The organism is Pseudomonas sp. BNK-44-b, from assembly GCF_047456245.1.
Lineage (GTDB): Bacteria > Pseudomonadota > Gammaproteobacteria > Pseudomonadales > Pseudomonadaceae > Aquipseudomonas > Aquipseudomonas machongensis.
Genome location: NZ_CP179908.1, coordinates 5,736,825 through 5,781,474, shown reverse-complemented (window position 1 = coordinate 5,781,474; position 44,650 = coordinate 5,736,825). Strand labels below are relative to the sequence as shown.

Genomic DNA, 44,650 nt, shown 5'->3' with positions numbered 1-44,650 from the left:
AGAATCTTTCAGATCGCTGAGAACACAGCGGGGAGGCCTGTCGGCCTCCCCGCTTATATATAGCTGCACCATCAGGCGATCACTCAGCCTTCAGCGTAACCCGTCCAAACGACTTCTTGCCCGCCTGGCACACATGGGTAGCACCCAGCGCGAACATGAAGTCCTTGTCGATGACTGCACCATCAACCTTGACCGCACCACTGCCTAGCAGATCCCGCGCCTGTGCCGAGTTCTTCACCAGGCCCGCACGATTGAGCACCGCCGCGATCGGCAGGGCCTCAGCCGCAACCACTTCGATCTCCGGAAGATCTTCCGGCAGCTCGCCATCCTTCATGCGGTTGCCGGCAGCGCGGTGAGCGTTCGCCGCAGCCTCTTCACCATGGAAACGCGCCACGATCTCTTCGGCCAGCTTGATCTTGATGTCACGAGGGTTCGCGCCCTTCTCGACATCGGCACGAAACTGATCGATTTCCTCCATGGAGCGGAAGCTCAGCAGCTCGAAGTAACGCCACATCAGCGTATCCGGAATCGACACCAACTTGCTGTACATCACCCCAGGCGCTTCCTGGATACCCACATAATTGCCCAGCGACTTGGACATCTTCTTCACGCCATCGAGCCCTTCCAGCAACGGCATGGTCACGATGTTCTGAGCTTCCTGACCGTAGGCGCGCTGCAGCTCACGCCCCATCAGCAGGTTGAACTTCTGGTCGGTACCACCCAGTTCGACATCAGCCTTGAGCGCAACCGAGTCGTAACCCTGCACCAGCGGATAGAGGAACTCATGGATGGCGATCGGCTGCTGGCTGGTGTAGCGCTTGTCGAAGTCGTCACGCTCGAGCATGCGCGCGACGGTGTACTGGGACGCCAGACGAATGAAGTCGGCCGGGGTCAGCGTATCCATCCAGGTGGAGTTGAACGCTACCTCGGTCTTGGCCGGGTCGAGAATCTTGAACACTTGCTGTTTATAGGTTTCAGCGTTGTCCAGAACCTGCTCACGGGTCAGCGGCGGGCGCGTGGCACTTTTGCCGCTCGGGTCACCGATCATGCCGGTGAAGTCACCGATCAGGAAGATCACGTGGTGCCCCAGCTCCTGGAACTGCCGCAGCTTGTTGATCAGTACGGTATGGCCCAGATGCAGATCAGGAGCCGTTGGGTCGAAGCCAGCCTTGATACGCAGCGGCTGGCCGCGCTTGAGCTTCTCCACCAGTTCCGACTCGACCAACACCTCTTCCGCACCGCGCTTGATAAGCGCCAGCTGCTCTTCAACCGACTTCATAGACAGACCCGCAAGGCTCAGATTCAAAGGGGACCAACCATACAAGATCGGCCGTCAAATACAAGTTTCGCAAAGGAATGTGACCCGAGAGGCGCCTTGCGGCGTCTACGCGCCCTTGCGCGAAAATGGATTTGGTTATATTTTATACAGTTATTTCATCTTCATCATGTCATTCATCTTTTTCAGCGTATTCAGTCACCTTTTTCATTCACTTTTTCAAAGTCACCTTATCTATGACCAACGACACGCCTAAAGCGCCCCCGCTTTATCCGAAAAGCCATCTGTTGGCCGCCAGCGGCATCGCCGCCCTGCTCAGCCTGGCCTTGCTGGTATTTCCCTCCAGCGACGTAGAAGCGAAGAAGACCACCCTCAGCCTCGAGCTCGAAACCCCGGCCGAGCAACTCAAGGACGAATCCAAGGCCGCACCGCTGGTGCAGTCCACCGAATCCACCGGCTCGCCCTTCGCCCAGATCGAAGGGGATGAACCCGCTACAGAACAGGCCGCCGAGCAACCGCAACCCGTCGCACAGGAAAAGGCGCAAGACAAGGCTCCCGGCCATCGCGAAGTCGTGGTCGCCCGTGGCGACACCCTCTCCACGCTGTTCGCCAAAGTGGGCCTGCCTGCCAACGTCGTGCATGACGTGCTGGCCAGCGACAAGCAAGCCAAGCAGTTCAGCCAGCTTAAACACGGCCAGGTGCTGCAGTTCGAGCTGGACAAGGACGGCCAACTGGCCAGCTTGCACAGCCAGGTCAGCAACCTCGAAAGCATCCGCCTGAACAAGACCGACAAGGGTTACGCGTTCGAGCGCGAAATCACCAAGCCCCTGGTGCGAACCGCCTACGCCCATGGCGTCATCAAGAGCTCGCTCTCGGCCTCGGCCCAACGTGCCGGCCTTTCCCACAGCCTGACCATGGATATGGCCCGCGTGCTGGGCTACGACATCGACTTCGCCCAGGACATCCGCCCTGGCGACGAATTCGACGTGGTCTACGAACAGAAGGTCATGGATGGCAAGGTGATCGGCACCGGCAACATCCTCTCGGCGCGTTTCACCAATCGCGGCAAGACCTACACCGCCGTGCGCTACACCAACAAACAGGGTAATACCAGCTACTACACCGCTGACGGCAACAGCCTGCGCAAGGCGTTCATCCGCACACCCGTAGACTTCGCCCGCATCAGCTCGCGCTTCTCCGCTGGACGCAAGCACCCGATCCTGAACAAGATTCGCGCCCACAAGGGTGTCGACTATGCAGCGCCTCGCGGCACGCCAATCAAGGCAGCCGGTGATGGCCGCATCGAGCTGGCCGGCCGCCGGGGCGGCTACGGCAACACCGTCATCATCGCCCACGGCAACACCTACAAGACCCTGTATGGCCACATGCAGGGCTTCGCCAAAGGCATCAAGACCGGCAGCAACGTCAAGCAGGGCCAGATCATCGGCTATATCGGCACCACCGGTCTCTCCACTGGCCCACACCTGCACTACGAGTTCCAGGTCAACGGCGTCCATGTCGACCCGCTGAGCCAGAAGGTGCCGATGGCCGATCCGATCGCCAAGGCCGAGCGCCAGCGCTTCATGCAGCAAAGCCAACCCCTGATCGCTCGCATGGATCAGGAAAAGGCCACGCTGCTCGCCGCCAACAAGCGCTGATTCATGGCGTTCTACCTGGGGGTGATGTCCGGCACCAGCCTTGACGGCCTGGACATTGCCCTGATCGAACAACGCGAGCAGCCCCGGTTGCTCGCCACCCGCTACCTGCCCATGCCCTCCGACCTTCGCCAGGACCTGCTGAGCCTCTGCGCCAGCGGCCCTGACGAGATCGCACGGGCAGCGCTGGCCGAGAACCGCTGGGCTGGCCTTGCTGCAGAAGGCATCCGGCAATTGTTGACCGAGCAGAAACTCGAGCCCAGCGCCATCCGCGCCATCGGCAGCCACGGCCAGACCATCCGCCACGAACCGGCCCGAGGCTTCACCGTGCAGATCGGTAATCCGGCCTTGCTCGCCGAGTTGACCGGCATCTGCGTGGTGGGTGATTTCCGTCGCCGCGATGTGGCCGCAGGTGGCCAGGGCGCACCGCTGGTCCCGGCCTTCCACGAAGCCTTGTTCGGCCATCTGGGACAGCGCCTGGCCGTACTCAACGTCGGCGGCTTCAGCAACCTGAGCCTAATTGCCCAGGACACTCCGGTACATGGCTTCGACTGCGGCCCGGGCAATGTGCTGCTGGATGCATGGATCGAGCGCAAGCGCGGCCAGACCTTCGACGCCGATGGCGCATGGGCGGCGAGTGGCAAGGTGCAGGACCAATTGCTGGCGGCACTGCTGAGCGACCCGTTCTTTGCCGGCAACGGCCCCAAGAGCACCGGGCGCGAGGTATTCAACCTGCCCTGGCTCGATGCCCACCTGGCAACGTTGCCGCACTACCGCGACGAAGACGTTCAGGCCACGCTGCTGGAGCTGACTGCACGCAGCATCACCGATGCCTTGCGCAATGCCCAGCAGGATACCGAGGCCCTGATGGTCTGCGGCGGTGGCGCGCGCAATGGCACCCTGATGAATCGGCTGGCCGCCTTGCTGCCTGCCGCGAAAGTGACCAGCACCAGCGCCCAAGGTATCGATCCGGACTGGGTCGAGGCAATGGCATTCGCATGGCTGGCTCATTGCTGCCTCGAAGGCATCCCGGCTAACCGCCCAAGTGTCACGGCTGCCAGAGGGCTACGAGTACTGGGCGCGATCTACCCAGCCTGAAAGACAGAAACGAAAACGCCGCGCAATTGCGCAGCGTTTTCGTTCAAGCGCGACTCAGATCGAAAACGACGAACCGCACCCGCAGGTGGTAGCGGCGTTCGGGTTCTTGATCACGAAGCGCGAGCCTTCCAGGCCTTCCTGGTAGTCCACTTCGGCGCCCGCCAGATACTGGAAGCTCATTGGGTCAACGACCAGCGAAACGCCTTCGCGCTCGACAATGGTGTCGTCCTCGGCCACGTCTTCATCGAAGGTGAAGCCGTACTGGAAACCCGAGCAGCCGCCGCCTGTGACGAACACACGCAGCTTGAGGCGATCATTGCCTTCTTCGGATACCAGGGTCTTCACCTTGTGCGCAGCCCCTTGGGTAAACTCCAAAGCGGTGGGGGTGAAGGTTTCAACGCTCATGTTGGTTCTCCCGGCGTAAGCCGCCATAAAACTCGATGACGCGCATTATCCGCTTCTCCGAGAAAATTGGTCAAGAATTGTGCGGCTTTGGTCGACACAAACGAAAAGGCCCGCACGAGGCGGGCCTATTCACCTGCTTGACGATTAAGGCAGCAGGCCAGCGTGGGACAGGCCCATGCGCTCATCCAGCCCGAACAGGATGTTCAGGTTCTGCACCGCCTGGCCGGACGCGCCCTTGACCAAGTTGTCGATCACCGACAGCACCACCACCAGATCACCACCCTGCGGGCGATGGACGGCGATACGGCAGACGTTGGCGCCACGCACGCTGCGGGTCTCAGGGTGACTACCGGCCGGCATCACGTCGACGAACGGCTCGTTCGCATAGCGTTTCTCGAACAGCGCCTGCAGGTCGACCGAGGTGTCGACAACATTCGCGTAGAGGGTGGCATGAATACCGCGAATCATTGGAGTCAGGTGAGGCACGAAGGTCAGACCGATATCCTTGCCCGCTGCCAGGCGCAGGCCCTGGCTGATTTCCGGCAGGTGGCGGTGCCCTTTGACTGCATAGGCCTTCATGCTTTCGCCGGCCTCGCAGAACAGCGAGCCCACTGCAGCACCACGGCCGGCGCCACTGACACCCGACTTGCAGTCGGCAATCAGGCGCGACGGATCGGCCAGACCCGCTTCGAGCAATGGCAGGAAACCAAGCTGGGTCGCGGTCGGGTAGCAACCCGGCACGGCGATCAGGCGCGCTTGGCGGATCTTCTCGCGGTTCACTTCAGGCAGGCCGTAGACGGCATCCTTGAGCAGTTCCGGCGCGCCATGCGGCTGGCCGTACCACTTGCCCCACTCGACAGCGTCCTGCAGACGGAAGTCGGCAGACAGGTCGATGACTTTGGTCCCGGCAGCCAGCAACTCGCCGGCCAGGGCATGGGCAACGCCATGCGGTGTGGCGAAGAACACCACGTCACAGGCGCCGAGCGTCTTGCTGTCCGGTACGCTGAACTGCAAACCGTCATAGTGGCCGCGCAGGTTCGGGTACATGTCGGCCACCGCGACACCCGCCTCGGAGCGCGATGTGATGACCGCTACCTCGGCCTGTGGGTGCTGTGCCAGCAGGCGCAACAGTTCGACACCGGTGTAACCCGTGCCGCCGACGATACCGACCTTGATCATAACGCTTGCCCCTCATCAACGAGACCACTGGAAAGCGCACGATAATAGGGTTACGTGACGCCTGTAACAACTCTTGGGTACCCCTTCGCAGCGCCGGACCACTACTATCTGACCACCGTGAAAACCTGAAGGAACTCCCCCATGCTCTATCTCTGGATCAAGGCGCTGCATATCGTCAGCGTGGTCTGCTGGTTCGCAGGTCTGTTCTACCTGCCGCGCCTGTTCGTCTATCACGCCCAGAGCCAGGACAGCATCAGCCAGGAACGCTTCGTCACCATGGAGCGCAAGCTGTACCGCGGCATCATGAACCCGGCGATGATCGCCACCTACGTGTTCGGTATCTGGATGCTCTACCTCACGCCCGGCTGGCTGAGCCAAGGCTGGCTGCATGCCAAGCTGACCCTGGTGATCCTGCTGACCGGCTACCATCACGTATGCGGCGCACAGCGCAAACGCTTCGCCGCCGGGCAGAACACCCGCAGCCATGTGTACTACCGCTGGTTCAACGAAGTACCGGTATTGATCCTGCTGGCTGTCGTAATTCTGGTGGTGGTCAAACCGTTCTGAGCATACCCCCTGAGCAAAGGAGCCTTGCCATGTCCCTGCCCGCAACACTTGAACACCGTCTGCGACTGCCTGTGGTTGCCGCGCCGATGTTCCTGATTTCCAACCCGCAGCTGGTCCTGGCTTGCTGCGCCAACGGTGTGGTGGGCAGTTTTCCGGCGTTGAACCAGCGCGACAGTGCCGGCTTCAAGGCCTGGCTGGAGGAGATCGAGGCAGGGCTCGCGCAGTTGCATGCGCCCGCGCCTTATGCCGTCAACCTCATCGTGCACCCGAGCAACCCGCGCCTGCAGGCCGATCTCGCCCTGTGCGTGGAGCACCAGGTTCCCATCGTGATCACCAGCCTGGGCGCGGTGAAGGAGGTAGTGGACGCAGTGCACGGTTATGGCGGCCTGGTGTTCCACGATGTCACCACCCGTCGTCACGCCGAGAAAGCCGCCGAAGCCGGCGTCGATGGCCTGATCGCCGTGGCTGCGGGCGCCGGCGGTCATGCCGGGACCTGGAGCCCGTTCGCCCTGGTCGCGGAGATCCGCCAATTCTTCGACAAGACCCTGCTGTTGGCCGGTTGCATCAACCACGGTCACGAAATTCTCGCGGCACGTCTGCTGGGCGCCGATCTCGCATACATGGGCACACGCTTCATCGCCACCCGCGAGAGCCAAGCCCAGGACGCCTACAAGAAAATGCTCCTCGATGCCCATGCTGCCGATATCGTCCACACCCCGGCGGTGTCGGGTGTACCGGCCAGCTTTCTGCGCCAGAGTCTGGAGCAGGCCGGTTACGACATGGCCGCGCTCAAGCACAACCCGGGCGAGGTCAAGCTCAAACCGCTGGATGAAGAAGCCAAGGCCTGGAAAACCGTGTGGTCGGCTGGCCAGGGCGCGGGCGGTATCCATGACCTGCCCGATACGGCAGCGCTGATCGAGCGCCTGCGTGACGAATACCAGGCAGCCCAGCTTCGCAGCGCTGAACTGGCGCGCTGAAGCCCCTGCAAAAGACCACAACCGCCCCGGCCAAGCTGTACACTAGGCGCCCTCTTCCGCCCCCAGGAGCCTTGCATGACCCGTTACGCCATGATCACCGGAGCTTCCAGCGGCCTGGGCCTGGCCCTGGCGGAGGCCCTGGCGCGGCGCGGGCGCAACCTGATCCTGGTGGCACGCCATCGTGAAACCCTCGAACCGATCGCGATCGAGCTGACCCAGCGCTTCGGTGTCGAGGTTCTGCTGCGCGCCTGCGACCTCAGCCAGCCTTTGCGCCTGTCGGGATTCGTACTTGAGCTGGAAGAGGGCGAGCGGCGCATCGACCTGCTGGTCAACTGTGCCGGCCAGCGCACCTACGGGCCCTTCCTGGCCCATGAGTGGGCCGACGAACAAGACCTGCTGGAGGTCAATATCCTCGCCCTGACCCGCCTGTGCCACGCGATCGGCAACCTGATGGCGGTGCACGGTGGCGGCCAGATCCTCAACGTAGCCTCACTGGCCAGCGCCGCGCCAGGTCCGTGGATGGCCTGCTACAGCGCCAGCAAGGCCTATGTACTGAGTTTCTCGGAAGCCCTGCGCGAAGAACTGCGTCGTACCGGGATCAAGGTGTCGGTGTTGTGCCCGGGCCCGATCCGCTCGGCAAAACGACACATCCCGCGACTGGAGGGCAGTTCGCGCTGCCTGAGTGCCGAAGAAGTGGCGCTCTACACAGTGCGCGCGCTGGACAAGAACCACGCCCTGATCATGCCAGGCCGACGCAATCGCTGGCTGGCCTTCGCCCCACGCCTTCTGCCGCGCTGGTTGAGCCGCAAGCTGGCGGGCGTGATCCATCGTCGCTACTGCCCGATCGGCGCCGAATGACCTCTGTCCGAGCAGCGCTTCGCTGAGTACACTGCGCTTCGACCCTCACCAAGGAGCAAGTGACGTGGACGATCTATTCCTCAAGATCATCAACCGGGAAATCCCGGCGGATATCATCTACGAAGACGACCAGATCCTGGCCTTCAAGGATATCGCCCCTGCGGCGCCGGTACATTTTCTGGTCATCCCGAAAAAGCACATCCCGACCCTCAACGACCTGACCGAAGAGGACAAGGCACTGGCTGGCCACATCCTGTTCACCGCCCAGCGCCTGGCCGTCGAGCAGGGCTGCGAGGAAGGTTTCCGCGTGGTCATGAATTGCAACCCCAAGGGTGGGCAGACGGTCTATCACATCCACATGCACGTGCTCGGCCAGCGTCAGATGAACTGGCCACCGGGCTGACCCAAGGCAAGCCCATCCGGCATGATTGAGTTAAACTGTCGGGCATCACTTTAGTGGAGGTGCCCGATGGCTACCGAACGTCACTATTCACCGCTCGACCGCTTGTTGCTGCAGGCTGACACCGCCATGCGCACCTTGCTGCCCTTCAGCGGCCAACCTTCCCGTCCCTCGCCCGCGATCATCCAGCCTGACGCCGAGCTGGACGAGTCCCAGACCCGCCATATCGCCGGCCTGATGCGCATCAACCATACCGGTGAAGTCTGCGCCCAGGCGCTCTACCAAGGCCAGGCACTGACCGCCAAGCTGCCGCAGGTACGCAAGGCCATGGAGCATGCCGCCGAGGAAGAGATCGACCACCTGGCCTGGTGCGAACAGCGCATCCGCCAACTGGGCAGTCATCCCAGTGTGCTCAACCCGTTGTTCTATGGCATGTCGTTCGGCATCGGTGCCCTCGCCGGCCTGGTCAGCGACAAGGTCAGCCTGGGCTTCGTCGCCGCCACCGAACATCAGGTCTGCAAGCACCTGGACGAGCACCTCGAACAGATCCCCGAGGAAGACGAAAAATCCCGCGCCATTCTCGAGCAGATGCGCGTCGATGAAGAGCAACACGCCGAATCCGCACTGGAAGCAGGCGGCTACCGCTTCCCTGCCCCGGTGCGTTTCGGCATGAGCCTGCTGGCCAAGGTGATGACCAAGAGCACCTACCGAATCTAGGACGAGCCGATGACCGAGCGCTTCGATGCCAAGGAACTGGCCAGCGCCGTAAGCGCCGGCATTCTCCAGCCAGGACAGGATCGAGCGCTGCTCGAGTTCCTGCGCCAGCAACCGCAACAACAGGGCCGGTTCCAGCTGGCCCATGTCGCCTTCTACTTCGGCGCCCTGCTGATCATGGCCGCCATGGGCTGGTTGCTCACCGAAGCCTGGATGCGCATTGGTGATACAGCACTGCTGACCGCCGCCCTTCTCTATATCGCCGCGCTTACCCTGTTCGCCCTGTCACTCCAGCGCCGCGGACAGGTCATTGCTGCTGGCGTTCTCGCTGCGGTGGCCGTGAGCATCGTGCCATTGGCAGTCTTCGCCATCGAGCGCCTGCTCGGCTGGTGGCCGCTGGATGACCTGCAGTTCGACTACCACCAGTACTACACCTACGTGCAGGGCGGCTGGCTGCTCATGGAAGCGGCAACCGTCGTCGCCGGGGTGGCGATGCTGCGCCTGGTGCCTTTCCCCTTCATCGTGATGCCAATTGCCGTGGCCTTGTGGTTCATGTCCATGGACCTCAGCGAATGGTTCTACGGCGAAGTGTTCAGTTGGGAGCAGCGCCAGAAGGTCTCGGTGTGGTTCGGCCTGCTGTTGCTGGCCGTGTTCCTGGCTGTCGATGGTCGCACGCGCCGCGATTACGCCTACTGGGGCTATCTGGCAGGGCTTCTGGCATTCTGGGGCGGGTTGACTTCGATGAACAGCGACAGTGAGCTGGGCAAGGCGCTCTATTGTCTGATCAACCTTGGCCTGATGGGATGTGCAGTGCTGCTGCGCCGACCGATGTTCATGGTATTCGGCGCCATGGGCGTGGCGGCGTACCTGGGCTACCTGTCGTATGACGTGTTCGCCGAGTCGTTGCTGTTCCCGGTAGTAATCACCCTGATCGGGCTTGGCGTTATCGGCCTTGGGTTGGCTTACCAGAAACGCCGCGAGCACCTGAGCCAGTCGTTGCGGGCAAAGCTGCCGCAATGGTTGCTCGACGCGTTACCGGCCCTGCGCGACTGAAAAGGGGCCGCCAGGCGGCCCCACCACTTCAACCCAGCTCTACGATCTCGTAGCCATGGGTGATCTCCACACCCGCACGATCGAGCATGATCGATGCCGAGCAATACTTCTCGGCCGACAGCTCGACCGCTCGCTTGACCTGCGCCTCTTTGAGGCCACGGCCCTTGACCACGAAGTTCAGGTGGATCTTGGTGAATACCTTGGGATCTTCGCTGGCGCGCTCAGCCTCGAGAAAAGCTTCGCAGCTTTCCACCGCCTGTCGGGATTTCTTCAGGATGCTGACCACATCGAAACTGCTGCAGCCACCCAGGCCGAGCAGCAGCATCTCCATCGGGCGTACGCCCAGGTTACGACCGCCAGCCTCGGGAGGACCGTCCATGACCACGACATGCCCACTCCCCGACTCACCGAGGAACATGGCCTCACCGGCCCACTGGATGCGTGCCTTCATCTATCCGGACTCCTGATTTCGTAAAAGGTCGTCAGCTTAGACCTTGTAGCGCTGTCGGAAAAGCTCAAGACGTTGGGGTTTCATGCCGATAAAGCCGAAGTGTCTGATAAGCTGACGCCAAATCACTGGCGCCCGCCGTCAGTAACCTCCTACAAAAATGCCTCTGCGTCGCTCGAACAGGATTTTCGTGATGGTAGCCTCAGCACTCCCTGCCAAGATCAAGAATATCGACAAGCTGCTGGTGCACTGCCAACGCCGCCGCTATGCCGCCAAGAGCAACATCATCTGCGCCGGCGACCGGGCCGAGACGCTGTCGTTCATCGTCAAGGGATCGGTGACCATCCTGATCGAGGACGACGAAGGTCATGAGATGATCATCGCCTACCTCAACAATGGTGACTTCTTCGGTGAATTGGGGTTGTTCGAACCAGCGGGCCCCGAACAGCAGCGCAGCGCCTGGGTACGGGCCAAGACCGAGTGCGAAGTGGCCGAGATCAGCTACGACAAGTTCCGCGAGCTGGCCCGTCACGATCCGGACATTCTCTACGCCCTTGGCAGCCAGATGGCCCAGCGCCTGCGCAACACAACGCGCAAGGTCGGCGACCTGGCCTTCTTCGACGTCACCGGCCGCGTCGCCCGTTGCCTGCTCGACCTGTGCAAGCAGCCGGATGCCATGACCCACCCCGACGGCATGCAGATCAAGATCACCCGTCAGGAGATCGGGCGGATCGTCGGCTGTTCGCGCGAGATGGTCGGCCGGGTGCTCAAGGATCTTGAGGAACGCAGCCTGGTGCAGGTCAAGGGCAAGACCATGGTGGTCTACGGCACCCGCTAATCCTTGGGCAGCGCCGCGATCACCTCGGCGTAGGCCTGGGACAGCCGCTCGAACCAAGGGGCTGCGGGCACCACTTCATGCAAGGCAATATGGCTGTCGGCGCGGCAACGTTGCTCCAGCCCACAGCAGTCGTTGAAGCGGTTGACCGCCGCCACCATCGACTCGCGCTCGTTGTCCAGCAGCAGCGCGCCATGCACCAGCACCACCGGGCGCTTGCCGCCCAGCCCTTGGCGCCAGCGCTGGGCAGTGCCGACCAGCTTGCGGCCGTTGAGATTGACGTTGTAGCGCCCATCGCAGAACGCACCGTCGATCTCCCCGACCGACGCCACACCACCCCATTCGCGCAAGACATCGCACAGCGGCAGGCACAGGCGCTCGTAAGCGTTCTCGATGCGTCCGTGGTCACCTTCGCTGCGCGGTGCGACGTAGACCAGCGCCACGTTCACGGTCGAATGGGACTGCGGCACCGGCTCTCCACCGGTTTCACGCAGCAACACCGGCCAGCCAGCGATCGCCAGCTCGGCACAGGCGGCTTCGAAGTTGTCGAGACGACTCATTCGTCGCGGCATGACCAGAGCATGATCGGTGGGGCGCCAGAACAGCACGCCGGACTCACGCTCGCCACGGCAGACGGCGGCGAGCAGCTCCTGTTCGGCATGCAGGCCCTGCTCGACGGTGAGGGCCAGGGGTTGATCGGTCATTGATCCACCTTGGAAATCTGGTTCACTGGCCCGCGAAAGGGCCAGAACAGTCATACAAAAAAGCCGGCATCAAGCCGGCTTCGTTTTTTGATCAGTCCAGAGGCTGAACAGTCTTCTTCACCTGATCCGGGAAGAACAGCCTCTGCAGTTCCAACCCCGGTTGCTCCGCACGCATGAAGGCCTCGCCCACCAGGAACGAATACACCTCGTTGATTTCCATCAGCTCCACGTCGGCGCGGTTGAGGATACCGCTCTCGGTGACCGCCAGGCGGTCACGCGGAATGCGCGGCAGCAAGTCGAGGGTGGTGTCCAGGCTGACCTCGAAGGTGTGCAGATTGCGGTTGTTGACCCCCACCAGTGGCGTGTCGAGGGTTTTCAGCGCACGCTCGAGCTCATTGCCATCGTGTACCTCCACCAGCACGTCGAGACCGACATCCTTGGCGGTGGCGGCCAGCTCGGCCATCTTCACATCGTCCAGTGCCGAGACGATCAGCAGCACGCAGTCGGCGCCCAGGGCGCGGGCTTCGACGATCTGGTAGGGATCGACCATGAAGTCCTTGCGGATCACCGGCAACGACACGGCAGCGCGGGCCTGTTGCAGGTACTCGTCTGCGCCCTGGAAGTAATCCACGTCGGTGAGTACCGACAGGCAGGTGGCGCCGCCCTTCTCGTAGCTCACCGCGATTTCCGCAGGCACGAAGTGCTCGCGGATCACGCCCTTGCTCGGCGAGGCCTTCTTGATCTCAGCGATGACCGCAGGCTGCTTGCGCTTGGCCTGTTCGATCAAGGCGTTGGCGAAGCCGCGGGGAGCATCGGCGCCCTTGGCCAGACGCTCCAGTTCGGCGAGGCTCACGCGCGCGCTGCGCTCGGCCACTTCCTGAAACTTGCGGGCGATGATCCTTTCCAGCACCGTCGGTACGCTCATGCTCCGTTCTCCTGCTTGAATACCGCGGTAAAGGCGCCCAGCTCCTGGAGTTTTTCCCAGGCAAGGCCGGTGTGCAGCACATCGTGGGCGAGTTCGACGCCCGACTTCAGGCTCATCGCATGGTCGGCGGCATACAGCGCGGCGCCAGCGTTGAGCACGATCATTTCGGCAGCTTTCTGGCCGTTTTCGGTCTTGCGTCGGCCCAGGGCGTCACGGATCAGCGCCAGCGAAGCCTGTGGGTCCTCGACCGCCAGGCCATGCAGGCTCTGGCTCTTCATGCCAAGGTCTTCCGGTTCGACCCAGTATTCGGTGATCTCACCGTTCTTCAATTCCGCCACGAAAGTCGGCGCGGCCAGGCTGAATTCGTCCAGGCCATCCTTGGAGTGCACCACCAGCACATGCTTGCTGCCCAGGCGCTGCAGCACTTCGGCGAGCGGGCGGCACAGGGCCTGGGTGAATACGCCAACCACCTGGTGCTTCACACCGGCCGGATTCGTAAGCGGGCCGAGCATGTTGAAGAGCGTACGCAGGCCCAGGTCGCGGCGCGGGCCGGCAGCATGCTTCATCGCACTGTGGTGAGTCTGGGCGAACATGAAACCGATCCCCAGGCTATCGATGCAGCGGGCCACCTGCACTGGCGTAAGGTTCAGGTAGATACCGGCCGCCTCCAGCAGGTCGGCGCTGCCGCTCTTGCCGGACACCGCGCGGTTGCCGTGCTTGGCCACCGGGCAACCGGCCGCGGCGAGCACGAAGGCCGAAGCCGTGGAAACGTTGAAGATGTTGGCCCCGTCGCCGCCGGTGCCGACGATGTCGACCACGCCGTCGAGGCTCTTGAGCTCGACCTTGTCGGCCAGCTCACGCATGACCGAAACGGCGCCGACGATCTCGTCGATGCTCTCGCTCTTCATGCGCATGCCCATCAGAAAGGCGCCGATCTGCGCCTCGGTGCATTGTCCGGTCATGATCTGACGCATGACATCGCGCATTTCGTCTGTGGACAGGTCCAGGTGGCCGACGATGCGGCTCAGCGCGCTCTTGATATCCATGATCGATCCTTAGCGGCGGCCGCCGGTCTGCTTGAGGAAGTTGGCGAACAGCTCGTGGCCCTGCTCGGTGAGGATGGACTCGGGGTGGAACTGCACCCCTTCGATGTTCAAGGTCTTGTGGCGCAGGCCCATGATCTCGTCGACCGAACCGTCTGCATGGGCAGTCCAGGCGGTGACTTCGAGGCAGTCCGGCAGGGTTTCGCGCTTGACCACCAGCGAATGGTAGCGGGTCACGGTCAACGGGTTGTTCAGGCCGGCGAACACACCCAGGTCGCGGTGGAACACCGGGCTGGTCTTGCCGTGCATTACCTGGCGGGCACGCACCACGTCACCGCCGTACGCCTGGCCGATGGACTGGTGGCCCAGGCACACACCGAGGATCGGCAGCTTGCCGGCAAAGTGCAGGATGGCCTCGATGGAAACGCCTGCCTCGCTGGGCGTGCAAGGGCCGGGCGAAACGACGATGCGCTCCGGGTTGAGGGCTTCGATCTGGGCGATGGTCAGTTCGTCGTTGCGAATGACCTTGACCTCGGCACCCAACTCGCCGAGGTACTGGACGACGTTGTAGGTGAAGGAGTCGTAATTGTCGATCATCAGTAACATCTGGGGTCAACCTCTTGAATCTACTGACTGTGCTTTCGAACCTTCCTGCCTCGACATGGGCGCGGCTCTACCGCGACAGCGAAGATGGAACGACAGGAGGGCAAACGGGGGCGGGCCGGGCAGGACCGGCAGGAGAAAGAGTCAGGCGCGCCAACGCCAACGGGCGTGAGCCTTGATAACGCGCATCAGGAGTTTGCTGACGATCAACACGGGGTAGTTCTCGCTCATACGTCCCGGCACAGTAGCCTACCGCGACGGCAGGCGCAATACGCCGCAAATACTGGGGAACGAACGGACTGCGTGCTTTTTTGCTAAGGTCTTCGGGCTTGTCTCCATAAAAACAATGAAAAGGAACTTCCACATGCGACAGCCACCTTTCCTGCGCACGGCCCTGTGCCTGCTCACCCTCGCCTGCAGCCAGGCCATGGCGGCGCCCTCGCCGTACTCTTCGCTGATCGTATTCGGCGACAGCCTGAGCGATGCGGGACAGTTCCCTGACCTCACCGGTGGCACACCGGGCATGCGTTTCACCAATCGCGATGCGAACGGCAACTATGCCCCGGTGTCACCCATGATCCTTGGCGGGAGGCTGGGCTTTTCCGACACGGAACTGGGCCCATCCACCTCGCGGGTCAATCTTGTGCAAGGTCGCCCCGACGGCAACAACTGGGCCGTCGGCGGCTACACGACACAGCAGATCCTCGACTCGATCACCGACACCTCCGAGGCGGTGATTCCACCCGGGCGCCCTGGCGCAGGTCTCGTCCTGCGTGAGCGCCCCGGCTACCTGGCCAACGGCTTGCGAGCCGACCCGAATGCGCTCTACTACGTCACCGGTGGCGGTAATGACTTCCTGCAGGGGCAGGTCAACAGCGCCGCCGATGCAGCCGCCGCTGGCGCGCGGCTGGCCGCCAGTGCCCAGGCCCTGCAGCAGGGCGGAGCGCGCTACATCATGGTGTGGCTGCTGCCCGATCTGGGGCAGACCCCGAATTTCAGCGGTACGCCGCAGCAGGGCCCGCTGTCGCAGCTTTCGGGCGTGTTCAACCAGTCGCTGCTCAACAAGTTGCGCCAGATCGACGCTGAAATCATCCCGCTGAACATCCCCACCCTGCTCGGCGAGGCCCTGCGCAGCCCGGCGGAGTTCGGCCTGGCCGCCGACCAGAACCTGGTCGGTACCTGCTACAGCGGCGACAGCTGCGTGCAAAACCCGGTCTATGGCGCCAACGGCACCAACCCCGACCCAACCCGGCTGCTGTTCAACGACTCGGTACACCCGACCATTGCTGGCCAGCAACTGATCGCCGACTACGCCTATTCCATCCTCGCCGCCCCTTGGGAACTGACGCTGCTTCCGGAAATGGCCCACGCCAGCCTGCGCGCCCATCAGGATGAGCTGCGCAACCAGTGGCAGACACCCTGGCAGGCAGTTGGTCAGTGGCAAGCCTTCGTCGCCACCGGCGCCCAGGATCTGGACTTCGGCAGCCAGCGCAGTTCGGCAAGTGGCGATGGTCGCGGTTACAACCTGACCCTCGGCGGTAGCTACCGACTCGATGATGCCTGGCGCGTCGGCCTGGCAGTAGGCGTCTACAGACAGAAACTGGAGGCAGGCCAACAGGATTCGGACTACAAGCTCGACAGCTACCTGGCCAGTGCCTTCGCCCAGTTCCGCCAGAACCGCTGGTGGGCCGATGCGACGCTGACTGCCGGGCACCTGGACTACAGCGATCTCAAACGCAGCTTCGCCCTGGGCGCCAGCGAGCGCACCGAAAAAGGCGATACCGATGGCGAGGCCTGGGCCATCAGCGGGCGACTGGGCTACAACCTGGCCGCCGACGCGAGCAGCTGGCAATTGGCGCCGTTCATCAGCGCCGACTATGCGCGAGTCAAGGTCGATGGCTACGACGAGAAGAGCGGACGCTCCACGGCCCTGGCTTTCGACGACCAGGACCGCAAATCCCGCCGCCTGGGTGCAGGACTGCTGGGCAGTGTGCAAGTGCTGCCGAGCACGCGGTTGTTCGCCGAGGTCGCGCGCGAGCACGAGTTCGAGGATGACCGCCAGGACCTGACCATGCACCTGACCACCCTGCCGGGCAACGACTTCACCCTCGCCGGCTACACGCCGCACAGCAACCTGACCCGCGCGAGCCTGGGCCTCAGCCATGAACTGGTGCCGGGGGTGAACCTGCGGGGCAATTACAACTGGCGCAAGAGCGATGAACTGCGCCAACAGGGGGTAAGCCTGGCGGTGAGCCTGGACTTTTGAGGGTTAACCCGTCGCGGTGCCAGCCCGCTCCTACAGCAATTGCAGTGAACCTGTAGGAGCGGGCTGGCCCCGCGATGGGCTGCGCAGCAGCCCACTCACACCACCAAAAAAACGGCGCTCATCAGAGCGCCGTTTTTTCATCCATCAGCCGCGCGGCGTCTGCTCGGCCAGCGCCACGGCACGGAACATCGCCCGACGCTTGTTGATGGTCTCTTCCCACTCCAGTGCCGGTACCGAGTCGGCCACGATGCCGCCACCGGCCTGCACGTGCAGTTCGCCGTCCTTGATCACCGCAGTACGGATGGCAATGGCGGTGTCCATGTTGCCGTTCCAGGCAAAGTAACCCACTGCACCACCATAGACACCCCGCTTGACCGGCTCCAGCTCGTCGATGATCTCCATCGCCCGGATCTTCGGCGCGCCCGACAAGGTGCCGGCCGGCAAGATCGCACGCAGTGCGTCCATCGCCGTCAGCCCCTCGGCCAACTCGCCGGTGACGTTCGAGACGATATGCATGACGTTCGAATAACGCTCGATCACCATTTTCTCGGTCAGGCGCACGCTGCCCGTGGACGACACACGCCCCACATCGTTGCGCCCCAGGTCGATCAGCATCAGGTGCTCGGCGATTTCCTTGTCGTCCGACAGCAGGTCGTCTTCCAGCGCGCGGTCGGCCTCTTCGTTGGCGCCGCGCGGGCGGGTGCCGGCGATCGGACGTACGGTGACCAGATTATCCTCGACCCGCACCAGCACTTCCGGCGAGCTGCCGACCACATGGAAGTCGCCGAAGTTGAAGAAGTACATGTAGGGGGTCGGGTTGAAGCAGCGCAGCGCCCGGTACAGGTCGATGGGCGCAGCCTTGAAGTCGATGGACATGCGCTGCGACGGTACGACCTGCATGCAGTCGCCAGCGAGGATGTATTCCTTGATCCGCCCGACCGCATTCTCGTAGTCGTCCCGGGTGTAGCTGGAGCGGAATTCAGGCTCGGCGGCCATCGGCCCGCTGAGGTCCAGCCCCCGACGCGGGGTGATTGGCTGGCGCAGCTTGTCGAGCAAGCCATCCAGACGCGCCTTGCCTTGCTCGAACGCCTGCTCCTCAGACGGGTCGACCAGCACGATCGCGTGCATCTTGCCGGCGAGGTTGTCGAACACCACCACGGCGTCGGAGACCATCAGCAGGATGTCCGGCACCCCCAGCGGATCCGGGTTCGGGCAGGCGCCCAGGCGCTTTTCGACATAGCGCACGCAGTCATAGCCGAAATAGCCGACCAGGCCACCATTGAAGCGCGGCAGCCCAGGAATGTCGGCGACCTTGTAGCGGTCCTTGAACGACTCGACGAAGGCCAGTGGATCCTCGACCTCGTGGCTCTCTACCTCGACGCCATCGTGCAGGATGCTCACCCGGTAGCCGTGCACGCGCATCACAGTGCGCGAAGGCAAACCGATCATCGAGTAGCGCCCCCACTTCTCCCCGCCCTGCACGGACTCGAGCAGATAAGAGTTGGCCTGGTCGGCAAGCTTCAGGTAGATCGACAGCGGCGTATCGAAGTCGGCCAGGGTTTCACAGGCCAGGGGAATGCGGTTGTAGCCGGCAGCGGCCAGGCGCAGGAATTCTTCGCGGGTCATGGGTAGCCTCGTGGCAAGCAGCAATGGGTTGGGGCAAGCGGACGGGCCGGCAGGCGCCGGCGAGCGGGAGTCAGGCGCGCCAGCGCCAACGGGCCAGGGCCTTGATGACTTTCATCCAGAATTTGCCGGTAACACCCACAGTGGAGTCTCTGTCTTGGGAGGCTTGAAGGTCCGCCCACGTTATCCCAGTGTCGGTGACTAAGCAACCGGGCAACAGCAGGCGCAGATCGTCGAGTACCAGGCTCGGCGACTCCTCGTCGATCGGCCGTCCGTGGTTGTAGCCGTAGGTCAGGCCGACGCTCTTGACCCCCGCTGCCCTGGCCGCCTGCACGTCACTGCGCGAATCGCCGACGAACAGCGACTGCTCGGGCGCAATGCCGGCCATCTTCATGACGAACAGCAACGCCGCCGGGTCGGGTTTCTTCTGTGGCAGGGTGTCGCCACCGATGATCCAGCGGAAATAGCGACCGATCTTCATCTGGTCCAGCAACGGCCCGACAAAGCGTTCGGGCTTGTTGGTGATCAGCGCCATCTCCACGCCCTGCTTGCGCAACCAGCGCAAGGTGTCGCGCACGCCTGGGTAGACCACGGTCAGCTCATGGCTTTCGCCATAAGCTCCCATGAACAGTGCCAGCGCACGCTCAGCCAGTTGCGCATCGACGGCATCGTGCTCGATGCCGCCGGCCAGGGCGCGGCGCACCAGCACCTCGGCACCGTTGCCCACCCACTGGCGCACGGCATCCAGCCCTGCGGCCGGGCGCCCCAGTTCGAGCAGCATGCGGTCCACGGCGGCGGCCAGGTCCGGTACCGAATCGATCAACGTACCGTCCAGATCGAACATCACCAGCCTGGGCAGCGTCCCCGGGAACAGCTGCTCGAAGCCACTCATGGGCGGGCCTGGGCCAGTTCGGCGCGCATCTTGGCGATCACTTCCTGGTAGTCGGGGGCGTTGAAGATCGCCGAGCCGGCCACGAAGGTGTCAGCGCCAGCAGCGGCGATTTCACGGATGTTGCCGACGTTGACGCCGCCATCGATCTCCAGGCGGATATCACGCCCGCTGGCATCGATCAGCGCGCGGGCCTCGCGCAGCTTGTCGAGGGTGCCTGGGATGAACTTCTGCCCGCCGAAGCCGGGGTTGACGCTCATCAGCAGGACCATGTCGACCTTGTCCATCACGTATTTCAGTGCGTCCAGGCTGGTGGCCGGGTTGAATACCAGGCCGGCCTTGCAGCCGCCGTCCTTGATCAGTTGCAGCGAACGGTCGATGTGTTGCGACGCTTCCGGGTGGAAGGTGATGTAGGTAGCGCCGGCCTCGATGAAGTCGCCGATGATGCGGTCGACCGGGCTGACCATCAGGTGCACATCGATCGGTGCGGTCACGCCGTACTTGCGCAGTGCCGTGCAGACCATCGGACCGATGGTCAGATTGGGCACGTAGTGGTTGTCCATGACATCGAAGTGGACGATGTCGGCCCCGGCGGCCAGAACCTTGTCGACGTCCTCGCCCAGGCGGGCGAAATCGGCGGAAAGAATGGAGGGGGCAATAGCGTAGGGCTGCATGGCGCACCTATGTGGTGGAAATCACGGTGGCGCGCATTGTAACTCAGGGAAGTGGACGGGGGCTGATTGGTATCAATTGGTGTCGAACGGTGCACGGAACCGGGGTTGTCTGTACCGGCCTCATCGCGGGGCAACTGTGGGAGCGGGCTTGCCCCGCGATGAGGCCGGTACAGCCGCCGCAGGATCAGGCCGGCTGCTGGGTCCGCAACTTCTCGCTGCGCCCGCGCAACCACTCCAGGGTCAGCAGCAGGATCACCGAAAACGCAATCAGCAACGTGGCCGCCGCCGCAATGGTCGGGCTCAGGTTCTCGCGAATGCCACTGAACATCTGCCGCGGCAAGGTGGCCTGCTCGGGGCCAGCGAGGAACAGCGTCACCACCACCTCATCGAAGGACGTGGCAAAGGCGAACAGCGCTCCGGAAATCACGCCCGGCGCAATCAGCGGCAAGGTCACCCGACGGAAGGTCAGCAAGGGCGAGGCGCCGAGGCTGGCCGCGGCGCGCACCAGGTTGTAGTTGAACCCCTGAAGGGTCGCCGACACGGTGATGATCACGAACGGCACGCCCAGCACCGCGTGCACCAGGATCAACGAAATGAAGCTGTTACCCATCCCCAGCGGCGCGAAGAACAAGTAGCTGGCCACACCGATGATCACCACCGGTACCACCATCGGCGAAATCACCAGCGCCATCACCAGCGACTTGCCGGGGAAGTCGCCGCGGGTCAGGCCGATCGCGGCCAGGGTGCCGAACACCATGGCCAGTACCGTGGCCGCCGGAGCGACGATGATGCTGTTCTTCAGCGCGCGCATCCACTCGGCAGAGGCGAAGAAGTCCTGGTACCACTGCAGCGAAAAGCCTTGCAGCGGATACACCAGGAAGCTGCCGCTGTTGAACGACAGCGGAATGATCACCAGCACAGGCAAGACCAGGAACAACAGGATCAGGCCGCAGAGAATGCGCAGGCTGTAGAACCAGACCCGCTCCACGGGCGACATGTAAGGGCTCAGCATGACAAGGCTCCTCAGCTCAGGCGCAGGCGGCTGGCGCCGACCAGCCAGCTATAGATCAGGTACAGCAGCACGGTTGCCAGCAACAGCAACCCGCCCAGGGCCGTGGCCATGCCCCAGTTGATGCTGGTGTTGGTGTAGAAGGCGACGAAATAGCTGACCATCTGGTCGTTCGGGCTGCCCAGCAGGGCGGGGGTGATGTAATAGCCGATGGCAAGGATGAACACCAGCAGGCAGCCGGCGCCGACACCAGCGTAGGTCTGCGGGAAGTACACTCGCCAGAAGCTGGCGAACGGATGACAGCCCAGCGAAATCGCAGCACGCATGTAGCTGGGCGAAATACCCTTCATCACGCTGTACAACGGCAGGATCATGAATGGCAGCAGGATGTGCACCATGGAGATGTAGACCCCGGTGCGATTGAACACCAGCTCCAGCGGCTGATCGATGATGCCAATGGCCATGAGCGCGCTATTGATCAGGCCGCCAGACTGCAACAGCACGATCCACGCCGCCACCCGCACCAGGATCGAAGTCCAGAACGGCAACAACACCAGGATCATCAACAGGTTGCTCTGCCGGGTCGGCAGGTTGGCCAGCAGGTAGGCGAGTGGATAAGCCAGCACCAGGCAGATCACGGTGATCACCACCCCCATCCACAGGGTGCGGGCAAAAATGTCCAGATAAATGGCCTGGTCAGGGGTGGTTTTGGCCAGTTCGCCCAGATCATCGATGCGGTGATCCAGCGAGGCCAGCAGATAGAAAGGTGTCACCTCGCTGGTGTTACGGCGAATTGCCTGCCAGTAGGCCGGGTCGCCCCAGCGCTCATCAAGGGTCTGCAGGGCGTCTTTATAGGAAGCCGGTTCGGTCTTGAACGGCAGTGCACGTGCTGTCTTGGACAGCAGGCTGCGGTAGCCGGCCAGCTCCATGTTCAGGCGCTTGGAAAGCTCGCCCAGGGTCTGATTCTTGCGCGATTCGGCCAGGTCCTCGCTGAGAGCCTTGTACACCGCCTCGTCGGGCAGGCTCTTGCCGTCCCACTGCAACACGGCTTCGACGGTGCGCGGCAGGCCCGCGACCACCTCGGGGTTTTCGACGCTCTTGTACAACAGTGCGGCGATCGGCACGAGGAACACCAGCAGCAGGAACAGCGCCAGCGGCGCGATCAACGCCTGGGCCTTCCAGCGGTTGACCCGTTCGGCGCGCTTGAGGCGCTGTTTGAGACTTGGACCTGCGCCTTCATTCAGGGGCACTGCAATGGCCATGGCGAACTCCGAAAAACACAGAAAACGAGGGAGCGCCGGTCAAACCCCGGCGCTCCTTTGAGGCGCGTTACTTCTTCGCAGCCCAGGCGTTGAAGCGTTGCTCCAACTGCTCGCTGTTGTCGGCCCAGAAGGCCACGTCGATCTGCACCTGGTTGGCGATGTTCTCAGGCGTGGTCGGCATGTCCTTCTTCACATCGTCCGACAGCAGTTCGATGGCCTTGGAGTTGGCAGGGCCGTAGGCGATGTTCTCGGAGTAGATCTTCTGCTGTGCCGGTTGCACGGTATAGGCGATGAACTTCTTCGCCTCTTCCACGTTCTTCGCACCCTTCGGAATGGCCCAGGCGTCGAAGTCGTAGATCCCGCCGTTCCACACCACCTTAAGGTTGCTGTCCTTCTGTACCGCAGCGATCCGGCCGTTGTAGGCCGAGCTCATGACCACGTCACCCGAGGCCAGGTACTGCGGCGGCTGGGCGCCGGCTTCCCACCACTGGATGTTCGGCTTGAGCTCGTCGAGCTTCTTGAAGGCTCGGTCTACACCGGCTTTGGTCTGCAGCACCGAGTACACATCCTTGGGCGCTACGCCGTCGGCCATCAGGGCGAATTCCAAGGTGTACTTGGCACCCTTGCGCAGGCCACGCTTGCCGGGGAATTTCTTGGTGTCCCAGAAATCGGCCCAACTGGTGGGCGCGGTCTGGAGTTTGTCGGCGTTGTAGGCCAGCACCGTGGACCACACGAAGAAGCCTACGCCGCAGCCCTGGATCGCACCGGGTACGTAGTCGGCCGCGTTGCCGAACGGCGCGGGGTCGAGTTCCTCGAACAGGCCTTCCTGGCAACCGCGCTCCAGCTCTGGCGACTCCACCTCGACCAGATCCCACGACACGCTCTTGGTATCGACCATGGCTTTGACCTTGGCCATCTCGCCGTTGTATTCCCCGGCGACGATCTTGCCCTTGCCGGCCTTTTCCCACGGCTCGTAGAACGCCTTGACCTGGGCCGCCTTGTTGGCACCGCCGAACGACACCACGGTGAGGTCCGCGGCGAGGGCCTGCCCCGCGGTGAACAGCCCCAGGGCCAGGGCGGTCAGTTTCAACTGCTTGCGCATTATTATTCTCTCCACAGTACAGGGTTGGTGAAGCAATCGATCAGTGGGCTTCGGCAATCGGGTCGAGCGCACGGGCGTGCTCCACCTGCCAGCCAAGCGGTACCACATCGCCCACGGCCAGGGCCGGGTCGAGCTCGGCGATTGGCTGCTTCACGAAGAAGTCGGCCTTGCCGCAGACTTCCAGGCGCACCCGCACGTGGTCGCCCAGGTAGATGAACTCGGCCACGCGGCCGGAGAAACGGTTGACGCAATGCTCGCTGTGGCCGTTGAGCCGCACGCGCTCCGGGCGGATCGACAGGGTCACCGGCTCGCCGGCCTGGCCGACGTTCACTGCCAGCGCCTCGACCTTCTCGCCACGTGCCAACTGCACCTGGCAGCGCTCGCCGTTGCGCGCCAGCAGGGTGCCGTTGATGCGGTTGTTCTCGCCGATGAAGTTGGCGACGAAGGTGTTGGCGGGCTCTTCGTAGAGGGTGCGCGGGTCGGCGATCTGCTGGATCTCGCCCTGGTGGAATACCGCCACGCGGTCGGACATGGTCAGCGCCTCGCCCTGGTCGTGGGTGACATAGACCACGGTCACGCCCAGGCGCTGGTGGATATGCTTGATCTCCATCTGCATGTGTTCGCGCAACTGCTTGTCGAGCGCCCCGAGCGGCTCGTCCATCAACACCAGTTGCGGCTCGAACACCAGCGCTCGCGCCAGCGCCACACGCTGCTGCTGACCGCCGGAAAGCTGACCGGGGTAGCGCTTGGCGAAGCTGTCGAGCTGGACCATGTTGAGCACACGCTTGACCCGCTCGCTGATGTCGGTCTTGCTCAGGTTGCGCACACTCAAGGGGAAAGCCAGGTTCTCGGCGACGGTCATGTGCGGGAACAGCGCATAGTTCTGGAACACCATGCCGATGTCGCGCTTGTGCGGTGGCACGTTGTTGATCGAGCGCCCGGCCAGCTGGATCTCACCGGCGGTGGGGGTCTCGAAACCGGCCAGCATCATCAGGCTGGTGGTCTTGCCCGAACCGGAAGGGCCGAGCAGGGTGAGGAACTCGCCCTTGCGGATGTCGAGGTTGAGGTCCTTGACGATCAGCGATTCGCCGTCGTAGCTCTTCTGCACACCACGGAAGCTGACCAGCGTCTCGTTCGAATTCGCCTCGCTCATGCCCTGCACCTTCTTGTTGGAATGACTGCGTAGGCAAAAGACTAGAAGAACGGCAAAGCCCCGGAAATCGGGGGTGCTGAGAGAATGCCATCATCCAGATGGAAGAGTTGTTGTAGGGATTGCCCTACAAGGATGACGCGATTGGAATACTCCTCATCCCGACACCTCCAACCCTGTGGGAGCGGGCTTGCCCGCGAAGAGGTCGACACAGACACAGAGATCGACAGGCAGGGACCTTTCGCGGGCAAGCCCGCTCCCACAGATGCATGTCGCAATCAGACCAGCTTGTGCTCCATGGCGTACTTCACAAGCTCCGCCAGCGAATTGACCTTGAGCTTCTGCATCAACCGCGCCTTGTGGGTACTGATGGTCTTGCTCGACAGCGCCAGCTGCTGGGCGATGTCGTTGACGTTGGCACCCTGGGCCAGGCGTTCGAACACCGAGAACTCACGCTCCGACAGCAGTGTGTGCAGCGGCCGGGTCTCGGTCAGGCCCACCTCGAAGACCATGCGGTCGGCCAGCACCGGGTCGATGTAGCGACCACCACCGGCGACGCGGCGGATCGCGGTCAGCAGCAGCGCCGGGTCGCTATCCTTGGTCGCATAGCCAGCCGCCCCCGCCTTGAGCGCGCGTGCTGCCATCTGTGCTTCGTCGTGCATCGACAGCACCAGGATGGCTGGCGGACTGTTCAGCGCGCGGATCCGCGGAATCGCCTCCAGGCCGTTGACGCCCGGCATCGAGATATCCAGCAGCACCACCTCGCAGGGGGTATGGCGCAGGGTTTCGAGCAACTGCTCGCCATTGCCGGCCTCGCCCGCTACCAGCATGTCCTTGGCCAGGCCGATCAATTGCTTGATGCCCTCGCGGACGATGGTGTGGTCTTCAGCCACCAGCACTCGAATCAAGGTGTTTCTCCTAATAAAGAGGGATGGCCACGCTCAGGCTGGTGCCCTCGCCCGGCTCGCTTTCCAGGGTCACGCTGCCGCCCAGCATCAGCACCCGCTCACGCACGCCGACCAGGCCGAACGAGGTGGGGCGTGACTGAGCCGGGCTGAAACCGGCACCGTCGTCGATCACCGTCATGCGTAGCCAGTCATTTTCATGCTTGAGCTCGATTTGCACCGTGTGCGCCCTGGCATGGCGCATGACATTGGTCAGCGCCTCCTGCAGGATGCGGAACAGTCCAGTGGCCTTGGCATCGCTCAATGCTGGCAGATTATCCGGCACCTGCACCAGGCAGGGAATCTGCGTGCGCGCCTCGAAGCGCCGGGCCTGCCATTCGATGGCCGAGGCGATCCCGGCATCGAGGATCGGCGGACGTAACGCCGTGGCCACATCGCGCACCAGCTGGAACAACTGGGCGATCAGTCGCTTCATGCTGGTAAGTCGCTCGTTGAGCCCCGGGTCGAGCTCGGCGAACGCCAGCTCGCACATCGAAACTTCCAACTTGAGCACAGTGAGCATCTGCCCGAGCTCATCGTGCACTTCACGGGCGATCCGCGCCTTCTCCTCCTCACGCACACTCTCCAGGTGTGCCGACAACTCACGCAGTTGCTCCTGGGAGCGCGCCAGTTCCAGCTCGACCCGTTTGCTCTGGGTGACATCCCAGACAATACCGTCCCACACCACCCGGCCATCGGCCTGACGCCGGGCGCTGGCCTTGATGTCGGCCCAGCGCTGCAGACCTTCGCGGGTGAGAATGCGGCCCTGCCAGGACCAGTCGCGGTCATTGGCCAGCGCCAGGTCCTGGACCCGGTGATAGTCGGCGCGGTCATCGGGGTGGACCAGATTGCGCAGCCCCATGTCCGCCTGCTGAATCTGGGCGGGGGCATAGCCGACCAGCGCCTCGCTGCCCTCACTGACATAGGGAAACTCCGGCTCACCCTCGGCAGGATCACGCTCCAGGCGAAAGACCAGGCCCGGCACGTTGCCCGCGATACCCTTGAGCCGCGCCTCGCTCTCGCGCAGGGCCGCCAGGGCGCGGCGGCGCTCGGTGACATCGGTGATGAACACCACCAGGTATTCGGCATCACGAAAACGCAGAAAGCTCAGTGACAGCTCCACCGGCAGCAAGCTGCCATCGGCACGACGGCACAGGGTCTCGAACGCTTGTGTCCCACTGTCGCCCGTGCGCGCACGCTTCCACAACTCCAGCCACCGGTCCATGTGCAGGCTCGGCTCGATATCGATCAGCGGTCGCTCGAGCAGTTCGCCCTCGCCATGGCCGAGCATGCGCTCGGCAGCATGATTGGCGTAGCGCACATGGCTGTCCCAATGCACCCAGAGGATGCCAACGGTGCTCTGGTCGATGGAAAACTGGCTGAGCCGCAGTGCCTCTTCACGGGCCTGGCGTTCGAGCAGGCTCTCGCGCACGCTCAGCAGGCTCCGCTCGAGTCGGCGCTGCTGGCGACGCTGCATCGCCAGGGTGGCCAGCGCGCAGAGCAGCAACAAGCCGAACAACAACGCAAGGTTCTGCCAGAACCCCGCCGACTCGCTCAGGCGCGGGTACTTCGGTTGCAACCAACGCTGGTGCAACTGCTCCAGCTCCTTGGCCGGCATCGCCTGCAGACCGCGCTCCAGCACGTCGGCCAGCAGCGGCCAATCGCGGCGCGAGCCGATACGCAGCAACTGCGGCAGGCCAATATCGCCCACGACCACCAGGTCGCCGAATTCGCTCTCGCGCGACAGGCGACTGAGCTGCGCCTCGTCGAGCACGGCGTAGCTGGCTTGCGCACCCAGCACCAGTTGCAGCGCCTCACGCTCATTGGGCACGCCCTGCAGGTTGAGATTGGCGAAGTTGCCACGCAGGTAATCGGCCAGGCTGCTTGGCATGCGCACGGCCACCCGGTCGCTGGCGCCAAGCTGCTCCAGGTCGACCGCCAGCGCACCACTGCGCAGGCCAACCAGCAATTGCGGCACACGCATGTAGGGGTCGCTGAACAGCCACAGGCGCAGGCTTGCCGGGGTTTGAGCAAGGCCTGGAGCAAAATCGATCTCGCCAGCCTGCAACGCATGCTCCAAAGCAGCCTGGTCTGGGAAGTTTCGCCAGGTCAGGTCCAGATTCAGAGCCCGCCCCAGCCAACTCACCAGCTCGACGTTGGCCCCGTACAACTGCTGCAGGCGCCGGTCGAACTGAGCATAGGGTGCTTGCAGCACCAGGCCCACGCGCAGGCTGCGATGGCTGTCGAGCCATTGCTGCTGCGCAGGCTCGAGCACCACCGACGGGGGTGCCGGGGCTTTGGCAAGGGCGATCAAGGGCAGGCACAACCAGCCGATAACCAACAGGCAACGCATTCGCTTCATCGATACGCTCGTCTTGGCAAATGACGGCCATCTGCGTGGCCGTCGCGGGCAAATACTATTAGGCTGCCGGTATCATTCTGGCCTTGGGTTGATCCATGTTCATACTTTATCGCACGACGCTGGCCATGTTCTGCCTGGCCTCGGCCCTACCGCTCGCGGCCCATGCCGCCGACCCCGACAAACCTGCCGCGCCGGCTGAAACCACTGCCGTGCGCGCGCCCCTTGCCGAACGCAGCCAGGAAGACGCCCAGGCTCTCGAACGCCTGGTGCCCAAGGCCGAGCAGAAGACCCTGCAGGCCGACGGCGAAAACTTTCTGGCGCTGTGGAAACCGGCAAACGACAGCGCCCCGAAAGGCGCCGTGATCATCGTGCCCGGTGCCGGCGAAACCGCCGACTGGCCCAATGCTGTCGGCCCGCTGCGCAACAAGTTCCCCGATGTCGGCTGGCACAGCCTGAGCATCAGCTTGCCCGATCTGCTGGCCGACAGCCCGCAGGCACGCGCCACCGACACACCCGCCGCCCAGCCCGACAAGGTAGAAGGCAAGGGCACCAGCGCCCCGGCCAAGGATACGCCGGACGACGCCAACGCCAATGTCGCCCAGGCCACGGCGGCCGATGCCGATACCGCGCAGGGCACCGACGCCGTGCAGGCCGACGAGCAGAACGACTCGGCCGACGCCACCCGCATCTTCGCCCGCCTCGATGCTGCCGTGGCTTTCGCCCAGCAGCAGAATGCCCACAGCATCGTCTTGATCGGCCATGGCAGCGGTGCGTACTGGGCGGCGCGCTATGTGAGCGAGAAACAGCCACCACAGGTGCAGAAGCTGGCACTGATCTCGGCGCAGACACCGGCACGGGTCGAGCACGACCTGGAAAGCCTGGTGCCGACGCTCAAAGTGCCCACCGCCGACATCTACGTCATGACCCGCACCCGCGATCAGAACGCCGCCAAGCTGCGCCTGCAAGCCAGCAAGCGCGAGAAGGACAGCCAGTATCGGCAGCTGTCGCTGATTGCCATGCCGGGTGCCAGGGCAGCGGAGCAAGAGCAGCTGTTCCGTCGGGTGCGGGGATGGTTGATGCCGCAGGAAGCGCAGTAAGGGGCTGGGTGTGTTGCCCCCTGTGGGAGCAGCGGTTCGCCGCTGCGACTTGCCCGCGACGAATTCACCACCGCACCCTGCCCCTCAAATCCCCCGCCGCTTGCGAATCAGGGCATAAGCCTGATGCAACTCACGCGTGCGCTCGGTCGCTTCACGCACCCGAGCCGCGCTTGCACCACTACCGACCAGCTTGTCCGGGTGATGCCGGCTGACCAGTCGGCGATAGGCCTGCTTGATCCGATCACCGTCGGTATCGGCCTCGACGCCCAGCAGTCGCAGCGCCGCGGCATAGGTCATCACCCCGCCCTCGACCGCAGAACGGTTCGGCTCGTACTCCTGGGACAAGGCCTGCACCTGGTTACGGCTCATGCCCAATTGCTGGCCCCAGTCCAGCAACAGTTCACGCTCGTGCCGCCCCGCCTTGCCATCGGCCCAGACCATGCGCCAGCACGCCCGCAGCGTACCTTCGGCGCCGTGGGGCTGCTGGCCGATACGGCGCAGGTACTGCCCCAGACGGTCCTTGCCCGACTTGCCGCGGTTGAATGCCGCGATCGCCCGCAAGCGGGCGGGCTCCGCAAGGTCCAGGCGGGTCATTTCCTGACGTGCCTGATAGATATGCCCCTCTGCGACTCGCCCATCACTCTTGGCCAGACGCCCCAACAGCACGAACAGCAACTCTTCGTCGCGCAAGGCCGGACGCCCACCCAGGCGCTCGCGCACATCATCCCATCCCTGCAGGCGCAGACGCCGGTCCATGGCCTGTCCCAGCAAGGCGCCCAGCAAGGCGCCAGGAATGCTGGCCACGGCAAAACCGGCTCCGGCACCAATCACTGTGCTCGGCCACCACATGTCAGGCACGCTCGCCGATCAGGCGCTCGACCTCGGCCAGGCGCTCGAGAGTGCCGACGTCGATCCACTGCCCAGGATAATGCTCACCTGTCACCTGCCCGGCCGCCATTGCCTGGCGCAGCAGCGGCGCGAGCTTGAAGGCGCCGGGCTGGCAGCCTTCGAACAACTTCGGGTCGAGTACCGACAGGCCACTGAACGTCAGGGTGCCGGGAGCGTCGTCGCCATCGACGACGTGCGTGCCGTCGAGACGGAAGTCGCCACGCCCGTGATGCCCCGGATTGTCCACCAGCACCAGGTGCGCAAGGCCCTGAAGCGGTTGAAACAGGCGCTTGAAGTCGTAATCGGTCCAGACGTCACCGTTGACCAGCAGGAACGGCGCATCCCCCAGCAGCGGCAGCGCCTTGAAGATGCCGCCGCCGGTCTCCAGCGGCTCGCCCTCGGGCGAATAGCTGATGCTCAGACCGAAGCGGCTGCCATCGCCCAGGTGATCCTCGATCTGCTGCCCGAGCCAGGCATGGTTGATCACCACATCGCTCACCCCCGCCCTGGCCAGAGCTTCGAGGTGGTACTCGATCAGCGGCTTGCCCGCGGCAGGCACAAGGGGTTTGGGGGTGTGCAAGGTCAGCGGGCGCATGCGCTCGCCCTTGCCTGCCGCCAGGATCATCGCTTTCATGGGTGTGCCCCAGTCTTGAGTTCGCCGATCAGTTGACCGAGTTCGGCCAGCTCAGGGCGACGGGCGATCACTTCATCTATATAGGCGAAGAAACGCGGCACGTCGGTGAGGTAGCGCGGTTTGCCATCGCGGTGACAGATGCGGGCGAAGATGCCGATCACCTTGAGGTGGCGCTGTACGCCCATCAGGTCGCTGGCACGCTGGAATTCTTCAAACTCAGGCTGCACCGGAATCCCTGCGGCCTGCGCCTTGTCCCAGTAGCTGCGCAACCAGCCATCGACACGTGCTTGCGGCCAACTCAAGAAGGCATCCTTGAACAGGCAAGTGATGTCGTAGGTCACCGGGCCATAGACGGCGTCCTGGAAGTCCAGCACGCCCGGGTTGGGGGCGCTGTGCATGAGGTTGCGCGGCATGTAGTCGCGGTGCACCAGGACCTTGGGCTGGGCCAGGGCGCTGTCGATCAGTTGCTGGCTGATGCGCTGCCAGCTGGCTTGCTGCGCTTCGGTGAAGGTCAGTTTCAGTTCACGCCCGACATACCACTCGGGAAACAGCTCAAGCTCACGGCGCAGCAAGGCGGTGTCGTAGCTCGGCAGCGGCGCTTGCATCGGCAGTTGTTGCTGGGCCAGCAGCGCGTCGATGGCATCGGCGAACAGCGCATCGGCATTGTCGTCGCCGATGATTTCCAGATATGTCTTGCGCCCCAGGTCGCTCAACAGCAGGAAGCCGCGCTCCAGGTCCTGGGCATGGATCACCGGCACGTTGATACCCGCGCTGGCCAGCAAGTGGTCGATGGCGACGAAAGGTGCGCAATTTTCCTGCGGCGGTGGCGCATCCATGATCACGAAACTGTGCCCGCCGCCCTCCCAGCGGAAGTAACGGCGAAAGCTCGCGTCGCTGCTGGCGGCGGTCAGGTTGCCCGCAGGCACGTCGCCCCAGGCGTTTTCGCGGAAAAGATTCTGAAGCTGTTGTTCGAGCCACACAGTCAGCTGTTGCAGGCGTACATCATGATCAGGCATTACAAGGGTCTCCGACGGCCCCTAGCCGTCAAGCGGGTCATGCTTTATTATCCAGCATCTTTTTCAGACCATCGAGAGGCGTGCGGCCCCACACGCGGGCAGATGGCACGCAGGAAGCCCGGACTAATAAGATGGCATTGAAATCCCCCGCGTTTCGTAGAAAGTTTCCATTGCTGGTGACTGGCGGTCTGCTGGCCCTGCAACCTCTGGCCACATCGTACGTGGTGGCTGCCGAGCAGTTCGACTGCCAAGTGTCCGCCGCCGGTGGTTGGGACTGCAAGCCCAAGACCGCTGCCAGCACTCTGCCGCCGCGCCCTGTGCACGATGGCGCCGCGCTCAGTGGCGGCACCGAGGCCCAGACCGCCGAGGCGGCTGGCAGTGCCGAGCCCAAGCCGGTGCTGGTCACCGAGAGCAAGGGCCGCGCGCTGAAATCGCGCAGCGAAGACTACAGCCATCTGGACTGGGTACCCCGCGAGAAGCTCACCGCTGCGCAACTGGCCGAGACCGGCCCGTATTGCGGCGGCGCGTACATCGAGCCGACCCGTCCGGGCATGAACGACTCCACGCCCAAGGACGAGTCGCCGACCTATCTCAACGCCAAGGTCTCCAAGTACCAGCAGGAGCAGCAGATCGCTACCCTGGCCGGTGACGTGGTCATGCGCCAGGGCAGCATGCAGGCCGAAGCCGACGAAGCCAACCTCTACCAGACCGAGAACCGCGGCGAGCTCAAGGGCAACGTCAAGATTCGCGACAACGGTACGCTGGTGGTGGGCGACCAGGCCGAAGTCCAGCTCGATACTGGCGAAGCCAAGGTCGACAACGCCGAATACGTGATGCACAAGTCGCACATCCGCGGCTCGGCCCTGTACGCCAAGCGTGCAGAAAACGCCATCATCCGCCTCAAGGACGGTACCTATACCACCTGTGAGCCGGGCAGCAACGCATGGCAGCTCAAGGGCAACAACATCACCCTGAACCCGGCCACCGGCTTCGGTACCGGCACCAACGTCACCCTTCGGGTCAAGGATATTCCGGTGTTCTACACACCGTACATCTACTTCCCGATCGACGACCGTCGCCAGTCCGGTTTCCTGCCGCCGTCGTTCAGCACCAGCAGCGACACCGGCTTCATGCTGGTCACGCCGTACTACTTCAACCTGGCGCCGAACTACGACGCCACCCTGTATCCGCGCTACATGGCCAAGCGCGGCTTGTTGATGGAAGGCGAATTCCGCTACCTGACCAAGTCGAGCGAAGGTCAGTTCGGCGGCGCTTACCTCAACGACGAGGACGACGACCGCAAGCTGCAGACGGACTACAAGAAAGAACGCTGGATGGTCAACTGGCAGCACAAGGGTGGCCTGGACGACCGGATCATGACCGAGGTGGACTACACCGACATCAGCGACCCGTTCTACTTCCAGGACCTTGAGACCGACCAGATCGGCGTGCAGAAGCGCGACTTCGTCAACCAGCAAGGGGCATTGACGTACCGGGGTGACACTTACAATGCGCGGTTGAACGTGCATGCGTACGAAATGGCCACCATTTCGCAGATCACGCCTTATGATCGCCTGCCGCAGATTACCGTTAACGGGATGCTGCCATACCATCCTGCTGGCTTCGATTTCTCTTACGATACCGAGGCTGTGCGCTTTGATCGTAATCTGAAGAATGATTTCGTACGAAACAAAGACGGGCTCCCGGATGACAGCACCGGATTTCCTGGACGTCGTCTGGACGAAAACGTATCTGGCATCGCTCGAGCGAACGGCACCCGCTTGAATATCGCCCCAGCGATGAGCCTGCCGATGGAAGCCAGCTATGGCTACATCACGCCGAAGCTCAAGTACGCTTACACCAGCTACGATCTCGATCTAGACAGCCAAGGCAAAGCCCAGGCAATCGCTCAGTCGGCAAACCCTGCGTACGGCAGCTACCACAGCTCGCTGAACCGCGACATCCCGATCTTCAGCGTCGACAGCGGCCTCTACTTCGACCGCAACACCTCGTTGTTCGGCACCAACTATCGCCAGACCCTCGAACCACGTCTGTTCTACCTCTATGTCCCTAACAAGGACCAGAAGGACATCCCGCTGTTCGACTCCGGCGAAACCCTGTTCAGCTACGACTCGCTGTTCCGCGATAACCGCTTCAGCGGTATCGACCGTATCGGCGACGAGAACAAGCTGTCGCTGGGCGTGACGACTCGCTGGATCGAGGAAAACGGCTTCGAGCGCCAACGCTTCAGCATCGGCCAGGCGTACTACTTCGAAGACCGCAAAGTGCAGTTGCCAGGTATCAACTACCGCGAGCGCGATGACGCTAAGTCGAACGTTTCGCCATACGCTCTGGTGTATCAGTACGCCTTCAACCGCGACTGGCGCTTCAATTCGGACTTCAACTGGGATCCAGACAGCCGCAGCACCCGTTCGGGCAGCGCGATGTTCCACTACCAGCCTGAAGACAACCCGAACAAAGTGATCAACGCCGGCTATCGCTACCGTAACGACACCATTACCTACGACTCCCTGACCGGTCTGTGGAAAGTCGGCGGCGGTGACTACGGCACACCTGGCCAGCCGGGCTACATCAAGGATTACTACAAGATCCAGCAGCACGACTTCTCGGTCATCTGGCCGATCGTGCCGCAATGGAGCGTCATTGCCCGCTGGCAGCACGACTACAACCGCAACCGCACCCTCGAAGCGATGGGCGGTTTCGAGTACGACAGCTGCTGCTGGAAGCTGCGCCTGATCAACCGCTACTGGCTCGACACCGACGACTTCAGTCAGGCCCTGCCGCAGAACGAAAAGGGCGACCACGGCGTATTCCTGCAGATCGTCCTCAAAGGCCTCGGCGGCGTCGTGGGCAACAAGGTCGAATCGTTCCTGGACCAAGGCATTCAAGGTTACCGTACCCGTGAAGAGCAAGCTTATTGATCGTCTGCGCCCGCTGATGCTGGGCGCCGTAATGCTGAGCGGTGCGGTGCATGCCGCGCCGCAACCCCTGGACCGCGTGGTGGCCATCGTCGATAACGACGTGGTCATGCAGAGCCAGCTGGACCAGCGCGTACACGAAGTGCAGCAGACCATCGCCAAGCGCGGCGGTGGCGTGCCGCCTGCCGGCGCCCTGGAACAGCAGGTGCTGGAACGCCTGATCGTCGAGAACCTGCAACTGCAGATCGGCGAGCGCTCGGGCATTCGTATCACCGACGAAGAACTCAACCAGGCCATCGGCACCATCGCCCAGCGCAACGGCATGTCGCTGGATCAGTTCCGTGCTGCCCTCGCTCACGATGGTCTGTCGTTCGATGACGCCCGTGATCAGGTCAAGCGCGAGATGATCATCAGCCGCGTTCGCCAGCGTCGCGTGGCCGAGCGCATCCAGGTGTCCGAGCAGGAAGTGAAGAACTTCCTCAACTCCGACCTGGGCAAGATGCAGATGTCGGAAGAATACCGCTTGGCCAACATCCTGATTCCGACCCCGGAAAGCGCCAATTCGGACGCTATCCAGGCCGCGGCACGCCAGGCTGGCGAGGTCTACCAGCAACTGCGCCAGGGCGCCGACTTCGGCCAGTTGGCCATCGCCCGCTCGGCCAGCGAAAACGCCCTGGAAGGCGGCGAGATGGGCTGGCGCAAGGCCGGCCAACTGCCACCTGACTTCGCCAAGATGCTCAGCAGCATGTCCATCGGTGACATCACCCAGCCGATTCGCATCCCCAACGGCTTCATCATCCTCAAGCTCGAGGAGAAGCGCGGTGGCAGCGAAAGCGTACTGCGCGACGAAGTCCATGTACGTCATATCCTGATCAAGCCCAGCGAGATCCGCAGCGATGCGGCGACCGAGCAACTGGCTGAACGCCTGTACGATCGCATCAAGAATGGCGAAGACTTCGCCCAACTGGCGAAAAGCTTCTCGGAAGATCCAGGCTCCGCACTCAACGGCGGCGACCTGAACTGGGTCGACCCGAACAGCCTGGTACCGGAATTCCGCGAGCAGATGGCCAACGCCGAGCAAGGCGTCGTGACCAAGCCGTTCCGCACCCAGTACGGCTGGCATGTGCTGGAAGTACTCGGTCGTCGCGCTACCGACAGCACCGAACAGGCCCGCGAGCAGCAGGCCCTGAACGTACTGCGCAACCGTAAATACGACGAAGAGCTGCAGACCTGGCTGCGCCAGATCCGCGACGAAGCCTACGTTGAGATCAAGCTGCCTGGCGCCGACCAGGCGACCCAGTGAAGCCCCTGCGCTTCGCCGTCACCCCCGGCGAGCCGGCCGGCATAGGTCCAGACCTGTGTCTGCTGCTCGCCGCAGAGCCTCAGCCGCACCCCCTGATCGCCATCACCAGCCGTGACCTGCTCGCCGAGCGGGCCGCGCAGCTGGGGCTGGCGGTTACGCTGCTGTCGGTGTCGCCGGATGCCTGGCCAGACCAACCGGCACCTGCAGGCAGCCTCTACGTGTGGGACACGCCGCTGGCAACGCCTGTAACTGCCGGCCAACTGGACTCACGCAACGCGGCCTTCGTCCTGCAGACCCTGACCCGCGCGGGCCAAGGCTGCCTGAAAGGTGACTTCGCCGGGATGATCACCGCCCCGGTGCACAAGGGCGTGATCAACGAGAGCGGTATCGCCTTCTCCGGGCATACCGAGTTCCTCGCCGACCTTACCCAGACGGCCCAGGTGGTGATGATGCTCGCCACCCACGGGCTGCGTGTGGCGCTGGTCACCACGCACCTGCCGCTGCGCGACATCGCCGACGCCATCACCGCCGAACGCCTGGAACGCGTCACGCGCATCCTGCATGCCGACCTGCGCGACAAGTTCGGCATCACCCAACCACGCATCCTGGTCTGCGGCCTCAACCCGCATGCCGGCGAAGGCGGCCACCTTGGCCGCGAAGAAATCGACATCATCGAGCCCGCGCTCGAGCGCCTGCGCGCCGAGGGCATGGACCTGCGCGGTCCATTGCCGGCCGATACCCTGTTTACCCCCAAATATCTGGAGCACTGCGACGCAGTGCTGGCGATGTACCACGACCAAGGCCTGCCCGTACTCAAGTACAAGGGCTTCGGCGCCGCAGTCAACGTGACGCTGGGCCTGCCGATCATCCGTACCTCGGTCGATCATGGCACTGCCCTGGACCTGGCTGGTAGCGGCAAGGTCGACACCGGCAGCCTGCGCGTCGCCCTGGAAACCGCCTACCAGATGGCCGAGAACCGACCATGAACGAGCACTACCAACACCGGGCGCGCAAGCGCTTCGGCCAGAACTTCCTGCACGACGCCGGCATCATCGACCGCATCCTGCGGGCGATCAACGCCAAGGCCGGCGAGCACCTGCTGGAAATCGGCCCGGGCCAGGGCGCCCTGACCGAGGGCCTGCTGGGCAGCGGCGCACAACTCGACGTGGTCGAGCTGGACAAGGACCTGGTGCCCATCCTCCAGCACAAGTTCGCCGACCGCGACAATTTCCGCCTGCACCAGGGCGATGCCCTCAAGTTCGATTTCAATACCCTGGGCGTGCCGCCGCGCAGCCTGAAAGTCGTCGGCAACCTGCCCTACAACATCTCCACGCCACTGATCTTCCACCTGCTGGCTCACGCCGGACTGATCCGCGACATGCATTTCATGCTGCAGAAAGAAGTGGTCGAGCGCATGGCCGCAGGTCCGGGCGGCGGGGACTGGGGACGCCTGTCGATCATGGTGCAGTACCACTGCCGCGTGGAACACCTGTTCAACGTCGGCCCTGGCGCGTTCAATCCACCACCAAAAGTGGATTCGGCCATCGTCCGCCTGGTGCCGCACGAAGTGCTGCCGCACCCGGCCAAGGACCCGGCACTGCTCGAGCGCGTGGTGCGCGAAGCGTTCAACCAGCGCCGCAAGACCCTGCGCAACACACTCAAGGGGCTGCTCGACAGCCAGGCCATCGAGGCGGCTGGCGTCGATGGCAGCCTGCGCCCTGAACAGCTGGACCTGGCGGCCTTCGTGCGCCTGGCTGATCAACTGGCACTGCAGCAAGGCTGACTCGGCCCTTCCTGCCCCTTCGCCGGCAACCCGCACCTATTCTGGGAGCGGGTTTACCCGCGAAGTACCCCACACCGATGACAGCGCCCACCGCTGGCCCTTCCCCCTCTCAATGGCCTAGACTGCGACAATCGCGTTAATGCTCCCGTTCGCCCAAGGCCCTTGCATGTCCGACCCCCGCTACCAGATCGACGTCAGCGTCGTGACCCGCTTCCTCAAAGAGCAATCCGACCCCGAGAACAACCGCTTCGCCTTCGCCTACACCATCACGGTGTCGAACAACGGCACGCTCAAGGCCAAGCTGAGGGGGCGCCACTGGCTGATCACCAACGGCGACGGCAAGGTCGAGGAAGTGCGCGGCGATGGCGTCATTGGCCAACAACCGACCATCGACCCCGGGCAGAGCTATACCTACAGCAGTGGCGCAGTTATCGCCACCCGCGTCGGTACCATGCAAGGCAGCTATCAGATGTTCGCCGAAGACGGTACACGCTTCGACGCCGAGATCGCGCCGTTCCGTCTGGCTGTGCCTGGAGCTCTGCACTGATGGCCACCTACGCCGTCGGCGATCTGCAAGGCTGCCTGCAACCGCTCAAGTGCTTGCTCGAACGCGTCAACTTCGATCCCAAGGTCGATCGCCTGTGGCTGGTGGGCGACCTGGTCAACCGTGGCCCGGAATCGCTCGAAACCCTGCGCTACCTGTATGCGATGCGCGAGTCGCTGGTCTGCGTGCTCGGCAACCATGACCTGCACCTGCTCGCAGCCTGGCATAACATCGAGCGCCTGAAGAAAAGTGACACCCTGCGCGAGATCATCGAGGCACCAGACGCCGATCAGTTGCTCGACTGGCTGCGCCGCCAGAAGCTGCTGCACTATGACGAGGCCCGGGGTATCGCCATGGCTCACGCCGGCATCCCGCCCCAGTGGACGCTGGGCAAGGCCCTGGAGCTGGCAGCAGAGGTGGAGGAGGTGCTGCGCGACGACAGCCGCCTCAAGCTCTACCTCGACGGCATGTATGGCAATGAACCGAACAAGTGGAGCAAGAACCTCAGCGGCGTCGAGCGCCTGCGGGTCATCACCAACTATTTCACCCGCATGCGTTTCTGCACCACCGACGGCAAGCTCGACCTCAAGAGCAAGGAAGGCCTGGACAGCGCCCCCAAGGGCTACAAGCCCTGGTACGCCCACAAGGACCGTCGCTCGCGCCACGTGAAGATCATTTTCGGCCATTGGGCCGCCCTCGAAGGCAACGTCGAAGAGCCGAGCGTCATCGCCCTGGACACCGGTTGCGTATGGGGCGGCGCCATGACCCTGTACAACCTGGACAGCGGCCAATACCACCGCTGCGACTGCACCGACGAAGGCACCGTACGTACGGCACCGGAACCCACTAGAATCAACGACCGAACCTGAAGGAAAACGTACCCATGAGCGAATTCAAGCGCATCCCTCCGGAACAGGCCCTGGCCTTGCGTGCACAAGGTGCGGTGGTGGTCGACATTCGCGATCCCCAGGCCTTCGCTGCCGGCCATATCACCGGCGCCCGCCATCTGGATAACCATTCGGTGGCCGACTTCATCCGCAACGCCGACCTCGACGCGCCGACGCTGGTGGTCTGCTATCACGGTAACTCCAGCCAGAGTGCCGCCGCCTACCTGGTGGGCCAGGGCTTCTCTGAGGTCTACAGCGTCGACGGCGGCTTCGAGCTGTGGCGCGCTACCTATCCGGCCGAAACCGCCCAGAGCGACGCCGAATAATTTTTTTCATTTCCCCTCAAGCCCGCGTCACCTGCGGGCTTGCGCCTTACCTGACGAACGGTCGGAAGCAACTTCTCGGCCCCTCGCCCTTGACCTTGCGTATTACCAACTATCCTTAAGCGCAGGCCATCCAAAAAAGGGGAGAGCCGGTACACCGGCGTGCGGGTCATCGGTAGCGTTCCAAGGTGTTCTGGGGGGTAAACAGCAATCGGTGAAAGCCGCTTGCATGCCAGCATCAGCTGACTGATCCGGCGTCGTCTCCACGTATCGAGCGAGGTGACGTCATGAGCATTTTTAGCCACTTCCAACAACGTTTCGAGTCAACGCGCCAGGAAGAACTCTCGCTGCAGGAGTACCTCGAGCTGTGCAAAGAGGATCGCAGTGCCTACGCATCGGCCGCTGAACGGCTGTTGCTGGCCATCGGTGAGCCGGAACTGATCGACACCTCGAGCAACTCCAGACTGTCGCGGATCTTCTCCAACAAGGTGATCCGCCGGTATCCGGCCTTTGCCGACTTCCACGGCATGGAAGAGTGCATCGACCAGATCGTTTCATACTTCCGCCACGCCGCCCAAGGCCTGGAAGAGAAGAAACAGATCCTCTATCTGCTGGGCCCGGTAGGCGGCGGCAAATCGTCCCTGGCCGAGAAACTCAAGCAGCTGATGGAGAAAGTGCCGTTCTACGCCATCAAGGATTCGCCCGTGTTCGAGTCGCCACTGGGCCTGTTCAACGCCACCGAAGACGGCGCCATCCTCGAAGAGGAGTACGGCATCTCGCGGCGCTACCTGAACACCATCATGTCGCCCTGGGCGACCAAGCGTCTTCAGGAATATGGCGGCGATATCAGCAAGTTCCGCGTGGTCAAGCTGTACCCTTCGATCCTCAACCAGATCGCTATCGCCAAGACCGAACCCGGCGACGAGAACAACCAGGACATTTCCGCACTGGTCGGCAAGGTGGATATCCGCAAGCTCGAGGAATTCCCGCAGAACGACGCCGACGCCTACAGCTACTCGGGCGCCCTGTGCCGGGCCAACCAGGGCCTGATGGAGTTCGTGGAGATGTTCAAGGCACCGATCAAGGTCCTGCACCCCTTGCTCACCGCCACCCAGGAAGGCAACTACAACAGCACCGAGGGCCTGGGGGCAATTCCCTATTCGGGCATCCTGCTGGCCCACTCCAACGAGTCTGAGTGGCACACCTTCCGCAACAACAAGAACAACGAGGCGTTCATCGACCGGATCTATATCGTCAAGGTGCCCTACTGCCTGCGGGTCAGCGACGAAATCAAGATCTACGACAAGCTGTTGGTCAACAGCTCGCTGTCCAAGGCCCATTGCGCGCCCGACACCCTCAAGATGCTCGCCCAGTTCACTGTGCTCTCACGCCTGAAAGAGCCGGAAAACTCGAACATCTACTCGAAAATGCGGGTATATGACGGCGAAAACCTCAAGGATACCGATCCAAAGGCCAAGTCGATCCAGGAGTATCGTGATGCCGCTGGCGTCGACGAAGGCATGAACGGCCTGTCGACCCGCTTCGCCTTCAAGATCCTCTCCAAAGTGTTCAACTTCGACCCGCACGAAGTCGCGGCCAACCCGGTGCACCTGCTTTATGTGCTCGAACAGCAGATCGAACAGGAGCAATTCCCGGCCGAGGTGCGCGAACGCTACCTGCGCTACCTCAAGGAATACCTGGCACCGCGCTACATCGAGTTCATCGGCAAGGAAATCCAGACCGCCTACCTGGAGTCCTACAGCGAATACGGCCAGAACATCTTCGACCGTTATGTGCTGTACGCAGACTTCTGGATTCAGGACCAGGAATACCGCGACCCGGAAACCGGCGAAATCCTCAACCGGATCGCCCTCAACGAAGAACTGGAGAAAATCGAGAAACCGGCCGGCATCAGCAATCCGAAGGACTTCCGCAACGAAATCGTCAACTTCGTGCTGCGTGCCCGCGCCAACAACAACGGCAAGAACCCAAGCTGGCTGAGCTACGAGAAGCTGCGGGTGGTGATCGAGAAGAAAATGTTCTCCAACACCGAAGACCTGCTGCCAGTCATCAGTTTCAACGCCAAGGCAAGCAAGGAAGACCAACAGAAACACAACGACTTCGTCACGCGGATGGTGGAACGTGGCTACACCGACAAACAGGTGCGCCTGCTGTCGGAATGGTACCTGCGGGTCAGGAAATCGCAATAAAGCGACAAGCTGTCAGCCACAGGCTGCAAGCTGTACGGCGCGACCGTCAGGTCCGCGCCTCGGCTTGCAGTGCTGGTGGCTGCTGTGTCTCGCAGCTTGACGCTTGCAGCTGCTCTTAGCGGAGGCCCCATGAGCTACGTAATCGACCGACGCCTGAACGGCAAGAACAAGAGCACGGTCAACCGCCAGCGCTTTCTGCGCCGGTACCGTGAGCACATCAAGAAGGCCGTCGAAGAGGCGGTCAGCCGCCGCTCCATCATGGACATGGAGCATGGTGAGCAGATCAGCATTCCCGGGCGCGATATCGACGAACCGGTGCTGCATCACGGCCGTGGCGGCAAGCAGACCATCGTTCATCCGGGCAACAAGGAATTCACCGCAGGCGAACATATCGCCCGTCCGCAAGGCGGTGGTGGCGGTGGCGGACGCGGCAAGGCCGGTAATTCCGGCGAGGGCATGGACGAATTCGTCTTCCAGATCACTCAGGAAGAATTCCTCGAGTTCATGTTCGAGGACCTGGAGCTGCCCAACCTGGTCAAGCGTCACCTGACCGGTGCCGACACCTTCAAGACCGTACGCGCAGGTATCGCCAACGAGGGCAATCCGTCGCGCATCAACATCGTGCGTACACTGCGCTCGGCCCATGCCCGGCGCATCGCCCTGACCGGCAGCAGCCGCGGCCTGCTGCGCGCAGCGCAAAAGGAACTGGAGCGGCTGAAAGTCGAGGAACCCGATAACTTCACCGACATCCAGGAAGTCGAAGCCGAGATCGTGCGTCTCAAGGCACGCATCAACCGCCTGCCCTTCCTCGACACCTTCGACCTGAAGTACAACCTGCTGGTCAAGCAGCCCAACCCCAGCTCCAAGGCGGTGATGTTCTGCCTGATGGACGTCTCCGGCTCCATGACCCAGGCCACCAAGGATATCGCTAAGCGCTTCTTCATCCTGCTGTACCTGTTCCTCAAGCGTAACTACGAACGCATCGAGGTGGTATTCATCCGCCATCACACCAGCGCCCGCGAGGTGGATGAAGAAGAGTTCTTCTACTCGCGCGAGACCGGCGGCACCATCGTCTCCAGCGCCCTGAAAATGATGCAGGAGATCATGGCCGAGCGTTATCCGGCCAGCGATTGGAACATCTATGCGGCCCAGGCGTCGGATGGCGACAACTGGAACGACGACTCCCCTATCTGCCGCGATATCCTGACCAAGCAGATCATGCCGCACGTACAGTACTACACTTACGTCGAGATCACCCCCCGCGAGCATCAGGCACTGTGGTACGAGTACGAACGTATCGGCGAGGCGTTTCCCGACACCTTCGCCCAGCAACAGTTGGTCTCGGCCGGTGACATCTACCCGGTCTTCCGTGAACTCTTCCAGCGCAGGTTAGCCACATGACCGCCAGAGCACAGAGACGCCAACCCATTTCCACCGGCTCGGAATGGACCTTCGAGCTGATCCAGACCTACGACCGGGAAATCAGCCGCCTGGCCGCGCGCTATGCGCTGGACACCTACCCCAACCAGATCGAGGTGATCACTGCCGAGCAGATGATGGATGCCTACGCCTCGGTGGGCATGCCGCTGGGCTATCACCACTGGTCCTACGGCAAACAATTCCTCAGCACCGAGAAGTCCTACAGCCGCGGGCAGATGGGCCTGGCCTACGAGATCGTCATCAACTCCGACCCCTGCATCGCCTACCTGATGGAAGAAAACACCATCTGCATGCAGGCGCTGGTGATCGCCCACGCCTGCTACGGGCACAACAGCTTCTTCAAGGGCAACTACCTGTTCCGCACCTGGACCGACGCCAGCTCGATCATTGATTACCTGGTATTCGCCAAGCAGTACATCGCCCAGTGCGAGGAACGCCATGGCATCGATGCGGTGGAGGACCTCATCGACTCCTGCCATGCCCTGATGAACTACGGCGTCGACCGCTACAAGCGGCCATACCCCATCTCCGCCGAGGAAGAGCGCCGGCGCCAGAAGGAGCGCGAGGAACACCTGCAGCGGCAGATCAACGACCTGTGGCGCACCATCCCGAAGGGCGCCGACAAGGGCAGCGACAAGGACGACGCGCGCTTCCCTGCCGAACCCCAGGAAAACATCCTGTACTTCATCGAAAAACACGCGCCGCTGCTCGAACCCTGGCAGCGTGAGGTGGTAAGGATAGTGCGCAAGATCGCGCAGTACTTCTATCCGCAACGCCAGACCCAGGTGATGAACGAAGGCTGGGCAACCTTCTGGCACTACACCCTGATGAACGACCTGTACGACGAAGGCCTGGTCACCGACGGCTTCATGATGGAGTTCCTGCAATCGCACACCAGCGTGGTGTTCCAGCCCGGCTTCGACAGCCCCTACTACAGCGGCATCAACCCCTATGCCCTGGGCTTTGCCATGTACACGGATATCCGCCGGATGTGCGAGCACCCAACGGAAGAGGATCGCCGCTGGTTCCCGGAAATCGCCGGCAGCGACTGGCTGTCGACCATCAAGTTCGCCATGAGCAGCTTCAAGGACGAGAGCTTCATCCTTCAGTACCTTTCCCCCAAGGTGATCCGCGACCTCAAACTGTTCAGCATCCTCGACGACGACCAGCGCGACGACCTGCTGGTACCGGCCATCCACGACGAGGCGGGGTATCGCGTCATCCGCGAACAACTGGCGGCGCAGTACAACCTGGGGAACCGCGAGCCCAACGTGCAGATCTGGAGCATCGACCGCCGCGGCGACCGCTCGCTCACCCTGCGCCACCAGCAGCACAACCGCAAACCGCTGGGCGACTCCACCGAGGAAGTGCTCAAGCATCTGCACCGCCTGTGGGGCTTCGACATACACCTGGAGACCGTACAGGGTGACCAGGTGGTGAAAACCCACCATATGCCGCCCCGTGGCGAGCATGGGGAACCAGGCGACTACGGCCGCATGGATCTCGCCGTCATCCACCACCTCTGAGACCTCGTGACTGCCGACAAGGTATGCTGTCGGCAGTCA

Annotated in this window: 41 protein-coding genes; 21 read left to right on the top strand and 20 right to left on the bottom strand. The window is 62.9% G+C overall.

Translation table 11 applies throughout. From position 1 onward, the window contains the following. Positions 1 to 79: 79 nt before the first annotated feature. Positions 80 to 1,279, bottom strand: a complete 1,200-nt coding sequence (gene tyrS / locus ACMGGG_RS26200; RefSeq protein WP_414154680.1) for a tyrosine--tRNA ligase — start codon at positions 1,277 to 1,279, stop codon at positions 80 to 82. 233 nt (positions 1,280 to 1,512) lie between these two features. Here tyrS and ACMGGG_RS26195 point away from each other — a divergent pair, with 233 nt between their 5' ends. Further along, on the top strand, positions 1,513 to 2,934 hold the full coding sequence (locus ACMGGG_RS26195; protein ID WP_063542466.1) for a peptidoglycan DD-metalloendopeptidase family protein: 1,422 nt from the start codon (positions 1,513 to 1,515) through the stop codon (positions 2,932 to 2,934). Between the two features lie 3 nt (positions 2,935 to 2,937). Beyond that, positions 2,938 to 4,029, top strand: a complete 1,092-nt coding sequence (locus ACMGGG_RS26190) for an anhydro-N-acetylmuramic acid kinase (protein ID WP_414154679.1) — start codon at positions 2,938 to 2,940, stop codon at positions 4,027 to 4,029. Between the two features lie 54 nt (positions 4,030 to 4,083). On the opposite strand, the gene erpA is transcribed toward ACMGGG_RS26190, so the two are convergent. After that, entirely contained in the window at positions 4,084 to 4,434 is a 351-nt protein-coding gene (gene erpA / locus ACMGGG_RS26185; RefSeq protein WP_029615063.1) for an iron-sulfur cluster insertion protein ErpA, read from the bottom strand. 144 nt (positions 4,435 to 4,578) lie between these two features. Further along, positions 4,579 to 5,613 carry an N-acetyl-gamma-glutamyl-phosphate reductase gene (argC, locus tag ACMGGG_RS26180; RefSeq protein WP_063542462.1) on the bottom strand — a complete coding sequence of 345 codons (1,035 nt, stop codon included), beginning with the start codon at positions 5,611 to 5,613 and terminating at the stop codon, positions 4,579 to 4,581. A gap of 141 nt (positions 5,614 to 5,754) precedes the next feature. Between argC and hemJ the strand changes: the two genes are divergently transcribed. The 6 genes from hemJ (at position 5,755) to ACMGGG_RS26150 (ending at position 10,182) form a co-directional block, all read left to right on the top strand. Next, positions 5,755 to 6,180 carry a protoporphyrinogen oxidase HemJ gene (hemJ, locus tag ACMGGG_RS26175; protein ID WP_054892249.1) on the top strand — a complete coding sequence of 142 codons (426 nt, stop codon included), beginning with the start codon at positions 5,755 to 5,757 and terminating at the stop codon, positions 6,178 to 6,180. Positions 6,181 to 6,209: 29 nt separating this feature from the next. Then, positions 6,210 to 7,157, top strand: a complete 948-nt coding sequence (locus ACMGGG_RS26170) for an NAD(P)H-dependent flavin oxidoreductase (protein ID WP_054892248.1) — start codon at positions 6,210 to 6,212, stop codon at positions 7,155 to 7,157. A gap of 75 nt (positions 7,158 to 7,232) precedes the next feature. Further along, on the top strand, positions 7,233 to 8,015 hold the full coding sequence (locus tag ACMGGG_RS26165) for an SDR family NAD(P)-dependent oxidoreductase (protein ID WP_063542458.1): 783 nt from the start codon (positions 7,233 to 7,235) through the stop codon (positions 8,013 to 8,015). 64 nt (positions 8,016 to 8,079) lie between these two features. Beyond that, positions 8,080 to 8,418: a histidine triad nucleotide-binding protein gene (locus ACMGGG_RS26160; RefSeq protein WP_063542456.1), complete on the top strand. Its 339-nt coding sequence runs from the start codon at positions 8,080 to 8,082 to the stop codon at positions 8,416 to 8,418. Positions 8,419 to 8,484: 66 nt separating this feature from the next. Continuing rightward, a complete protein-coding gene (gene coq7, locus ACMGGG_RS26155; protein WP_112897195.1) occupies positions 8,485 to 9,132 on the top strand; it encodes a 2-polyprenyl-3-methyl-6-methoxy-1,4-benzoquinone monooxygenase in 648 nt (215 codons plus the stop codon). A gap of 9 nt (positions 9,133 to 9,141) precedes the next feature. Further along, positions 9,142 to 10,182: a DUF2157 domain-containing protein gene (locus ACMGGG_RS26150; protein ID WP_414154678.1), complete on the top strand. Its 1,041-nt coding sequence runs from the start codon at positions 9,142 to 9,144 to the stop codon at positions 10,180 to 10,182. 28 nt (positions 10,183 to 10,210) lie between these two features. On the opposite strand, the gene ACMGGG_RS26145 is transcribed toward ACMGGG_RS26150, so the two are convergent. Further along, complete coding sequence (locus ACMGGG_RS26145) at positions 10,211 to 10,633, bottom strand: OsmC family protein (RefSeq protein ID WP_028689009.1); 423 nt, start codon at positions 10,631 to 10,633, stop codon at positions 10,211 to 10,213. A gap of 190 nt (positions 10,634 to 10,823) precedes the next feature. Here ACMGGG_RS26145 and crp point away from each other — a divergent pair, with 190 nt between their 5' ends. Continuing rightward, the gene (gene crp / locus ACMGGG_RS26140) at positions 10,824 to 11,468 is read left to right on the top strand and encodes a cAMP-activated global transcriptional regulator CRP (protein ID WP_054925379.1); all 645 of its coding nucleotides are present in this window, start codon (positions 10,824 to 10,826) and stop codon (positions 11,466 to 11,468) included. Here crp and ACMGGG_RS26135 read toward each other — a convergent pair. The 4 genes from ACMGGG_RS26135 to ACMGGG_RS26120 all read right to left on the bottom strand — a co-directional run bounded on the left by ACMGGG_RS26135 (position 11,465) and on the right by ACMGGG_RS26120 (position 14,743). Continuing rightward, positions 11,465 to 12,169 (bottom strand): biotin/lipoate A/B protein ligase family protein, encoded by a 705-nt coding sequence (locus ACMGGG_RS26135; protein WP_063542450.1) that lies wholly within the window; start codon positions 12,167 to 12,169, stop codon positions 11,465 to 11,467. The genes crp and ACMGGG_RS26135 overlap by 4 nt on opposite strands. 91 nt (positions 12,170 to 12,260) lie before the next feature. Next, entirely contained in the window at positions 12,261 to 13,094 is an 834-nt protein-coding gene (gene trpC, locus ACMGGG_RS26130; protein WP_414154677.1) for an indole-3-glycerol phosphate synthase TrpC, read from the bottom strand. Further along, positions 13,091 to 14,140, bottom strand: coding sequence for an anthranilate phosphoribosyltransferase (gene trpD / locus ACMGGG_RS26125; RefSeq protein WP_054892239.1), 1,050 nt, complete (start codon positions 14,138 to 14,140; stop codon positions 13,091 to 13,093). The genes trpC and trpD overlap by 4 nt, the downstream gene beginning before the upstream one ends. A 9-nt stretch (positions 14,141 to 14,149) precedes the next feature. Further along, a complete protein-coding gene (locus tag ACMGGG_RS26120) occupies positions 14,150 to 14,743 on the bottom strand; it encodes an aminodeoxychorismate/anthranilate synthase component II (RefSeq protein WP_054892238.1) in 594 nt (197 codons plus the stop codon). Between the two features lie 361 nt (positions 14,744 to 15,104). Between ACMGGG_RS26120 and estP the strand changes: the two genes are divergently transcribed. Next, the gene (gene estP / locus ACMGGG_RS26115; protein WP_414154676.1) at positions 15,105 to 17,006 is read left to right on the top strand and encodes an esterase EstP; all 1,902 of its coding nucleotides are present in this window, start codon (positions 15,105 to 15,107) and stop codon (positions 17,004 to 17,006) included. 144 nt (positions 17,007 to 17,150) lie between these two features. Here estP and trpE read toward each other — a convergent pair whose 3' ends face one another. The 9 genes from trpE to ACMGGG_RS26070 form a co-directional block, all read right to left on the bottom strand. Next, a complete protein-coding gene (trpE, locus tag ACMGGG_RS26110) occupies positions 17,151 to 18,632 on the bottom strand; it encodes an anthranilate synthase component I (protein ID WP_063542442.1) in 1,482 nt (493 codons plus the stop codon). 70 nt (positions 18,633 to 18,702) lie between these two features. Then, positions 18,703 to 19,521, bottom strand: coding sequence for a phosphoglycolate phosphatase (locus tag ACMGGG_RS26105; protein WP_414154675.1), 819 nt, complete (start codon positions 19,519 to 19,521; stop codon positions 18,703 to 18,705). Further along, positions 19,518 to 20,192, bottom strand: coding sequence for a ribulose-phosphate 3-epimerase (gene rpe, locus ACMGGG_RS26100; RefSeq protein WP_054892234.1), 675 nt, complete (start codon positions 20,190 to 20,192; stop codon positions 19,518 to 19,520). Before rpe ends, ACMGGG_RS26105 begins: the two co-directional genes overlap by 4 nt. Before the next feature lie 184 nt (positions 20,193 to 20,376). Then, positions 20,377 to 21,204, bottom strand: a complete 828-nt coding sequence (locus tag ACMGGG_RS26095) for an ABC transporter permease (RefSeq protein WP_054892233.1) — start codon at positions 21,202 to 21,204, stop codon at positions 20,377 to 20,379. An 11-nt stretch (positions 21,205 to 21,215) separates the two neighbouring features. Further along, positions 21,216 to 22,463, bottom strand: a complete 1,248-nt coding sequence (locus tag ACMGGG_RS26090; RefSeq protein WP_112897189.1) for an ABC transporter permease — start codon at positions 22,461 to 22,463, stop codon at positions 21,216 to 21,218. A gap of 67 nt (positions 22,464 to 22,530) precedes the next feature. Beyond that, the gene (locus ACMGGG_RS26085) at positions 22,531 to 23,565 is read right to left on the bottom strand and encodes an ABC transporter substrate-binding protein (RefSeq protein ID WP_054892231.1); all 1,035 of its coding nucleotides are present in this window, start codon (positions 23,563 to 23,565) and stop codon (positions 22,531 to 22,533) included. Between the two features lie 40 nt (positions 23,566 to 23,605). After that, complete coding sequence (locus ACMGGG_RS26080; RefSeq protein WP_065864570.1) at positions 23,606 to 24,718, bottom strand: ABC transporter ATP-binding protein; 1,113 nt, start codon at positions 24,716 to 24,718, stop codon at positions 23,606 to 23,608. 275 nt (positions 24,719 to 24,993) lie between these two features. Beyond that, complete coding sequence (locus ACMGGG_RS26075) at positions 24,994 to 25,623, bottom strand: response regulator transcription factor (protein WP_054892229.1); 630 nt, start codon at positions 25,621 to 25,623, stop codon at positions 24,994 to 24,996. A 10-nt stretch (positions 25,624 to 25,633) separates the two neighbouring features. Then, positions 25,634 to 28,021 carry a PAS domain S-box protein gene (locus tag ACMGGG_RS26070; RefSeq protein ID WP_414154674.1) on the bottom strand — a complete coding sequence of 796 codons (2,388 nt, stop codon included), beginning with the start codon at positions 28,019 to 28,021 and terminating at the stop codon, positions 25,634 to 25,636. Positions 28,022 to 28,116: 95 nt separating this feature from the next. Between ACMGGG_RS26070 and ACMGGG_RS26065 the strand changes: the two genes are divergently transcribed. Beyond that, positions 28,117 to 29,118: an alpha/beta hydrolase family protein gene (locus ACMGGG_RS26065; RefSeq protein ID WP_054892228.1), complete on the top strand. Its 1,002-nt coding sequence runs from the start codon at positions 28,117 to 28,119 to the stop codon at positions 29,116 to 29,118. A gap of 84 nt (positions 29,119 to 29,202) precedes the next feature. Here the strand turns inward: ACMGGG_RS26065 and ACMGGG_RS26060 are convergent, their stop codons facing one another. Genes ACMGGG_RS26060 through ACMGGG_RS26050 form a run of 3 tightly spaced genes read right to left on the bottom strand, consistent with a single transcriptional unit; the run spans position 29,203 to position 31,656 of the window. Next, positions 29,203 to 29,967 (bottom strand): TerB family tellurite resistance protein, encoded by a 765-nt coding sequence (locus tag ACMGGG_RS26060; RefSeq protein ID WP_063542428.1) that lies wholly within the window; start codon positions 29,965 to 29,967, stop codon positions 29,203 to 29,205. Position 29,968: 1 nt separating this feature from the next. Further along, positions 29,969 to 30,640, bottom strand: a complete 672-nt coding sequence (gene murU / locus ACMGGG_RS26055) for an N-acetylmuramate alpha-1-phosphate uridylyltransferase MurU (protein WP_063542426.1) — start codon at positions 30,638 to 30,640, stop codon at positions 29,969 to 29,971. Next, complete coding sequence (locus ACMGGG_RS26050) at positions 30,637 to 31,656, bottom strand: aminoglycoside phosphotransferase family protein (RefSeq protein ID WP_414154673.1); 1,020 nt, start codon at positions 31,654 to 31,656, stop codon at positions 30,637 to 30,639. The genes murU and ACMGGG_RS26050 overlap by 4 nt, the downstream gene beginning before the upstream one ends. Positions 31,657 to 31,787: 131 nt before the next feature. Here ACMGGG_RS26050 and ACMGGG_RS26045 point away from each other — a divergent pair, with 131 nt between their 5' ends. The 10 genes from ACMGGG_RS26045 to ACMGGG_RS26000 all read left to right on the top strand — a co-directional run bounded on the left by ACMGGG_RS26045 (position 31,788) and on the right by ACMGGG_RS26000 (position 44,611). Then, positions 31,788 to 34,598 (top strand): LPS-assembly protein LptD, encoded by a 2,811-nt coding sequence (locus ACMGGG_RS26045; protein ID WP_414154672.1) that lies wholly within the window; start codon positions 31,788 to 31,790, stop codon positions 34,596 to 34,598. After that, positions 34,579 to 35,898: a peptidylprolyl isomerase SurA gene (gene surA / locus ACMGGG_RS26040; RefSeq protein WP_054892223.1), complete on the top strand. Its 1,320-nt coding sequence runs from the start codon at positions 34,579 to 34,581 to the stop codon at positions 35,896 to 35,898. The genes ACMGGG_RS26045 and surA overlap by 20 nt, the downstream gene beginning before the upstream one ends. After that, positions 35,895 to 36,884, top strand: coding sequence for a 4-hydroxythreonine-4-phosphate dehydrogenase PdxA (gene pdxA / locus ACMGGG_RS26035; protein WP_414154671.1), 990 nt, complete (start codon positions 35,895 to 35,897; stop codon positions 36,882 to 36,884). The genes surA and pdxA overlap by 4 nt, the downstream gene beginning before the upstream one ends. Next, a complete protein-coding gene (rsmA, locus tag ACMGGG_RS26030) occupies positions 36,881 to 37,681 on the top strand; it encodes a 16S rRNA (adenine(1518)-N(6)/adenine(1519)-N(6))-dimethyltransferase RsmA (protein WP_063542418.1) in 801 nt (266 codons plus the stop codon). Before pdxA ends, rsmA begins: the two co-directional genes overlap by 4 nt. A gap of 166 nt (positions 37,682 to 37,847) precedes the next feature. Continuing rightward, positions 37,848 to 38,228, top strand: a complete 381-nt coding sequence (apaG, locus tag ACMGGG_RS26025) for a Co2+/Mg2+ efflux protein ApaG (RefSeq protein ID WP_323453135.1) — start codon at positions 37,848 to 37,850, stop codon at positions 38,226 to 38,228. Further along, positions 38,228 to 39,094 (top strand): symmetrical bis(5'-nucleosyl)-tetraphosphatase, encoded by an 867-nt coding sequence (locus ACMGGG_RS26020; protein ID WP_414154670.1) that lies wholly within the window; start codon positions 38,228 to 38,230, stop codon positions 39,092 to 39,094. Before apaG ends, ACMGGG_RS26020 begins: the two co-directional genes overlap by 1 nt. Positions 39,095 to 39,108: 14 nt before the next feature. Further along, positions 39,109 to 39,438 carry a thiosulfate sulfurtransferase GlpE gene (gene glpE, locus ACMGGG_RS26015; protein ID WP_054892218.1) on the top strand — a complete coding sequence of 110 codons (330 nt, stop codon included), beginning with the start codon at positions 39,109 to 39,111 and terminating at the stop codon, positions 39,436 to 39,438. A gap of 284 nt (positions 39,439 to 39,722) precedes the next feature. Further along, positions 39,723 to 41,645, top strand: a complete 1,923-nt coding sequence (locus ACMGGG_RS26010; RefSeq protein ID WP_054892217.1) for a PrkA family serine protein kinase — start codon at positions 39,723 to 39,725, stop codon at positions 41,643 to 41,645. Positions 41,646 to 41,774: 129 nt separating this feature from the next. Further along, on the top strand, positions 41,775 to 43,046 hold the full coding sequence (locus ACMGGG_RS26005; RefSeq protein WP_054892216.1) for a YeaH/YhbH family protein: 1,272 nt from the start codon (positions 41,775 to 41,777) through the stop codon (positions 43,044 to 43,046). Next, the gene (locus ACMGGG_RS26000) at positions 43,043 to 44,611 is read left to right on the top strand and encodes a SpoVR family protein (protein ID WP_125930925.1); all 1,569 of its coding nucleotides are present in this window, start codon (positions 43,043 to 43,045) and stop codon (positions 44,609 to 44,611) included. The genes ACMGGG_RS26005 and ACMGGG_RS26000 overlap by 4 nt, the downstream gene beginning before the upstream one ends. The last annotated feature ends 39 nt before the right edge of the window (positions 44,612 to 44,650 follow it).

What these genes read in the sequence shown, in the direction of transcription:
- tyrS (WP_414154680.1), bottom strand. Translation starts at nt 1,279, where the DNA reads ATGAAGTCGGTTGAAGAGCAGCTGGCGCTTATCAAGCGCGGTGCGGAA.
- ACMGGG_RS26195 (WP_063542466.1), top strand. Translation starts at nt 1,513, where the DNA reads ATGACCAACGACACGCCTAAAGCGCCCCCGCTTTATCCGAAAAGCCAT.
- ACMGGG_RS26190 (WP_414154679.1), top strand. Translation starts at nt 2,938, where the DNA reads ATGGCGTTCTACCTGGGGGTGATGTCCGGCACCAGCCTTGACGGCCTG.
- erpA (WP_029615063.1), bottom strand. Translation starts at nt 4,434, where the DNA reads ATGAGCGTTGAAACCTTCACCCCCACCGCTTTGGAGTTTACCCAAGGG.
- argC (WP_063542462.1), bottom strand. Translation starts at nt 5,613, where the DNA reads ATGATCAAGGTCGGTATCGTCGGCGGCACGGGTTACACCGGTGTCGAA.
- hemJ (WP_054892249.1), top strand. Translation starts at nt 5,755, where the DNA reads ATGCTCTATCTCTGGATCAAGGCGCTGCATATCGTCAGCGTGGTCTGC.
- ACMGGG_RS26170 (WP_054892248.1), top strand. Translation starts at nt 6,210, where the DNA reads ATGTCCCTGCCCGCAACACTTGAACACCGTCTGCGACTGCCTGTGGTT.
- ACMGGG_RS26165 (WP_063542458.1), top strand. Translation starts at nt 7,233, where the DNA reads ATGACCCGTTACGCCATGATCACCGGAGCTTCCAGCGGCCTGGGCCTG.
- coq7 (WP_112897195.1), top strand. Translation starts at nt 8,485, where the DNA reads ATGGCTACCGAACGTCACTATTCACCGCTCGACCGCTTGTTGCTGCAG.
- ACMGGG_RS26150 (WP_414154678.1), top strand. Translation starts at nt 9,142, where the DNA reads ATGACCGAGCGCTTCGATGCCAAGGAACTGGCCAGCGCCGTAAGCGCC.
- ACMGGG_RS26145 (WP_028689009.1), bottom strand. Translation starts at nt 10,633, where the DNA reads ATGAAGGCACGCATCCAGTGGGCCGGTGAGGCCATGTTCCTCGGTGAG.
- crp (WP_054925379.1), top strand. Translation starts at nt 10,824, where the DNA reads ATGGTAGCCTCAGCACTCCCTGCCAAGATCAAGAATATCGACAAGCTG.
- ACMGGG_RS26135 (WP_063542450.1), bottom strand. Translation starts at nt 12,169, where the DNA reads ATGACCGATCAACCCCTGGCCCTCACCGTCGAGCAGGGCCTGCATGCC.
- trpC (WP_414154677.1), bottom strand. Translation starts at nt 13,094, where the DNA reads ATGAGCGTACCGACGGTGCTGGAAAGGATCATCGCCCGCAAGTTTCAG.
- trpD (WP_054892239.1), bottom strand. Translation starts at nt 14,140, where the DNA reads ATGGATATCAAGAGCGCGCTGAGCCGCATCGTCGGCCACCTGGACCTG.
- ACMGGG_RS26120 (WP_054892238.1), bottom strand. Translation starts at nt 14,743, where the DNA reads ATGTTACTGATGATCGACAATTACGACTCCTTCACCTACAACGTCGTC.
- estP (WP_414154676.1), top strand. Translation starts at nt 15,105, where the DNA reads ATGCGACAGCCACCTTTCCTGCGCACGGCCCTGTGCCTGCTCACCCTC.
- trpE (WP_063542442.1), bottom strand. Translation starts at nt 18,632, where the DNA reads ATGACCCGCGAAGAATTCCTGCGCCTGGCCGCTGCCGGCTACAACCGC.
- ACMGGG_RS26105 (WP_414154675.1), bottom strand. Translation starts at nt 19,521, where the DNA reads ATGAGTGGCTTCGAGCAGCTGTTCCCGGGGACGCTGCCCAGGCTGGTG.
- rpe (WP_054892234.1), bottom strand. Translation starts at nt 20,192, where the DNA reads ATGCAGCCCTACGCTATTGCCCCCTCCATTCTTTCCGCCGATTTCGCC.
- ACMGGG_RS26095 (WP_054892233.1), bottom strand. Translation starts at nt 21,204, where the DNA reads ATGCTGAGCCCTTACATGTCGCCCGTGGAGCGGGTCTGGTTCTACAGC.
- ACMGGG_RS26090 (WP_112897189.1), bottom strand. Translation starts at nt 22,463, where the DNA reads ATGGCCATTGCAGTGCCCCTGAATGAAGGCGCAGGTCCAAGTCTCAAA.
- ACMGGG_RS26085 (WP_054892231.1), bottom strand. Translation starts at nt 23,565, where the DNA reads ATGCGCAAGCAGTTGAAACTGACCGCCCTGGCCCTGGGGCTGTTCACC.
- ACMGGG_RS26080 (WP_065864570.1), bottom strand. Translation starts at nt 24,718, where the DNA reads ATGAGCGAGGCGAATTCGAACGAGACGCTGGTCAGCTTCCGTGGTGTG.
- ACMGGG_RS26070 (WP_414154674.1), bottom strand. Translation starts at nt 28,021, where the DNA reads ATGAAGCGAATGCGTTGCCTGTTGGTTATCGGCTGGTTGTGCCTGCCC.
- ACMGGG_RS26065 (WP_054892228.1), top strand. Translation starts at nt 28,117, where the DNA reads ATGTTCATACTTTATCGCACGACGCTGGCCATGTTCTGCCTGGCCTCG.
- ACMGGG_RS26060 (WP_063542428.1), bottom strand. Translation starts at nt 29,967, where the DNA reads ATGTGGTGGCCGAGCACAGTGATTGGTGCCGGAGCCGGTTTTGCCGTG.
- murU (WP_063542426.1), bottom strand. Translation starts at nt 30,640, where the DNA reads ATGAAAGCGATGATCCTGGCGGCAGGCAAGGGCGAGCGCATGCGCCCG.
- ACMGGG_RS26050 (WP_414154673.1), bottom strand. Translation starts at nt 31,656, where the DNA reads ATGCCTGATCATGATGTACGCCTGCAACAGCTGACTGTGTGGCTCGAA.
- ACMGGG_RS26045 (WP_414154672.1), top strand. Translation starts at nt 31,788, where the DNA reads ATGGCATTGAAATCCCCCGCGTTTCGTAGAAAGTTTCCATTGCTGGTG.
- rsmA (WP_063542418.1), top strand. Translation starts at nt 36,881, where the DNA reads ATGAACGAGCACTACCAACACCGGGCGCGCAAGCGCTTCGGCCAGAAC.
- apaG (WP_323453135.1), top strand. Translation starts at nt 37,848, where the DNA reads ATGTCCGACCCCCGCTACCAGATCGACGTCAGCGTCGTGACCCGCTTC.
- ACMGGG_RS26020 (WP_414154670.1), top strand. Translation starts at nt 38,228, where the DNA reads ATGGCCACCTACGCCGTCGGCGATCTGCAAGGCTGCCTGCAACCGCTC.
- glpE (WP_054892218.1), top strand. Translation starts at nt 39,109, where the DNA reads ATGAGCGAATTCAAGCGCATCCCTCCGGAACAGGCCCTGGCCTTGCGT.
- ACMGGG_RS26010 (WP_054892217.1), top strand. Translation starts at nt 39,723, where the DNA reads ATGAGCATTTTTAGCCACTTCCAACAACGTTTCGAGTCAACGCGCCAG.
- ACMGGG_RS26005 (WP_054892216.1), top strand. Translation starts at nt 41,775, where the DNA reads ATGAGCTACGTAATCGACCGACGCCTGAACGGCAAGAACAAGAGCACG.
- ACMGGG_RS26000 (WP_125930925.1), top strand. Translation starts at nt 43,043, where the DNA reads ATGACCGCCAGAGCACAGAGACGCCAACCCATTTCCACCGGCTCGGAA.